A 57061-nucleotide genomic window follows, 5' to 3' on the forward strand; every position below is an offset into this window, starting at 1 on the left:
GGGCGTCCGTCTTCCAGGACGTCCTGTTCGGCAAGGCCCTGTGGCACACCCTCGTCTTCACCGCCGGCTCCCTGCTCGGCCAGTTCTGCATCGGCCTCGCCCTCGCCGTCTTCTTCAACCGCAGGTTCCCCCTGAACGGCGTCCTGCGGTCGCTGATCCTGCTGCCCTGGCTGGTGCCCATGGTGGTGTCCGGCATCGTGTGGCGCCGCATCCTCGACCAGGACACCGGCGTACTCAACACGTTCCTGGACACCCTGGGCCTGGGCGGTCAGACCCCGTGGCTGACCAGTCCCGACATGGCGCTGCTCTCGGTGATCCTGGTCAACATCTGGATCGGCATCCCGTTCAACATGGTCATCCTGTACGGCGGCCTCCAGGAGATCCCCAAGGAGCTGTACGAGGCGGCCGCCCTGGACGGCGCCTCGGGCTGGCGGACCTTCCGCTCCATCACCCTGCCGATGCTCAAGCCGGTGGTCACGGTCGTCCTGGTGCTGGGCTTCATGTCGACGGTCAAGATCCTCGACCTGATCCTCGCCCTCACCGACGGCGGCCCCGCCGACGCCACCCAGACCCTGGGCACGCTCACCTACCAGAACTCCTTCGTGGAGCTGGACTTCGGCGCCGGCGCGGTCGTCGGCAACGTCCTCATTCTCATCTCCGCGCTGTTCGCGGTGTTCTACCTGCGGGCCAACCGCACCGAGGGGAAGTGACCGACATGGCCGCCGACACTCCCACCGCGTCCCGGCGCCGCTGGGGCTCCACCGTCGCCGGTGTGATCGTCCTGGGCGTGATGCTGTTCCCGCTGTACTGGATGCTCAACACGGCACTCCAGCCCGAGTCGGGCCTGCTCCAGGTCGACCCGGTGCCCGGGAGCCTGGACCTCTCCGGATTCTCCAAGGCCCTCAGTGACCAGGGCGGACATCTGCTGACCTCCCTGCTGGTCTCGTTCGGCGCCGTCGCCATCTGCCTGGCCGTCTCCGCCCCGGCGGCCTACGGGCTGGCCCGGTTCGGCCTGCGCGGCTCGCGCACCATCGTGTTCGGCACCCTGATCACCCAGATGGTGCCGGGCATCGTCATCGCCAACGCCCTCTACAACTCGTACGTCGATCTGGGCCTGGTGAACTCCTACTTCGGCCTGATGCTCGCGGACGCCTCGCTCGGCATCCCGTTCTCCATCGTCCTCATGCGCTCCTTCATGGTGTCCATTCCGGGCGAGGTCATCGAGGCCGCCGAGATCGACGGCGCCGGCCCGGTACGGGTCTTCCTGCGGGTGGTGCTCCCGATGAGCCGCAACTCGCTGATCACCTCCGGCCTGTTCGCGTTCCTGTTCTCGTGGAGCGACTTCATGTTCGCGCTCACCCTGAACACCACGGACGAGGTCAAGCCGATCACGCTGGGCATCTACCAGTACATCGGCGCCCACGTCGGCGACTGGGGCGCGGTCATGGCCGCGTCCGTGCTCTCCGCCGTCCCGGCCGCGATCCTGCTCGTCCTCGCCCAGAAGTACATCGCCGCCGGCATCACCGGGGGCTCCGTCAAGTGATCACCGCACGTTTCGATATGGACATGGACACATGAGTGACTTCCCCGGTTTCCCGCCCGGCTTCGTCTTCGGCGCCGCGACCGCCTCGTACCAGATCGAGGGCGCGGCGTACGAGGACGGCCGCGGCCCGTCGATCTGGGACACCTACAGCCGCACCCCCGGTCTGGTCGCGAACGGCGACACCGGTGACGTCGCCTGCGACCACTACCACCGCTACCCCGAGGACGTGGCCCTGCTGCGCGACCTCGGCGTCGGCTCGTACCGCTTCTCCATCGCCTGGCCACGCATCGTGCCGGACGGCACCGGCCCGGTGAACCCCAAGGGCCTGGACTTCTACTCCCGTCTGGTCGACGAACTCCTCGCAGCCGGCATCGAGCCCGCCGCCACCCTCTACCACTGGGACCTCCCCCAGGCCCTGGAGGAGCGGGGCGGCTGGCGGGTGCGGGAGACCGCCGAGCGGTTCGCCGAGTACGCGGCCGTCGTCGCCGAGCACCTGGGCGACCGGGTGCCCCGCTGGATCACCCTCAACGAGCCGTGGTGCAGCGCCTTCCTCGGCTACTCCGTCGGCCGCCACGCGCCGGGCGCCCGCGAGGGCCGGGGTGCCCTGGCCGCCGCGCACCACCTCCTGGTCGGCCACGGACTGGCCGTCCGGGCGCTCCGGTCCGCGGGCGTCCGCGAGGTGGGCATCACCCTCAACCTCGACCACCACCTGCCCGCCACCGACTCCGCCGCCGACCGGGAAGCCGTCGTACGCGCCGACACCCTGCACAACCTGGTGTGGACGGAGCCGATCCTCGCCGGGCGCTACCCGGCCACCGAGGAGGAGACCTGGGGCGAGCTGATCAGCGGACAGGACTTCCGCCGCGACGGCGACCTGGAGCTGATCAGCCGGCCGCTGGACTTCCTCGGCATCAACTACTACCGCCCGATCGTCGTCGCCGACGCCCCGTACCGGGAGGGCGACCCCGCCCTGCGCGTGGCGACCGACAACCGCTACGCCGAGACGGCGATGCCCGGCGTCCGGCACACCGCGATGGGCTGGCCGGTGGCCCCGGACACCTTCACCGACCTCCTGGTGGATCTGAAGAAGCAGTACGGGGACGCCCTGCCGCCGGTGCACATCACCGAGAACGGCTCCGCCGAGGACGACGAGGTGAGCGCGGACGGCGCCGTGCACGACACCGACCGGGTGGCGTACCTGCGCGACCACCTCACCGCGCTGCGGGCCGCGATCGACGCGGGCGTGGACGTGCGCGGCTACTACGTGTGGTCCCTGCTCGACAACTTCGAGTGGGCCTTCGGCTACGACAAGCGCTTCGGCATCGTCCGGGTCGACTACGACACGCAGAAGCGCATCCCGAAGGACAGCTACCACTGGTACCGGCGCATGATCGCCGCCCAGCGGCCCTGACGGACCGGAGTACTAGGCGGCGCCTTCACGGTCGTCGAAGGCGCCGTCGACGACCGGTTCCGGCCGCGCCGTGAGCGGCCGGACGACGGGGGAGCCGGTGAGCGCGAGACCGCCGGCGTCCGCCGCCCCGGTAGTGGGGACGGGCTTGCGCAGCAGGAGCAGGGCCGCGTCGTCGTGCAGCCGGCCGCCCACGTGGTCCAGCAGTTCCTGGTGGAGTGCGGCGAGCGTGCGGGCCGGCTCGTCGCACAGATGCCGGGCCAGGCCCTCGGCCAGCGGGTAGAACTCGCGGCCGGCGTCGCGGGCCTCCGTGACCCCGTCGGTGTAGAACAGCAGCTGGTCCCCCTCGGTGAAGGACACCACCTGGAGGCCGGGGGACTCGCCCGACAGGGCACGCAGCCCCAGGGGCGGCGCCGGGTGGACGGGGTCCACCGGCACCACCTCGGTGCCGCGGACCAGCAGCGGCGGAGCGTGTCCGCAGTTGACCATCTCCAGCCGCCCCGGCTCCGGGTAGCCGGCGACCACGGCGGTGACGAAGTCGTCGTGGCCGAGGTTGCGGGCCAGGCTCCGTTCGATCCGGCAGACCACGTCCAGCAGGTCCGGCTCGTCGTAGGCGGCCTCCCGGAAGACACCGAGCACGAGGGCGGCCGTCCCCACGGCCGGCAGCCCCTTGCCGCGCACATCACCGACGATCATCCTGACCCCGTACGGGGTGGGAATCAGGGCGTAGAGGTCACCGCCGATCCGGGCCTCCGCCGCGGCGGCGCTGTAGTGGACCGCCGCCTGGAACGGGCCGACGGTCTCCGGGACCGGCTTGAGCAGGGCGTGCTGCGCGGTCTCCGCGACGGAACGGACGGCGGCGAGCACCCGCTCCCGGCGTCCGCGCAGGGCGCTGGCGAGCGTGCCGGCCAGGGCGACGGTCACCAGCGCGGCGAGTACGACGGCCAGCTCCGGGGCCGCCATGCCGTGCCGGGCGCCGATCGTCGCGCCGAGGAGGGAAGCGAGGAGCCCCACCCCGAGAACCCCGACCGGCCGGCTGGTGGCTGCCGCCAGCGCCGGACCGGCGGCGAGCAGCGGCAGCCAGACCTTGCCCGTTCCGCCGACGAGGTCGATGAACACGATAAGGAAGACGATCAGTACGGACAGCACGGGCGTACCGGCGGCCCAGTGTGCGACGGCCCGTGCCCGGGGCGACGAGGTGTGGTCGGCCCCCCGCCTGTGCTGTCGTATCGGCCAGTGGTCGCGTCCATGCTGACGGGCGTGACTCATGTGTCGTCCGCAGTCCTCACCTTTGCGCGGCGTGTGCGCGTCCGTAAATGTCTGACTTAAATAGGAAAGATGATCGTCGTGGACGTCACAAGGGTGCGCTTTTCAGATAGTGAGCGACAGTCCTCGGGTCACCCGCCCGGCGGTCGGCAGGAGGCGTTCGCGGACCTCGTCGAGCCGGTGCAGCCGGTCCTTCGGCATCGACACGCCGAGCGAGCCCAGGGTGTGCCCGCTGTAGACCGGCACCGCGACACAGACGGTGCCCAGGGAGTACTCCTCCAGGTCGGTGACGGCCGGAGCCAGGGTGCTGCTCTCCAGGCGGCGGATCAGCTCCGGAGCCGTGGTGATCGTCCGCGGGGTGAGGTCGTTGAGCGGGTGCCGGGAGAGGTACTCCCTGCGTGCCTCGTCGTCGAGCTCCCGGAGCACCGACTTGCCCAGCGCGGTGGCGTGCCCGGCGTCCTCGAACCCCACCCAGAGTTCGGCCCGCGGGGTGCGGGGGCTGTCGACGATCTCGGCGACGCGGATCTCGCCGTCCTCGTAGAAGGTGAGGTAGGCGGCGGTGGACAGCTCGTCCCGCAGCGCGGCGAGCGCCGGCCGGACCCTGCTGAGCAGCGCCTGGCCGCGGCCCTCCGCGTGCAGGGTCTGGAACCGGTCGCCCAGGACGAATCCGCCGTCGTCCAGCTTGCGCAGGTATCCGTCGTGCACCAGCGTGCGCAGCAGGTGGTAGGCCGTGGCCAGGGGCAGTCCCGTCTCACGTGCCAGCTGTTTCGCCGGCGCGCCGTTCTGATGGGCGCTCGCCGCCTCCAGCAGCCGGAAGGCACGCTGCACGGAGGTGATGAGCGTCGGGCTCGCACCCATGCGACCAGCCTGCGCCAGACGCCCGCCGCAGGCAAGAGAGGCCCCCGCCCCACCCGGGCGGAACGGGGACATCCGGTGAAGGGCGGCGATCAGCGGCCGGCGATCGGAGCGGGCGGCACCGGTACCCCGTCCCTCGTAGTGCCTCGGCCCCGAGACGGCGACCGTGTACACGGGGCCGGGGCAGTTCTCGCTGCACGCGGGGAGAGCGTCCGGCGTCATCAGCGAGCGGGCCCGTACCCGCAACCACACGCGCGGGTACGAGCCCGTCCAGCGGCCCCCCCACCGGCTCCGGCGGCTCACCGGCAAGGCGGTCAGCAGCGTTCGTAGCTGCCCCCGCCCGTCAGGTGGTCGTCGTGGATCCACCCGTAGTAGCGGCGCTCGTTGACGCTCTTGAAGGACACGTACGTCCAGGTGTTGCCGTAGTCGTTCGACACGTAGCAGTCGATGTCGACGAAGTACCCGCCCTGAAGCGTGATGACCGGGGCGCACTCGCCGTAGGGCCCCTTGCGGATGGGCGCCGTCCTGCCGTCGTCCTTGACCTCGTCGTAGCTCTCGAACGTGCCCTCGTTCTGCCACCCGCCGCAGGTGACGGCGGACGTGGAGGCGGACGCGGGCGCGACGGCAAGGCCGGCGCCGAGCACGGCGGCCGCGGTGGCACCGAGAACGGAACGTTGCAATCTCATTCGTTTTCCCCTCGTTTCCCCTGGTCGGGTGTGGTCCTGAACCGGCCTGCCCGGCCTGCGGACGACGTGTCGCTACGTGTTGTCACTGACCCACGTGCTGCACACCCCGGCGGGCACGGTGCAGACGCGCAGGGTGATCCTGCTGTTCTCGCGCATGTCGTAGTTGCAGGTCGTGCCCCCCGTGGCGGCGTCCACCGAGCACTCACCCTCGCGGCCGTAGTTCGTGTACCACTCCACGTAGCTGTAGGAGCCCTCGTAGTGCTCGACCCAGACCTTGTCCCCGTAGCTGATGAACCCGCCCTCGGCGTAGCCGTTGTAGACGACCGAGTCGGCGTGCGCGGGAACGGCCGTCGCCAGAACGGCGGCGCTCGCTCCCGCGACCGCGGTCATGAGCGTGCGCCCTCGCCAGTTCCTCATGTTCACTTCCCCCTCCGGAATTGTCTCGTGCTCCGCCCCTGTGAGGGCCGGACGGACAGACCGTCGACCGCCGGCAACAGCCGGCAGGTCATGACTCAGCGGTACTGGACCCAGAGTCGGTACCCCCCGCTCACCCTGGGGCACATCCAGCTGATCCACCGCCCGTGGAACTCACCGGTGCTGCCCACGTCCTCGCACTGGGCGTAGGTGGAGTACGTGCCGTAGACGACGTACGGGTCCGCGGCCTGGGCCTGGGCAGAGGCCTGGGCCGGGGCGGCGGAGGCCCCGAGAGCGAGAGCCCCTCCGAGGGCGATGCCTGTAAGAGCACGACGAATACGCACAGCCTGGCTCCTCATCCGTGAACTGGACGCCCGGGCAGACAAGTTCCGTCGCCTCGCAAGGCCGGACACCGTACGCCCCGGACCACTGACCGGCGACGGCCGCCCCACGGCTGCCCGGTCGCCGTGAGAGAAGATGCTCCGTTCGCCGGACGAGTGCAAGATCCGCCGCTTGTCCCGGACAGGGCCCGGGCTGTCCGACCTGGTCAGGCCCTTGTCCGGGCTTCTGTCCGGACACCGGATGGGCGGCGTGGACCGCCCGAACCACCCCGTCGCTCAGAAGCGGGCCGAATGGCGACGGATCGGGCGTCGGAGCGAGGACGATCCCCGAGGATTGCTCACGACTCGATATGTGCCCTCGCTCGGGCCGCGTCCTGCAGTTCAGCCCGTCGGGCTCGCCGGCGAAAGTCCTCGGGGGAGATCGCGTGAACGCGGGGAGAGGCCCGGTCACCGGAACGCGGCCGGGGTCCCGTCGAGGGGCCCCGGCCGGCGGGTCGGGCTCAGGCCGTCATGACGCGGGGACCTCGTCCACGAAGGACGTGCCGGCGCCTCGGTAGGCGTTGATCCTCGTGGTCACCTGGGCCGGGGTGAGCACCTGGTCCTTGACGTGCAGCACGTAGTCGACCTGCTGGTCGTAGGCGCGGGGCGTGGTCGACGTCTGGCCGTCGAGGTCGATCAGCCACTGGTTGAAGTTGATCGACATCGGGCGCTCCGGCAGATACGCGGCGTCGTGGGTGCCGAAGTGCTGCCCGTCGACGTAGTAGGTGATGGCGTGGTCGTCGATGGTCACCACCAGGTCGTGCCAGCCGGCGAAGCTCCGCCGGCTCTCGCTGTGCTGGTTGACGGCCTGCCAGGGGTCCGGGTCGTAGGTTTCCCAGGAGGTCGTGTAGAGGATGTTGGACGGCTCGCCCCAGCCCCCGTTGGGCAGGTACTCGAAGTCGTACTCGGCGTAGTCGTCGGCCATCGGGGCCTTGAGGTCGTTGATGGTGAAGAAGGTCTGGACGACGCGGTCGCCGTCGGGACCGTACGTGGGGACGTCGGAGAACCGCACCCGGGCGGCGTAGGTGCCGTTCCTGAACTTCGTGCTCCTGGTGAGGACTTCGGTGTGGACGGTGGAGGCACCGGTGCCGGCGGTGGAGGTCCGCAGGTTCATCACCGAGTTGCCGCCCGAGGTGCTGAAGGTGACCTTGGACGGGTCCCAGGTCGCGCCGGGCACACCGGGGCCGCCGGAGTTGGACCGTACGTTCCAGCCGTGCGCGGAGATCGCCGGGTCGGTGTGCGAGGTGTAGCCGAAGTCGTCGAACAGGGTCTGGCCGCCGCTCGGCGGGTCCGTGGGGTCGGTCGGATCGGTGGGGTCGTCGCCCGCTGGGCCGGTGCCCCACACCGTGGCACCGGCGAGCCTGGCGGTGACCTTGTTCCAGTCGGCGTACGAGGTCTGGGCGCCGTTGAAGGAGTAGTCGTCACTCTGCCTGAGCGTCTGCCAGTCGGACCGGAAGAAGCGCAGCTGCATGTCCCCGGTGTCGGCGCCGGGAGCCAGTGATCCGGCGGACGGGGTGAACCCGATCTCCAGGTAGCGGTCGGCGTTCGCGGTGGGGTGGGCGAGCGTCCCGAAGGTGCCGGTGATGGCGGAGCAGCCCTTGACCGCCCAGGAGCAGGCGAAGCGGTACGAGGCGTTCGGGGAGTCGGCCTTGAAGTAGTAGCGGACCTTCACCTGGCTCAACTGCACCGGTGAGGAACCGGTGTTGCGGACCTTGAACCAGGGCTCGCTCTGGTCGGCGGTGGCCCCGCCGGATCCGGTGCGGTACTGGACCGTGAGGGCGCCGTCCGCGGCGGCGGCGGTGGTGGCGGGGAGGCCGGCCAGGGCGGCGCTGCCGAGCAGGGCGGTCAGCGCGAGTGCCGCTCGGGTGCGGCGGCCGGTGGGACGAGTACTCATCCGTGTTCCTTTCGCTGTGGGGGGTGGCGCACGGTGGATCGTCTGTGCGGTAAGCCATGGAGCTCACGGTGGTGGCCCGACCCGTCATCGGGTTGACCAGTTGCCGCCGGGGCTTTACCAGTTGATGTCGAGAGAAGGTGGCATAGACCAATGTGGGCGTCAACCCTCCTCGCAGGAACGGTGGTTGACGTCCCCGGGCGGACTCTCTCGACGGGCGGACCGGTTATGGTCGAGGCCGTACCGGTGGCCCGACGGCCGCACGGCCCGCCACGCCGCCCGACGACGAACGGGAGTCCCGTATGGAGGTCGACCGCGCCGCCTCGGGTGCCGTGCTCAAGCGTGAACGGGTCCGCGACGCGATCCTCGAACTGATCGAGGCCCGACGCCCCGGTGACGCCATCCCCTCGGAACGCAGTCTGTGTGCCCGGCTCGGCGTGTCCCGGCCCACGTTGCGCGCCGCCGTGGACGAACTCGTGGTCGCGGGGCTGCTGGTGCGCGAGCACGGCCGCGGCATGTTCGTCGCCGCCGAGAAGATCACCCAGGAGCTGGTCTCCGAACGGGGCTCCTTCGCCGTGCCCCGCGCCGGCGGTGCCTGGACCAGCCGGATCCTGGAGTTCCGCACCCTGCCGGCCGGCGCCCGGGTGGGCCGCAGGCTGGGCGTGTCGCCCGCGGCGCGCATCCGTTACGTGGCCCGTCTGCGGCTGGTCGACGGCTCGCCCATGGCCATCGAGCACCTGCACATCCCGGCGGACCTCGTGCCGGACCTGACCGGAGAGGAACTGGAGCGGGGCGACCTCTACGAGCACTTCCGCGACCGGCACGGTGTGCAGGTCGGCGAGGCGGTGCAGTCCATCGAGCCCACCGTCGTGACCCGCGCGGAGGCGGACCTGCTCGAGGTGCCCGAGCTGTCGCCTGCCCTGCTGTTCGAGCGCCTCACCACCGACACCGGAGACCGTCCCGTCGAGTACGTCCACTCCCTCTACCGGGGCGACCGCTACCGCATCGTCTCCCGCCTCGCGCTCGGCCCCGCCCCCGCGCGGCCGAAGCCGCCCGAGGGACACCACCCGGGCTTCCCGCCGGGCGACTTCGCCTCCGGCGCTCCCGTCACCTTCTCGACCCGGGGCGTGGTGCAGAACGGCGGCTGACCGCCGTCGCGGCGCGCGCGGGCGTACCGGACCCACAGACTCCCAACCGTTGACAGGTCCATACCAGGGCGAGACGCTGAGAGCGCTCTCAGAACGATTCCCCCCACAGTTGAACGGAGAGGGAGCATGCTGCGCACACTCAAACGCCGGGCCATGGCGGTGGGGCTGAGCATCGCCACGGTACTCGGCGGCTCACTGCTCGCCACCGGAGTGCCGTCCCCCGCCCACGCCGCCGCGGTCCCGGACACCATTCCCCTGATGATCACCAACAACTCGGGCCGCGGCGAGCAGGTGTACGTCTACAACCTCGGCACCCAGCTGTCGACCGGCAGACAGGGCTGGGCCGACGCGAACGGCACGTTCCACCCCTGGCCCGCGGGCGGCAACCCGCCCACCCCCGCGCCCGACGCCTCGATCACGGGCCCGGCGGCAGGACGGTCCACGACCATCCGCGTCCCCAAGTTCTCCGGCCGCGTCTACTTCTCCTACGGCCGGAAACTCGTGTTCAAGCTGACCACCGGCGGCCTGGTGCAGCCCGCCGTGCAGAACCCGACGGACCCCAACCGCGACATCCTGTTCAACTGGTCCGAGTACACGCTCAACGACTCGGGCCTGTGGCTCAACAGCACCCAGGTCGACATGTTCTCCGCGCCCTACTCGGTGGGAGTGCGGCGCGCCGACGGCAGCACGGTGAGCACCGGACGGCTCAGGTCCGGCGGCTACAACGCGGTCCTCAACACGCTCCGGGGACAGTCCGGAGGCTGGGCCGGCCTGGTCCAGACCCGCTCCGACGGCACCGTACTGCGCGCACTGTCCCCCCTGTACGGACTGGAGACGGGCGCCCTGCCGGCGTCCGCCATGGACGACTACATCAACCGGGTCTGGCAGAAGTACGCCGGCTCCACCCTGACCGTCACACCCTTCACCGACCAGCCGGGCGTCAAGTACTACGGCCGGGTCTCGGGTGGCGTCATGAACTTCACCAACAGCGCGGGAGCCGTCGTCACCAGCTTCCAGAAGCCGGACGCCTCCTCCGTCTTCGGCTGCCACCGCAGGCTCGACGCCCCCAACGACCAGGTGCGCGGCCCGATCTCCCGCACCCTCTGCGCCGGATTCAACCGCTCCACGCTCCTGACCAACCCCAACCAGCCCGACTCCGGCTCCGGCGGCTTCTACAAGGACTCCGTCACCAACCACTACGCCCGCGCCATCCACGCACAGATGACCGACGGCAAGGCGTACGCCTTCGCCTTCGACGACGTGGGCAACCACGAGTCGCTCGTCCACGACGGCAACCCGAGCCAGGCCTCCCTCACCCTCGACCCGTTCGACTGACCGTTCCCGTACGGGGACACCGTGCCGGTGGCGGCGCGCGGACCGGGCACCGCCACCGGCACGCAGGGCGGCGGTCAGCGCGACGGCACGGGCCGCACGGCCAGGACGGCGATGTCGTCGTCGTTGTCGGCGCCCAGCCCGATGAGCAACTCGTCGCAGAGCACGTCGAGCGGCTCTTGGGCCAGGGCGGCGGCATGACGGCGGAGCCGCTCCATGGCGTCGTCCAGGTGTTCTCCCCGGCGTTCGATCAGTCCGTCGGTGTACAGCAGCACCGTCGCGTGCGCCGGGATCGCGTCCCGGGCCCGGGGCCGGAGCACCCGCGGGTCCACCCCGAGCAACAGCCCCGAGCCGTCCTCCAGATAGCGGGTGCGGCCGTCCGGGCCGATGAGCAGCGGCGGCGGATGCCCGGCGGAGGAGTGCACCAGCTCCCACGGGCCGTCCCCGCGGCCCTTGACCAGAGCGTAGACACAGGTGGCGGTGGACTCGCGGTAAAGGCTGTGGTTCGCCATGTCGAGGCGGTGCAGAACGGTCTCGGGCGGCTCCTGACGGTCCACGGCGATGCCCCGCAGCATGCTGCGCAGCTGGCTCATGGTGATGGCCGCGTCCAGGTTGTGCCCGGTGACGTCACCGATGACCAGCGCCGTGTCCCCGCCGGGCAGGACGAAGCTGTCGTACCAGTCACCGCCGACCTGGGCGGTGGCGGAGGAGGCCGCGTAGCGGGCGGCCAGCCGCAGGTTCTCGACCTCCGGCAGCTTCGGCAGCAGCGAGCGCTGGAGACGTTCGGCGATGTTGCGCGTCTCCTGGTGGAGACGGAGGTTGTCCACGCCCAGGGCGAGACTGCGCACCAGGTCGTGGACCAGCGGCAGATCCTCCTCCGTGAACGGCGTGTCCCGTCCTCGGCGGGCCACGGTGAGGACGCCGATGATCTGCCGGCGGGCCCGGAGCGGGGCGACGACCGCGCTGTCGGCGCCCATGGTCCGGAACAGCCCCAGGTAGTGGGCGTCCAGGGGACTCGCGACCTGGCTGGACGACGGCGGTCCGGTCAGCAGCAGCGGGCCCGCCCCGCGCAGCGCACGGGCCAGGGGACCGCGGGCGGCGTCGGACACCGGCGGAAGCCGGCCCTCGTACTCCTCGGGCCAGGGACCGCGGGGTGAGCGCTGGGTGACGGAGACCCGCTCCACCTGGCCGCTCTCCGTGAACAGGTCCACCGCGCACCAGTCGGCCAGCCGCTGGGTGAGGATCCGGCCCACCCGCTCCAGGCCCTCGTCCAGGTGCGGGGCGTTGCTCAGCGCGGCCGCGGTGTCGGCCAGCAGCGACAGCCGCTCCAGCGCGGACCGGTCCGCATCCCGGCCGAGGTCGCCGGCGGCCGGTGGGGGCAGCTGCTCCGGTTCCCCCTGTGCCATGGACCGGACGCGGCCGGGCGGGTCCGCGGAAGGACCGGGAACCGCCGCCCGCGGGGCGAGCTGGGCGACGAAGACGGTGCGGCCGTCGGCCGTCTCCTGCGGCTGGATGAACAGCCGTACGGGGATCAGCCGGCCGTCGCGGTGCAGCGCGGGCAGCGGCACCGAGCGGCCCAGGATCCGGGGCTGCCCGCTGAGCAGCAGGGACGTGAACGCCGCGACGTGCCGTTTGCGGAGGTGTTCCGGGACGAGTGTGGTGAGCGGCCGCCCGACGAGGTCGTCCGCGTGCCAGCCGAGCAGGTCCGCCGCCGGCCCGTTCGCCGCGATGATCCGGTTCCGCTCGTCGGCGGCGATCGTCGGAGTCCTGCTCGCCTGCACCTGCCCGGCGTCCCACGCCACCAGTTCCGAGGGACTGGTGCCCGGTTCCCCGGGCACCACCGTCCACGCCGTGGGGTGCGCCCCGGCCAGCTGTCCGACGATCTGGTCGAACAGCCACTGGTGGAAGAGGCGCTGCCGCGGCAGCGCCGGGAGCGTCAGCAGGCGCTCCTCACGGGCGCCCTCCTCGGCCAGGTCGAGCACCGCCCGCAGGATCTGCACCGACGGTTCGGCGTCCGACGGCATCGACAGGGGCAGTGAGCGGATCGCCTGTCCGGCGGGCTGCTGCCGCAGCGCGGCCGTCACGGACGCGGTGAGCAGATGGCTCATGTCCAGTGCCACGACGAGGTCCTGCGGGGGAACACCGAGATCGTGGCCGGCATCGACGGCCAGGGCCACCTCGCGCAACAGGGTGTGCCGGTGCTGCTGAGCCGCCGCGTAGAGCGCCGCCGGCACATCGAGCAGCGTCACCGTCGCTCCCGGGCCGGAGGGCGCCGCGGAAAGTCCCCAGCCGTCCGGGTGCCGGGGCGGTCCCTCGGGCCGCAGCTCGAACCACACCGTCTTGCCCCCGTCACCGGTCTCGACGCCATGCCGGGAGGACAGTCTGGCGACCAGCGGCAGACCCTGTCCCGTACCGGCGTAGGGCGGGCATCCGTGCGGCACGAGCCCGCGGTCCGGCCGGCGGTCGCCGACCCGCACATGAACCGTGCCGTCGTCGACGCGGGCCGCCACCTCCACCTCGGTGCGGGCGTGCAGGACGACGTTGGTCACCAGCTCACTGACCAGCAGCTGAGCCGTGTCCGTCAGGTCCGGCGCGGCGTCGCCGAGGGTGGCCCGCACGAACCGCCGGGCCTCCGCCACGCTCTTGGGCACCGGAGGGAACCGACGCGACGGTGTCCCGCGGGCATCGAGGTCGCCCATGACCTCAGTCTGCCTCACCGGCCCCGGCCGTCCCCGGCCGACACGGTGGAACCCCGCCGGACGTGCCTCCCGAGTGGATCATGAGAGGATTCCCAGCGGATCCCGGGTGATCACCGTGACCGGCGGGCCCCATAAGGTGCCTCCATGTCTGCCACGTTGAACGCGGGGAGAACCCGCGCCGCGCTGCGTACGTCGGCGCGTGTCTCCGGTGAACTGCTGCTGGTCCTGGTGGCGGCGGCGGTGGTGCTGTGGGTGCTGGGCCGGATGTGGTCGGTGGTCTGGCCCTTGATAGTCGGTCTGCTCCTCACCACGCTCACCTGGCCCCCGACCCGCTTCCTGCGCCGGCGCGGGCTGGCCCCCGCGCTCGCCGCGGCCCTGGTGACCGTGTTGTTCCTGCTGGTGGCCGCGGGCACCGCGGCGCTGATCGCGGTGCCCGTGGCGTCGGAGTCCGGCGAGCTGGCCGACGGTGTCGTCGAGGGCGTCGAGAGGCTGCGCGAATGGGCCGCCGGGCCGCCGCTGAACATCGACGACGCCCAGATCGCCGGTGCCTTCGACACCGCGACCGCTCGCATCCAGGACAGCGCCGGTGCCATCGCCACCACCGCCGTCACGGGCGTGAGCACCGTCTTCAGCGGTGTGGTCACGGCCGTCCTGGCGCTCTTCCTGATGTTCTTCTTCCTCAAGGACGGCCCGCGCTTCCTGCCGTGGCTCGGCCGGCAGCTCCCCGGTCGGCTGGCCACCGACGTCCCGGCCGTGGCCGCGCGATGCTGGGACGTCCTCGGCGCCTTCGTACGGTCGCAGGCGCTCGTCGGTCTGCTCGACGCCGTGTTCATCGGACTGGGGCTGTGGCTTCTGGACGTCCCCCTGGTGCTGCCGCTGGCGGTGCTGACCTTCGTGTCCGCGTTCGTGCCCATCGTGGGAGCCCTGTTCGCCGGCTTCGTCGCGGTGCTGATCGCGCTGGTGTCCAACGGCCTGACGGACGCGCTGCTCGTGCTGGCCGTCATCGTCGTGGTGCAGCAGCTCGAGGGCAATGTCTTCCAGCCCATGATCCAGAGCCGCGGTCTCGGACTGCACGCGACGGTCGTCCTGCTGGCGGTGACGCTGGGCGGCAGCCTGACCGGCATCGTCGGAAGCCTGCTCGCCGTACCGGTGGCCGCGCTGGTCGCGGTCGTCTGGAACTATCTGCGCGAGCAGCTCTCCGACCCGCCGCTCGAACCGCGGGCCGACGGCCCGTCCACCTGACCGGCACCCTCACACACCGCACCGACAGGAGGCCCCACATGACGTACGACCTCACCGCCCTGCGCGCCCGGGTGCCCGCGCTGGCCGCCGGCACCGCGCACTTCGACGGCCCCGGCGGCACCCAGATGCCGCTGCCCGTCATCGAGGCGATCGCCGCCGCGCTGTCCCGGCCGCTCTCGATCCGCGGCGACGGACTGCCCGGCGAGCGCAACGCCGAGGCCGTCGTCGTCGAGACCCGGCGCGCCATGGCCGACCTGCTGGGCGCCGACCCGGCGGGCATCGTCTTCGGCCGCAGCGCCACCCAGCTCACCTACGACTTCTCCCGCACCCTCGCCGCGGCCTGGTCACCGGGCGACGAGGTGGTCGTCACCCGGCTGGACCACGACGCCAACATCCGCCCCTGGGTCCAGGCGGCCGAGCGGGCCGGCTGCACCGTCCGCCGGGCGGACTTCGACCCGGCCACCGGCGAACTGACCGCCGACGACATCCGCGACCGGCTCTCCGGGCGCACCCGGCTGGTGGCCGTCACCGCGGCCTCCAACCTGATCGGCACGATGCCCCCGATCGCCGAGATCGCGCGGATCACGCACGAGGCGGGCGCCCTGCTGTACGTCGACGGCGTGCACTACGCCGCGCACGCCCCGGTCGACATCGAGGCGCTCGGCGCGGACTTCTTCGTCTGCTCCCCGTACAAGTTCCTCGGCCCCCACCACGGCGTCCTGGCCGCCCGCCCCGAACTCCTGGAGACACTGCGTCCGGACAAACTGCTGCCCTCCACGGACGCGGTGCCCGAGCGCTTCGAACTCGGCACGCTGCCCTACGAGTTCCTCGCGGGCACCCGTGCGGCGGTCGACTTCCTGGCCGGGCTGGCCGCCGGGCCGGGCGGCAGCCGCCGTGAACGGCTCGCCTCGGCGTTCGAGGGGATCGAGGAACACGAGGGCGTCCTGCGCGACCGGCTGGAGCAGGGACTGGCGGCCTTGCCCCAGGTCACCGTCCACTCCCGGGCGGCCCGGCGCACCCCGACCCTGCTGCTCACCCTCGACGGCCACCGCACCGAGGACGCCTACCGCTTCCTCGCCGAACGCGGCGTCCACGCGCCCTCCGGAAGCTTCTACGCGCTGGAGGCGTCCCGCCGCCTCGGCCTCGGCGACACCGGCGGCCTCCGCGTCGGCCTGGCCCCCTACACCAGCGGCGAGGACGTCGACCGGCTGCTGACGGGCCTGTCCGCCTTCCTGGAGCGGAGGGCGGACGCCCATGGGTGACGACGAAGGTCTCACCTACGGCCCCCGCGGTGCCACCGCCCCGCAGGTCCTCCTCTGGTCCGCGTCCCCGCCCGGGTTCCGCCGGTTCGAGAGGACCGTGACGATCGGACGGGGAGAGGACGTCTGGACCGCCGCCAGGGAGGCGGTGCTGCGGTGGGAGGTCAAACGGCGCAGCGGTTTCGCCGTCGCCCCGGCCGACGGGGGCGGCATCGGCGCGCGCGAGCGCGGGCGGTACACCGTCACGGCGGGCCTCGGCCGGTGCGTCGTGCGGGAACCGGTCGAGGTCGTCGCCGTGGTGGAGACCGGGCACCGGTGCGGTTTCGCCTACGGCACCCGCCGGGGCCACCCGGTCAGCGGGGAAGAGGCCTTCATCGTGCACCGGGAGGACGACGGCCGGGTCCTGCTCACCCTGCGCTCCCTGACCCGGGCGGCGCCGACGGGCCCCTGGCGCCTGCTCTTCCCCGCTCTCCTGCTGGCCCAGCTCCACGTCCGCAGGCGCTACCTCCGCGCCCTGCGGGACGCCGGGGTCAGGAGTACAGCGCCGCGATCTCGTCCGCGTACGCCTCCTGCGCCGCCCGCCGTTTGACCTTCAGGGACGGTGTCAGGAGTCCGTTCTCCTCGGTGAACTCGCCCTCGATCAGGCCGAAGGCGCGGATGGACTCCGCGCGGGAGACGGCCTCGTTGGCGTAGTCGACGGCCCGTTGTACGTCGGCGCGCATCCGCGGGTCGCGGACGACCTCGGACATCGGGGTGCCGGCGGGCAGTTTCCGCACCGACAGCCAGTGGGCGACCGTCTCGGGGTCGAGGGTGATCAGCGCGGCCACGAAGGGGCGGTTGTCGCCGACGACGAGGCACTGGCCGACGGGCGGGCGGCTGCGCAGCCGGTCCTCCAGGACGGCCGGGGATACGTTCTTGCCGCCGGAGGTGACGAGGATGTCCTTCTTGCGGCCCGTGATGGTCAGGTATCCGTCCTCGTCCAGGGAGCCGAGGTCACCGGTGGTGAACCAGCCGTCGTCGAGCGCCTCGTCGGTGGCGGCCGGGTTGTTCCAGTAGGAGCCGAAGACGATGCCGCCCCTGACGCGTACCTCGCCGTCGTCGGCGATGCGGACCGCGGTGCCGGGGACCGGGAGTCCGACCGTGCCGGGGCGGGGGCCCAGCGGCGGGACGATGGTGGCGGCGGCGGTGGTCTCGGTCAGGCCGTAGCCCTCGTAGACCATGACTCCGGCCGCGTAGAAGAAGAGGTTGAGGTCGCGCTCCAGCGGGGAGCCGCCGCTGATGGCGTAGCGCATCCGGCCGCCGAGTTCCTTGCGGACCCGGCGGTAGACCAGCAGGTCGTACAGTGCCCAGGCGGCGTACAGCCCGGGGCCGGGGCCCTTGCCGCGGCCCAGGAACCTGTCGAGGTGGGCCTCGCCGAAGCGGACGGCGACGCGGTGGGCGCGTTCGAAGGAGGCGCCCCGGCCGATCTTCTCGGCGGTGGCCCGGCCGGTGTCGTGGATCTTCTCGAAGAGATAGGGGACGCCGACCAGGAAGGTCGGGCGGAACGCCTTGAGCGCGGGCCGCAGTTCGTCGGGCTTGATGCTGGGGCAGTGGCCGATCTCGATACGGGCGAGCAGGCAGGCGATCTGGATGGTGCGGCCGAGGATGTGGGCGAGCGGGAGGAAGAGCAGGGTCGAGGCGACCTGGTCCGTGACCTCCTTGAAGATCGGGTGCAGCAGCTCGACCGTGTTGGCGGCCTCGGCGTACAGGTTGGCGTGGGTGAGGACGCAGCCCTTGGGGCGTCCGGTGGTGCCGGAGGTGTAGCAGACGGTCGCGACGGTGTCGGGCGTCAGGGCCGTACGGCGCTCGGTGACCTCCTCGTCGGGGACGTCCCGGCCGAGTGCGGTGAGTTCGGCGAGGGCGTCCGTGTCCAGTTCCCACACACGCGGGGGTTCCGGGTGGGCGGCGGTGCCGGTGGCGACGGTGGCCGTGTTCTGCGCGGTCTCCGTGACGACGTACCGGGCGCCGGAGTCACGGACGATCCACTCCACCTGCTCCGCGGAGGAGGTGGCGTAGACCGGTACGGTCCGGCCGCCGGCGGACCAGACCGCGAAGTCCAGGACCGTCCACTCGTAGCGCGTACGGGACATCACGGCGACCCGGTCGCCCGGTTCCAGCCCTGCGGCGATCAGCCCCTTGGCCACGGCGGTGACCTCCTGGGCGAAGGCCGCCGCCGTCACCGGACGCCAGGTGCCGTGCTCCTCGCGCCGCAGGACCACCGCGTCGGGGGCCTCGGCCGCGTTGGTGAACGGGATGTCGGCCGTGCTGCCGGTGGTCCGCCGTGGGGCCAGAGCCGCCGTACGGGCCTCACGCACGACGCCGTGTTCGTCCCTGACGGTCTCGACTCCTGCCCGGCTCGCCAGATCCGTGCGTCGTTTCGCCCGTTTCAGGTCCTTGCGTACGCCCATGACGGCTCCCGGTCGCGGCTGATGCTGTCTCGCACTTACTTACTCCGGAGTCAACTTACCCGCGCGTAAGGCCGAGTCAATGGGCCCGGGTCACTCCAGACGGTTCGCCGAACGGATCGCCTCCGCCAGCCCGCGGACGTCCTCGTCCTCCGTCCGGTCCGCCAGGTCGCCCGCGCGCTCGGAGAGTTCACCGAGACCGGGGGCGCCGGGCAGCGCGCTGTAGCGGTGGCCGTGGGAGCGCAGGGCGTCGGCGAAGTAGGCCGCGGTGGCGGTGACCGCCAGACCGCGTCGCGCGCTCCACACGGAGCCGACGAGGTCGTCGGCCTCCAGGTCGCCCGTCTCCTCGTGCGGGGTGCGGCTGTCGGGGTCGAGCCAGCGCACGGTGGCCGTCGCCAGGTGGCCCCGGCCCCGATGGGGGAGGGTGCGCACGGCGTACAGGGCGGTCACGGTGTGGCCGGGCCCGACCTCGCCGCCGTCCACCCGGTCGTCGCGGAAGTCCTCGTCGGCGACCCGCCGGTTGTCGTAGCCGACGAGCCGGAACTCGGCGACCGTCTCCGGGTCGAAGGCGACCTGCGCCTTGGCGTCACGGGCCGTCAGCTCGATGTTGCGGGGCAGTTGCTCGCAGAACACCTCGCGGGCGTCCTCCCCGCCGGACACGTACACCGTGTGCCCGTCACCCTCGTCGGCGAGCTGCTCCATGAGTGCGTCGCCGTAGTCGCTGCCGACACCGACGCCGAACAGGGTGATGCCGTGCTCGCGGCGGGAGTCCGCGATGCGTTCGAGGATCGCGTCGGCCTCCGTCTCGCCGGTGTTCGCGAGGGCGTCGGAGACGAGCACGACCCGGTTGGTGGCACCCTCGCGCAGCCCTTCGACGGCGGTCTCGTACCCGGTCTCCACACCGGCGCCGAGGTTGGTGGAGTCGGTCGGCTCCAGGCCGGCGACGGCGTCGTGGACCTCGCCCCGGTTGCCGCCGAGCCGGGTCATCGGCAGGACGGTCTCGGCCTCGTCGCTGAAGGTGACGACGGCCACCGAGTCGTCGTCGCGCAACTGGTCCGTCATGGTCGCGAGGGACTCCCGGGCGAGGTCGAGGCGGCCCGGTTCCGCCATCGAACCCGAGATGTCGATGACGAACGTCAGGGCGGCCGGCGGACGTTCACCGTCCGGTTCGGCGGCCCGGGTGGCCAGGCCCACCCGGACCAGCGACCAGTCCTCCTCGTCGGTGCGGGCGCCGTCCACGGTGACCGTGAAACCGTCCCCGTCGGGACGCTCGTAGTCCTGCCGGAAGCTGTTGACGAACTCCTCGGGGCGGACGGCCGACGGATCGGGCAGCCGGCCCTCCGCGAGGGTGCGGCGGGCATAGCCGTACGAGGCGGTGTCGACGTCCAGCGCGAAGGTCGACAGGTGGTCGGGACCGGGGGCGACCTCGCGGGAGTCCTGCTCGCCCTCGCCCCGTTCACCGTCGTACCGCCCTCCCGAGTCCCGGTCGGGGGCGGGCGGCGGCGCCGAGCCGTCACCCCCGCGGTCGTAGGACGCGTCGCTCGCCTTGGAGCCGCCGTCGCTTCCCGCGCCGCAGCCGCCGACCAGCAGGCAGCTCGCCGCCGTGAGCGCGAGCAGCGCTCCGACCGGCCGTCGTGTCCCGTACCACTTCATCGTCCGTGCCCCCTCGGTTGGTTGACGCCGACTTCAGTGACTGTGACGGCGCGGCGGGCCGGAACGTGCGGTACGGAGCGTTGCGGGTGAGTCTCGAAGAGGGCACGGAGAGGGCCCGCCGAGACCGGTAGGTGATCTTCCGTTGACCTGCGGTCCCGTGTCCTCGCCACCCGAACCGCGCCGGGCCAGGGCCAACGACGCGACCACGGACGTTGTGCCGGGTGGTAGTGCCTGCACCACCACTGTTCGGTCACTGGCTGCATGGGTGGCGGCTTCCATGCCGCCTACCGTCGTGGAGGTCCCGCAACGAGCTCCGCCCGGAAGGCGCCCCACCATGTCACTGACCCCGGCCGACGTCGCCGTCGGCCTCGACCATGTACACAAGACGTACGGCGGTGATCAGCCGGTCGTGGCGCTGGACGACGTGAGCGCCGTGTTCATGCGCGGCACGGCGACCGCCGTGATGGGACCGTCCGGATCGGGCAAGAGCACCCTGCTGCACTGCGCGGCCGGACTGGACCGGCCGGACTCGGGGACGGTGCGGATCGGGGCCACCGATCTGTCGTCGATGTCCGAGAAGAAGCTGACCGAACTGCGCCGCAGCCGGGCCGGGTTCGTCTTCCAGGCGTTCAACCTGGTGGGCGCGCTGAACGTGGAGCAGAACATCCTGCTGCCCTCCCGGCTGTCGGGGCGTCGACTGCGCGAAGGGACCGTGGCCGTGTCCACCGCGCAGGCGGACGCCGCCGGCTGGGACCTCGGGGACGAGGCCGGGCTGTGGCTCGGCGACGGCACACCCGTCACCCTGCGCGTCGTCGCGCTGTACGAACGCGGCTGGGGCTTCGGCGACGTCACCCTGCACACGAGGACCCTCACCGGGCACACCGTCACCGGACTCGACGACCAGGTGCTCATCCGCACCGCGCCGGACGCCGACGCCGAGGCCGCCCTGGCCGGCCTCGCCCGCCGCCATCCGGCCGCCGCGGTGGTGGACACCGACCGGCTGACCGGCGACATCGCCCAGGACCTGGCCATCAGCGGCTGGCTGAACAAGCTGCTCATCGCCGTCCTGGTCGGATACGCGGTCCTGGCCGCCGCCAACACGCTCGTCATGGCGGCACTGGCCCGGACCCGGGAACTGTCCCTGCTGCGCCTGGTCGGCGTCACCCGCCGTCAGGTGAAGCGGATGGTGCACGCCGAACAGGCCGGCCTGCTGGGCGTGGCGCTCGTGATCGGCGGCGCGATCGCGGCCGTCACCCTCACCACGATCGTCAACGCCGTGGCCGGGCAGCGCGTGCCCTACGTTCCGGTCGCCGGCTGGGCCGTAGTCGTCGGCGGCACCATCCTCCTGGCGCTCGTCGCCACGGTGCTTCCCGTCGGCCGGCTCCTGCGCACCCCTCCGGTCGAGGGCATCGGCATCCGCGAGTGAGCGTGCCGCGCCGGTCCCGGAGCGCTTCCGGTCCCGTACCACTGGGCGGATGGCCCGGCGGGCCCGGGAGCGGGTGTCCTATCCTCCGCGCCTGGGAGGTGTGGACGGTGGCGACTCACGAGGGGGCGGCGGGCGGCCGGCCGGGGCGTTCACGGGCCGTGTCGGCCCGTGCCCGGGCCGCGCTGGACGCCCTGGAACACCTCATCGGCGGTATGGGCACCGGCCTGCTGGCACTGCTCGCGATGCTGTGGCTGGCCCTGACGGCGGCGGCCTGCCTGGCCGGTGTGGGCCTGTTGCTGCTGCCGTCCGCCCTGCACGCGGTGCGGGCCGTCGCCGACCGGGAGCGGGCCCGGCTGTCCCGGTGGGGCCCGGAGATCATCGGCCCGGCGCAGCCGCCTGCCGGACTGCGTACGGCGCTCGCGGACCGCGCCGTACGCCGTGAGGTGCGCTGGGTGTGCACGCACGCGGTCTTCGGCCTGCTCCTCGGGCTGATCGGGGCGACGCTGCCGCTGAACGCGGCACACGACGTCACCTTCCCGCTGTACTGGCGCCTTCTGCCGGAGAGCGAGTCCACCGCGGCCCTGGGCTGGTGGACCGTGCGCGACTGGTCCGGCGCCCTGTCCGTCACCCTGTTCGGCGTGCTGTTCGTCGCCGTCATCGTGCTGTGCGCTCCCGCGCTCGCCCGGCTCCAGGCATGGCCCGGACGGCGGCTGCTCAGCCCGGACCCCGGGACCGACCTCGTCCTGCGGGTCGCCGAACTCACCGCCACCAGGGCCGCCGCACTCGACGCCCACGCCACCGAACTGCGCCGTGTCGAACGCGCGTTGCACGACGGCACACAGAACCGGATCGTCGCGGTCGCCGTGCTGCTCGGCGCGGCCCGCCGCGCCCTGACCCGCGACCCCGGCGAGGCCGACGCCGTCCTCGAGCGTGCCCAGGAGGCCGCCGAACAGGCGCTGGCCGAACTGCGGGCGGTCGTCCGCAGCATCCTCCCGCCGGTCCTGGCCGACCGCAGTCTGCCCGACGCCCTCACCGCCCTGGCGGCCGACTGCCCGGTGCCCTGTCGCGTCGACGCCGACGTGCCCGGCCGGTGCGCGGTGTCCGTGGAGGCGACGGCGTACTTCGTGGTCGCCGAGGCCCTCAGTAACATCGCCAAGCACAGCGGCGCCCGCGAAGCCGGTGTCGTGGTGCGTCGCCTGGACGAACGGCTGTACCTGGAGATCCACGACGACGGCCGCGGCGGAGCGGACGAGCGGAACGGATCCGGGCTCACCGGCATCCGCCGGCGCACCGAGGCGCACGACGGAACACTGGAACTGGCCAGCCCTCCCGGCGGCCCCACCACCCTGAAGGTGACCCTGCCATGCGGATCGTGATCGCCGAGGACGACGCCCTGTTGCGCGAGGGGCTCGCACTGCTGCTGCGCGCCGAGTCCCTGGACGTGGTGGCCACGGTCGAGAACCCCGACGCCTTCCTGGACGCCGTGGACGCGGAGCAGCCGGACGTCGCCATCGTCGACGTCCGGATGCCGCCCACCCACACCGACGAGGGGATCACCGCGGCCGTGGAGGCCCGGCGGCGCCGGCCCGAGCTCGCCGTCCTCGTCCTGTCCGCCTACGTCGAGCAGGCATTCGCGGCCGATCTGCTCGCCCAGGGCAGCGCCCGGCTCGGCTATCTGCTCAAGGAACGGGTGGGCCGGGTCGAGGAGTTCCTCGACGCGCTGCACCGGGTGGCGGAGGGCGGCACCGCCATCGATCCCGAGGTCGTGGCCCAACTGCTCACCCGCACCCGGCCGGACGCCCGGCTGCAACGGCTCAGCCCGCGCGAACGGGAGGTGCTGGCGCTGATGGCCGAGGGGCTGGGCAACACGGCCGTCGCCGAACGGCTCGTCGTCACCGACGGTGCCGTCCACAAGCACATCCGCAACATCTTCGCCAAGCTCGACCTTGCGCCGACCGACCGCACGGACCGCCGTGTCGCGGCCGTGCTGCACTATCTGGAGGACGCCCGGCACCGGGCCTGATCCGGCGGCCGGACGCCGCCGGATCAGGCCGCCAGCCGCTCGGCGAGGGTCTTGGCCCTGACGGTCGCGTCCTGGTGGGCGCGCTCGCGGGAGCTCTCGAAGAGCGGGACCAGCTCGGCCATCGCCGGGTTCTGCGCGGCCATGGTCAGTTCCGGGACGATGAAGTCGAGGTCGAGACCGAGGAAGTCGACCAGCACCGCCCGCAGGTAGTTCTGGACGTACTCGTAGCCCTCGCGCGGGGTGCCCGGCGCGTAGGAGCCGCCGCGGCTGGCGATCACGGTGACCGGCGTGCCCTTGGCGGAGGGGTTCTCGCCCGCCGTACGGCCCATGAGGATCACGTTGTCCAGCCATGCCTTGAGCGTGGAGGGGATCGTGAAGTTGTACATCGGGGCGCCGATCAGCAGCGCGTCCGCCCGCTCGAACTCCTCGATCAGCTCCAGGCGCCCGGCGAAGGCCGCGGCCTGCTCGGGAGTGTGCGCGGCAGGGTCCGCGAAGCCCGCCGTGTGGGCGTCGGCGGTGAGGTGCGGAACGGGGTTCGTGGCGAGGTCGCGGTGGATCACCGTGCCCTCGGGGTGCTGCTCCTCCCACGCCTTGCGGAAGGTCTCCGCCACGGCGCGGGACGCGGAGGCGGACGCCGGGAAGACGGAGGAGTCGATGTGCAGAAGGGTGGCCATCGGGGTTTTCTCCCATGAGTGCAGGGGCGGAGACGCAGGACGCCACCGCTGAGAATTCGTACTCGACTATGAATAACACAGGGACTTACTTTTTTTCATCCCCTTGTGGAGGGGTAGTACCCTGGAGGCATGGCGGTCGAGCAGGTGCATGGGCCAGAGGCGTGCAGGAAGGTGGACGGCGGCATCAGCCGCGTCTTCCAGCTGCTCGGTAAGCGCTGGACCGGGCCGATCGTGGCCGTGCTGGTGGAACAGCCGGCGTACTTCGCCGATCTGCGCCGGGCCGTCCCCGGTATCAGCGAGCGCATGCTCTCCGACCGGCTGACGGAACTGGGCGCCGCGGGACTCCTGGTCCGCGAGGTCGACGAGGGACCGCCGCTGCGGGTCACCTACCGTCTGACGGAGTCGGGCGCGGCGCTGGGACCCGCGCTCAAGGAACTCGGCAAGTGGGCCGAGACGCATCTGCCCGAGAACGGGCCCTGTACGGAGTCGACGGGCTGCTGAGGCCGCCGGCCCGCCGGACTACTCCTCGAACAACGCCTCCTGCTCGCCCTCCTTGGCCTTCCTCAGCCGCCGTACGCGCGCTCCCACCGTCATCGTCGTGGCCGCCGCGGTCACCGCGAAGGCCGCCGGGATCATCCAGCTCCGGTTGACCGCGTGGCCGAAGGCGTGGTCCAGGGAGAGCCGGCCGGGACCCGTGACGGCGAGTCCGGCGGCCGTCAGGCCCAGGGACGCGGCGTACTCGAAGCCGCCCTCCTGGTTGAAGAACCCGTTGGGCGCGTGCACGGCCGCCGCGCCCGCCATCGCGCCGGCCGCCGCGGCGCCCGCCGCCGGGGTGGCGAGACCGAGCGCGAGCAGCACGCCCCCGCCGGCCTCGGCGAGGCCCGCCGCCGTGGCGCTCGCCCTGCCGGGCGCGTAGCCGATGGACTCCATGAACTGGCCGGTGCCCTCGATGCCGCCCCCGCCGAACCAGCCGAACAGCTTCTGGGCGCCGTGCGCCGCGAGCACCCCGCCCGTCCCCAGCCGGAGCAGCAGCAGGCCCAGATCACGTCGGTCGTAACAGGTCACGTCGTCTCCCGGAGCAGTGGCTTGGCGACCACCGTCGCATTCCCGCCACCGGCCCGGCGCGTCACCGGTCGCCGTTCGGGTGATGCGGGTGGCGGAGCCCGGCGGCCGGTACGACGCTGGCAGACATGACGATCCAGAGCACCCGTCTCAGCGACCCCGCCGTCCGCGCCTTCGTCACGGCCGTCAACAACCACGACCGGGACGGGTTCCTGACTCTGCTGGCGCCCGGTGCCACCATGGCGGACGACGGTTCCGAGCGTGACCTCACCGAGTGGATCGACCGGGAGGTCTTCTCCTCCCACGGGCACCTGGAGGTCGACAACGAGTCCGGCGGCGGCCGCCGCCTCCTCGCCCGCTACAGCAACGACACCTGGGGCGAGATGCGCACCCGGTGGTCCTTCACCGTCGACGACGACGGCCGCATCTCCCGCTTCGAGACCGGTCAGGCCTGACCCGCCCGTCCCCGCGCTACCGGGCGGTGTCCTCGTCGTAGGCGTGCCGGGCCTGCTCGACCTTGCCCAGGTTGGCCGTGGCCCACTCCGAGAGATGAGCGAAGAGCGGCGCGAGACTGAGGCCCAGCTCGCTGATCTCGTACTCGACCCGGGGCGGAACCTCCGGGTGGTAGGTGCGCACGACCAGGCCGTCGCGCTCCAGCTGCCGCAGACGCTGCGTCAGCACCTTCGGGGTGATCCCGCCGATCCGCCGTTGCAGCTCGACGAAGCGTTGCCGGCCGTGCGCGTGCAGCGTCCACAGGACCGGGGTGGTCCACCGGCTGAACACGATGTCCACGACCGGGCTGACGGGGCAGGCGAGTTCCGGGGGAGTCCCGGCGGCCGCCGTCCGTGTCGCGTTCCCCGCCATGCGAACCCCTTCGGGATAGTCACTATCTCCTGGGTACCTACTATATCCAGACTGTTAGCGTCCTCACCACACCGAAACGACAGGGGAGTTGTTCATGTTCGTGGTGACCGGAGCAACCGGAAACGTCGGCCGGGAACTCGTCCGCGCCCTCGCGGCGGACGGCGAGCGGGTGACCGCCACCTCCAGGGCGATCTCGGCCGCCGATGTACCGGAAGGCGTACGGCATCTGCGCGCGGATCTCACCGACGCCGACAGCCTGCGCGAGGTCTTCGACGGCGCCGACGCGCTGTTCCTGCAGAACGGGGGAGCCAGTGCGCATCTGCTGAACCCGCACGGCATCCTCGACGCCGCCAAGGCCGCCGGCGTCGGACGCGTCGTCCTGCTGTCCTCGCAGGGAGTCGTCACCCGGCCGCGGTCGGCATCGCACGGCCGCGTGGCACGGGCCATCGAGGACGCCGTACGGCAGTCGGGTGCGGACTGGACGATCCTGCGCCCCGGCGGCTTCCATTCCAACGCCCTCGCCTGGGCCGAACCGGTGCGCACCCGGCGGACCGTCGCCGCGCCGTTCGGCGACGTGGGCCTGCCCACGATCGACCCGGCCGACATCGCCGACGTCGCCGCGGTGACCCTGCGCGGCGCCGGACACAACGGCCGTGCCTACGAGTTGACCGGCCCCGCCCTCACCACGCCACGGCAGCGGGCCGAGGCCATCGGCGAGGCGATCGGCGAACCGGTGCGCTTCGTGGGCCAGACCCGCGAGGAAGCCCGCGCGCAGATGCGGCAGTTCATGCCCGAGGAGGTGGTCGACACCACGCTCGACATCCTGGGCGCCCCCACCCCCGAGGAGCTCCGGGCCGGCCTCGCCGTCGAGGACGTCACCGGCCGTCCGCCCCGCACCTTCGCCGACTGGGCGCGACGCCACGCAGCCCTCTTCCGGTAGGACCGAGGAGCGCCAAACGCCGGTGCGGTGAGGGTTGGGTGAGGGGACGGTCACCAATCTCGCGCAGTCACCGGGCGGTGCTTCAAGCAACGCTTTCAGCTCGGCTTTTGCCCGTCGGTTGGCTCCGGTACGGGCGGACGTCGTGGAGATGCGCCGTCGTGCCGCGCCGACCGCGGGGCTCCGCCGTTGAACTGATCGCGACAAGTGGTCACTCTTCTCGCCAGCCTCCCCGCGGCACCGCGCCGGAGGTCGGCCCCCCCACACCTGACGAGGAGATCCCTCTTCATGACGCGTCAGATGCGTACCGTCGCGCTGACGGGTGCGGCCACCGCCGACAGACGGGATCGGTGACCCCGGCAGCGGCACACCGAACAAGCTGCTCAAGATCACGGAGTAGCGCTCCGTCGGCAGGTGTGAGGGGCCACCGAGAGAAACATTTCTCTCGGTGGCCCCTCACACCGTCGTCGAGGCGGAGGTGAGTGGCCCGGCTCACATGGCGTACCGGACCCGTCACCGACACGATGGTCTCGTCACCGGCAGGCTGGAGGGATCGAGCATGTTCCGCAAGGTGCTGGTCGCCAACCGCGGCGAGATCGCGATTCGGGCGTTCCGCGCGGGCTACGAACTGGGCGCCCGAACCGTCGCCGTCTTCCCGCACGAGGACCGCAACTCGCTGCACCGCCTGAAGGCCGACGAGGCGTACGAGATCGGCGAACCGGGACACCCGGTACGGGCCTACCTCTCCGTCGAGGAGATCGTCCGCGCCGCCCGCCGCGCGGACGCCGACGCCGTCTACCCGGGCTACGGATTCCTGTCCGAGAACCCCGAACTGGCCAAAGCCTGCGAAGAGGCCGGCATCACCTTCGTCGGACCCAGCGCCCGGATCCTGGAACTGACCGGGAACAAGGCCCGCGCGGTGGCCGCCGCCCGCGAGGCCGGCGTGCCCGTGCTCGGCTCCTCGGCGCCCTCCACCGACGTCGACGAACTCGTCCGCGCCGCCGACGGCATCGGCTTCCCCGTGTTCGTCAAGGCCGTCGCCGGCGGCGGCGGTCGCGGCATGCGCCGCGTGGAGGACCCCGGCCAGCTGGGGGAGGCCATCGAGGCGGCCTCCCGGGAGGCCGCGTCCGCGTTCGGCGACCCCACGGTGTTCCTGGAGAAGGCCGTCGTCGAACCCCGCCACATCGAGGTGCAGATCCTCGCCGACGGGCAGGGCGACGTCATTCACCTGTTCGAGCGGGACTGCTCGGTGCAGCGTCGCCACCAGAAGGTGATCGAACTCGCGCCCGCGCCGAACCTCGACCCGGAGCTGCGCGACCGCATCTGCGCCGACGCCGTGAACTTCGCCCGCCGGATCGGCTACCGCAACGCCGGCACGGTGGAGTTCCTCCTCGACCGGGACGGCAACCACGTCTTCATCGAGATGAACCCGCGCATCCAGGTCGAGCACACGGTGACCGAGGAGGTCACCGACGTCGACCTCGTGCAGGCGCAGCTGCGCATCGCCGCCGGCGAGACGCTCGCCGACCTCGGTCTGGCCCAGGAGGCCGTCACCCTGCGGGGCGCCGCGCTGCAGTGCCGTATCACCACCGAGGACCCGGCCAACGGCTTCCGCCCGGACACCGGCCGGATCAGCGCCTACCGCTCGCCCGGCGGCTCCGGCATCCGCCTCGACGGCGGAACCACCCACGCCGGTACGGAGATCAGCGCGCACTTCGACTCGATGCTGGTGAAACTCACCTGCCGGGGCCGGGACTTCGGCGCCGCGGTGGGCCGGGCCCGGCGCGCGGTGGCCGAGTTCCGCATCCGCGGCGTCTCCACCAACATCCCCTTCCTGCAAGCGGTCCTGGACGATCCGGACTTCCGGGCCGGACACGTCACGACCTCGTTCATCGAGCGGCGTCCCGAGCTGCTCACCGCCCGCCACTCCGCCGACCGCGGCACCAAGCTGCTCACCTACCTCGCCGACGTCACGGTGAACAAGCCGCACGGCGAGCGGCCCCAGCTGATCGACCCGCTGACCAAGCTGCCGCCGCTGCCCGCCGGTGAACCGCCGGCCGGCTCGAGGCAGCGGCTCGCCGAACTCGGCCCCGACGGCTTCGCCCGCCGACTGCGCGACTCGCCGACCATCGGCGTCACCGACACCACCTTCCGCGACGCCCACCAGTCGCTGCTCGCCACCCGGGTCCGCACCAAGGACCTGCTCGCCGTCGCCCCCGTGGTGGCGCGCACCCTGCCCGAACTGTTCTCGCTGGAGTGCTGGGGCGGCGCCACGTACGACGTCGCCCTGCGCTTCCTCGCCGAGGACCCGTGGGAGCGCCTGGCCGCCCTGCGGGAGGCCGTACCGAACATCTGCCTGCAGATGCTGCTGCGCGGCCGCAACACCGTGGGCTACACCCCGTACCCGACCGAGGTGACCGACGCCTTCGTCCAGGAGGCGGCGGCGACCGGCATCGACATCTTCCGCGTCTTCGACGCGCTGAACGACGTCTCCCAGATGCGGCCCGCCATCGACGCCGTACGCGAGACCGGCACCGCCGTCGCCGAGGTGGCCCTGTGCTACACCGCCGACCTGTCCGACCCGTCCGAGCGGCTCTACACCCTGGACTACTACCTGCGCCTGGCCGAGCGGATCGTCGAGGCCGGCGCCCATGTCCTGGCCGTCAAGGACATGGCCGGACTGCTGCGGGCGCCCGCGGCGGCGACGCTGGTGTCGGCCCTGCGCCGGGAGTTCGACCTGCCGGTCCATCTGCACACCCACGACACCGCCGGCGGCCAGCTCGCCACCTACCTCGCCGCCGTCCAGGCCGGCGCGGACGCGGTCGACGGAGCCGTGGCCTCCATGGCGGGGACCACCTCACAGCCCTCCCTGTCGGCGATCGTCGCCGCGACGGACCACTCCGGGCGCCCCACCGGACTGGACCTGACGGCCGTCGGCGACCTGGAGCCCTACTGGGAGAGCGTCCGCAAGGTCTACGCGCCCTTCGAGGCCGGCCTGGCCTCGCCGACCGGCCGGGTCTACCACCACGAGATCCCCGGCGGGCAGCTGTCCAACCTGCGCACCCAGGCGATCGCGCTGGGCCTGGGCGACCGCTTCGAGGACATCGAGGCGATGTACGCCGCCGCCGACCGGATGCTCGGCCGCCTGGTGAAGGTCACCCCTTCGTCGAAGGTGGTCGGCGACCTCGCGCTGCATCTGGTGGGCGCGGGTGTGTCCCCGCGGGACTTCGAGGAGGAGCCGGACCGGTTCGACATCCCGGACTCCGTGATCGGCTTCCTGCGCGGTGAGTTGGGCACCCCGCCCGGCGGCTGGCCCGAGCCGTTCCGCAGCAAGGCCCTGCGGGGCCGCGCCGAGCCCAAGCCCGTCCAGGAGCTGACCGCCGACGACCGCGCCGGCCTGGCGAAGGACCGCCGGCCGACCCTCAACCGACTGCTCTTCCCCGGCCCCACACGGGAGTTCGAGACGCACCGCCGGTCCTTCGGCGACACCAGCGTCCTGGACAGCAAGGACTTCTTCTACGGGCTGCGCCCCGGCACGGAGTACAGCGTCGACCTCGATCCCGGTGTGCGGCTGCTCATCGAGCTGCAGGCGGTGGGCGACGCCGACGAGCGGGGCATGCGTACCGTGATGTCCACCCTGAACGGTCAGTTGCGGCCGATCCAGGTCCGCGACCGGGCGGCGGCCTCCGACGTCCCGGCCACCGAGAAGGCCGACCGCGCCGACTCCGGCCATGTCGCGGCCCCCTTCGCCGGTGTGGTGACCCTCGCGGTCGCCGAGGGCGAGGAGGTGGCGGCCGGCGCCACGGTGGCCACCATCGAGGCGATGAAGATGGAGGCCGCGATCACCGCCCCGAAGTCCGGCACGGTCACCCGGCTGGCCATCAACCGTGTTCAGCAGGTGGAGGGCGGCGACCTCATCGTGGAACTCACCTGAGCCGGGAGCCGGGCCGGTCGCCGACAATCGGGGCGTGGACCGTCTGCTGCACCTCGACCGCACCCTCGACGAGCTGGATCCGCCCCACTGGGCGGATCCGGCCGCCGACGCGACCCGCCTGATCCGCACGGTGCACGAGCTGCGGAGCCTGCCCCTGCGCACACTGCGCCCGGCGGATCTGCGCATGCTCGTCACGCAACGGGTCGCCCTGCCGTACGTGCTGCCGCTCGCGGTGCGCCTGCTGCTGGAGGAGCCGCTGTCGGAGGCGTCCTTCTACGCGGGAGACCTGCTGCTCGCGGTCGTCACGGTCCCGGCACCGGCCTGGGCGGTGTTCCCGGACCTCGCCGTGCGGCTGCGCGACGTGATCGCGGCGCTGCCCGCGGAGGCCGTCGCGGACCTGCCGCGCGGAGCGGCGGAGGACCTCGCCCGGTTCGCCGGAGGGCCCGCGTCGTCCGGCTGATCCGCCAGGCGGCGGCCCTGCCTCCCCGCGAACAAGCCTGCGTGGACGAGCTGTGGGACCGTAGATTATGCGTTGGCCAAAACAGCCTTCGAATGACTACGGACGGTACTTATGACCGACCCTGCCGCGGCGCCCGGATCAGCGCAGCAGAAGATCGACACCTCGGTGCCGCACTCGGCCCGGATCTGGAACTACTGGCTGGGCGGGAAGGACAACTACCCCGTCGACGAGGAGGCCGGCGACGCCTACACCGCCGTCTTCCCCGGGATCGTCACCATCGCCCGCAGCAGCCGTGCCTTCCTGCGCCGCAACATCACCTACCTGGCGGGGGAGGTCGGCATCCGGCAGTTCCTGGACATCGGGACCGGACTGCCGACGGCCGACAACACCCACCAGGTCGCCCAGCGGATCGCTCCCGAGTCCCGGATCGTCTACGTCGACAACGACCCGATGGTCCTGGCCCACGCCCGCGCCCTGCTCTACTCCACCCCGGAGGGGGCGACCGCGTACGTCGACGCCGACGTCCTGGACCCGGACCGCATCCTGAAGGTCGCCGCCGGGACCCTGGACCTCGAGCGCCCCACCGCCCTCATCCTCAGCAACATCCTGGGCCACATCGCCGACTACGAGCAGGCGCGCTCCATCGTCACCCGGCTGATGGCCGCACTGCCGTCCGGCAGCCACCTCTCCGTCAACGACGGCTCACGGGGCATCGACCCCGTGTTCGAGCAGGCCCAGGACGCCTACAACGAGAGCGGCGCCGTTCCCTACAACCTGCGTACGGTCGACCAGATCACGGCGTACTTCGAGGGCCTGGAACTCATCGAGCCCGGAGTCGTCCCGGTCCCGCTCTGGCGCCCGGACAGCGACGCCCCCGCCCCGGAACCCATCGGTGAGCACGGGGGTCTCGCCCGTAAGCCCTGATGTAATTCGCTGGACAACACCGTTGCCGTCGGCGAGCGTCGGCGCAATGGAACAAGAAGACATCTGGGACGCGGACGCCGCCCGGCGCTATGACACCCCCGGTACCGGAATGTTCGCCCCCGAGGTTCTGGGGCCGGCCGTGGACCGCCTCGCCCTGCTCGCCGGGGGTGGGGCGGCGCTCGAGTTCGCCATCGGGACGGGCCGGGTCGCCGTCCCGCTCGCCGGCCGCGGAGTCCCCGTCACCGGCATCGAGTTGTCCCGGCCGATGGTCGGGCAGCTGCGGACCAAGGCCGACGAAGCCACGATTCCCGTGATCATCGGCGACATGGCGACCACCACCGCCCCGGGCGAGTACACCCTGGTCTATCTGGTCTTCAACACGGTCGCCAACCTGCTCACCCAGACCGAGCAGGTCGAGTGCTTCCGCAACGCCGCCCGTCACCTCGGTCCCGGCGGGCGGTTCGTGATCGAACTGTGGGTGCCCGAACTGCGCAAGCTGCCACCGGGCCAGCCGGCCATCGTCTGTCAGTCCGAGCCCGGGTACATCCTCCTGGACACCTACGACACCCTGCGCCAGCACGTCGTCTCGCATCACTTCCGCTTCGACGGCACCAAGCAGGCCGAGCTGTTCCGCACCCCGCACCGCTACATCTGGCCGGCCGAACTCGACCTCATGGCCCAACTGGCCGGTTTCGAGCTGGAATCCAGGCACGCGGACTGGGGCGGCGCCGAGTTCACCGCCGAGTCGCGTTCCCATGTGTCCGTCTACCGCCTACCGGCCTCCCCGTAACCACGTCACCGTCCCGACGTCGGCCCATTACATCGATGAAGACTGCCCATCGGAAGGACTTTGAACTCATCGAGTACAAAGTCTGGACGAGTTGAGCAGAAGTCTCCTAGCGTGTCGGCGCAACCGTTGGCGCTTCGCCCATTCGGCACCGGAGTTATCCGGCCCTCCGGTCGACTCAGCAGGAGGCAGCATGGACGCACGGCTGTACCGGCGCACCCGAAGATCTTTGGCAGGACTGCTCGTCGGCGCGTTCGTCGCGGGCGGGCTCTGGGGAGCCCCCCTGGCATCGGCCCGGCCGGGCTCCGCACCGGGGGCCGACGTGCCACCGCAGGAGCCCGGCGTCACCCTGCGCGTTTTCGACGTCCAGGTCCCGCTCGACAAGATCTGCACGCTCAAGCCCGGACAGACCCCGAACTACGACACGTTGATGCCGACCGTCGACTGGAGCACGACCGCCGACTTCGGCGGGTTCGGCGACAACTTCGTCACCCAGGTCACCGGCAACATCCATGTGCCGGCCGACGGTTCGTACACCTTCCGGCTGACCAGTGACGACGGCTCGCGGCTGCTGATAGACGACCAGCCGGTCATCGACCACGACGGGCTGCACGGTGCCGAGCCCAAGGACGGCGTCGTCCAACTCACCGAGGGCATGCACGCGTTGCGCATCGACCACTTCGAGCGCGGTGGCGGGGAACAGCTCACCCTCGCCTGGCAGCCGCCGGGCGCCGACGGCTTCGCGACCGTGCCGAACGAGGTCCTGAGCACCGACGCCGGCGTGGTCCGGGTCACCGCCCCGGGCCGCAAGGAGTGCGAAGGCGTCAGGGACTCGCCGGGCGACGGCCTCCCGCTCAACTCGGTGCGCCCCGACCACACCCTCACCGACCTGCGCCCCGAGGGCTTCGAGCCGCAGGTCACCGGCATGGACTGGCTGCCCGACGGCCGTCTGGTGGTGAGCACCTGGGGCGGCAGCGACAACACCGCCGGCGAGGTCTACGTCATGGACGAGGTCACCGGCACCACGGGCCCGGACAAGGTGAAGGCCACGAAGATCGCCGAGGGCCTCAAGGAACCGATGGGCCTCAAGGTCGTCGACGGCACCATCTTCGTCTCCCAGAAGCACGAACTGACGGAGCTGGGTGACAGCGACGGCGACGGCGTCATGGACAGGACCAAGACGATCGCCACCTGGCCGTACGGCGGCAACTTCCACGAGTTCGCCTTCGGACTGCTGTACCGCAAGGGCTACTTCTATCTGAACCTGTCCGTCGCCATCAACTACGGCGGCGCCACCACGGACCCGCAGCCCGCACCCGGCCGCGGCGCGACCATCAAGGTCAACAAGAAGACCGGCGAGGTCAGTTACATCGCCGGCGGCCTGCGCACCCCGAACGGCATCGGCTGGGGCCCCGGCGGTGACATCTTCGCCACCGACAACCAGGGCGGCTGGCTCCCTTCGTCGAAGCTGGTCCACATCAAGCAGGACCGCTTCTTCAACCACTACACCAACCCCGCCGGCCCCTTCGACTCCGAGCCGGTGACCCAGCCGGTGCTCTGGCTCCCGCAGAACGAGATCGCCAACTCGCCCAGCACACCGCTCTACCTGACCAAGGGCAGGTTCAAGGGGCAGATGCTGATCGGTGACGTCACCTACGGCGGTCTCCAGCGCGGCTACCTGGAGAAGGTCAAAGGCCAGTACCAGGGCGCCGTCTTCCGCTTCACCCAGGGTCTCGAGGCCGGCGTCAACCGGATCACCATGGGCCCCGACGGCGCGATCTACGCCGGTGGTCTGGGAGCGGACGGCAACTGGGGTCAGGAGGGCAAACTCAGGTACGGCCTCCAGAAGCTGACGCCGAACGGCGGCAACACCTTCGACATCCAGGCCATGCGGGTGAGGAAGGGCGGCTTCGAGCTGGAGTACACCCAGCCCCTGTCGCAGGAGACCGCTGACAACCTTGTCAGCCACTACGAGGCCGAGCAGTGGCGCTACACCCCGACGCGCGACTACGGCGGACCCAAGATCGCCGAGGAGACCCTGGAGGTGACCTCGGCCAAGCTGTCGCGCGACCGCAGGAAGGTGACCCTGGCCGTCGAGGGACTCAAGCCGGGCCGCGTCGTGCACGTCCGCTCCCCGCGCCCGTTCAGCTCGGCGTCGGGCGAGACCCTGTGGAGCACGGAGGCCTGGTACACGCTCAACGCCATGCCGGGCGAGCAGCCCGGACAGGGCCCGCTGTACGAGGCCGAGGAGGCGGCCCTCACCGGCGCGGCCGGCATCAACACGGACCACCGGGGCTACTCCGGCAGCGGCTTCGTCGACCGGTACGGCACCCAGGGCGCCACGACGACCTTCGACGTCGAGGCGGACAGGAGCGGAACGTACGACCTGGGGCTGCGCTACTCCAACGGCCCCGATCCCTTCAAGGGCACCAAGTCCCTCTCCCTGTACGTCAACGGCCGGAAGGTGAAACAGACCGAGTTCCGCAGCACCGGTGACTGGGACACCTGGTCGACGCAGACCGAGGCCCTGCGCCTGCGCGCCGGGCACAACAGCATCGCCTACCGGTACGACGAGGGTGACACCGGCCATGTCAACCTCGACCTTCTCAGCGTCGACCGGCACGGCAGATCGATCAGCCTGTTCGACGGCGACGGCCTCGACCGGTGGCAGCACACCGACGGGCGCCCGGTGGAGTGGCCCGTCACCGACGGTGCGATGGAGGTCTGCTGCGGGGACATCCGCACCAAGAGCAGCTTCGACGACTTCAAACTGCACGTGGAGTACCGGCTGCCCCAGCTGCCCCCGGACGTGACGGGCCAGGACCGCGCCAACAGCGGCGTCTACCTCCAGGACCGCTATGAGCTCCAGATCCTGGACTCCTACGGCGACACCACACCCGACACCAACGAAGCGGGAGCGATCTATCTGAAGAAGGCCCCGGACGTGAACGCCGCCAGGGCGCCCGAGACCTGGCAGTCGTACGACATCGTCTTCCACGCCGCGCGCTACGACGCCGAGGGCACCAAGACGGCCGACGCGCGGGTCACCGTGGTGTGGAACGGCAAGAAGATCCACGACGACGTGGCCATCGACGGCCCGACGGGCGGCGGGATCGCCGAGGGCCCCGCAGCCGGAGCCATCCGGCTGCAGGACCACGGCAACAAGGTCCGTTACCGCAACATCCGTATCGAGCCGCTGAGTTAGGACGCGGTGGCCGGGTCCGGTGCCCTGGCGTCCGGCACGGACGGCAGGACACCGGACGCCTCGTCCTCCGCGGAGCGACGGGCGCGGATGCCGATCATGCCGAAGGCGGTCAGGGCCGGAGCGACGGCCGCCGCCACACCAGGTAGGCGGTGCCGAAGCCGCTGCCCAGGGCGTCAGGGCGAGACCGTGCGCCGCCACTCCGGGGGCGTCGGACGGCGGGCCGTTCACCGCGATCGGCCCGCCCGTCCGGGCGATCCCGCCCGCCGCAGTCGCCTGACCGGGCGTCGGGTCGGCGCCCGACAGGTCCGTCGTGAACGCCGCCCCCGCGCGGTGCCGGTCGAGCCGGGGAGGACCGAGGAGTACGTACTGCGCGTCCACCCGTTCGCGGCGACGTTCCTGCCGGGCCACAAGCTGGTCGTGGAGCTCTCCGGCAACGGGCCGCCGACCGACGCGCTGCCGCCGCCGGACGCCTTCCACCTGCCGGTGGACCGCCCCGCCACCCACAAGATCTACCGTGACGCCGTTCACCCCTCGCGGCTCGTGCTGCCGTTCACGAAGCGCGAGGCGGACAGGGAGCAGCCGGCCCGGAACGCCCGGACGGCGAAGCCGGAGGGCGAGTGTCAGTGCCCGGTGGCACGCTGAGGGCAAAGGGAGAACAGCGAAAGGACATCGCGGTGATCACCACTGACTTCGCACCCGGCTCGCCCTGCATGCTCGACCTCGGGACCCCCGACGTCCGGGCCGCGGCCGCCTTCTACGGCGCGGTCCTCGGCTGGGACTACGAGCCCATGGGGGACGGGGAGGACATGGAAGGCGGGATGTTCAACAAGGACGGCAAGATGGTCGCCGGGCTCGGCAAGCTCACCGAGGAGGGCGCCCGTCCGGCCTGGATGATCTATTACACCGTCGCCGACGCGGACGCCACGACCCAGGCGGTGGAGCGCGCCGGCGGCACCGTGCGGGTGCCGCCGATGGACCTCGAACAATGGGGCCGGATGGCACAGTACAGCGACCCGCTGGGCGGCCAGTTCGCCGTCTGGCAGCCGGGGGAGAGCAAGGGCGTCGACCTGGTGGACGAGCCGGGCTCCCTCTCCTGGACCGAGCTGTACACCAGCGACGCGGCGGCCGCGAAGGAGTTCTACGGCGGTGTCCTCGGCTGGCGGTTCAACGACATGGAGATGCCGGGCGGCGAGGGCACGTACACCCTGATCACCCCGGCCGGGCTGCCCGAGGAGCGGATGCACGGCGGTCTGCTGGAGGTCCGCAAGGAGGACCTCGCACCGGCGGGTGGACGTCCTTACTGGCATCCGGTCTTCCACGTCACCGACTGTGACGCGGCGGTGGCCAAGGTCACCGAGAACGGCGGCAGTGTGCAGATGGGGCCGGAGGACGCGGCGGGCGTCGGCCGCCTGGCCGTCTGCCTCGACCCCTTCGCCGCCGACTTCGTGGTGCTCACCCCGGCCGAGGGCTGAGGACAGGGACGACGGGCCCTGCCGTCACCGGGCCGGCCGCTGCGCGTACGCCTCGATCTCGATCTTCATACGGGGATCGGCGAGGCCGCACACGAGCATGGTGGCGGCCGGCCGGACATCGCCGAAACAACGGCGAAGGGCCGGCCAGCAGGGCTTGAAGTCGGCCCGGTCGGGCAGCAGATAACGCACCCGCACCACATCGGCGAAGGTGCACCCCGCCTCGGTCAGCGCGGCCCCGATGTTGCGCAGACACTGCTCGGCCTGCTCCACCACGTCGTCGGAGATCGTCATGGTGGTGTAGTCGAAGCCGGTCGTGCCGGACACATGCACCCGGTCGCCGTCCACCACGGCGCGGGCATAGCCGATCTGCTCCTCGAACGTCGAGCCGCTGAGGATCACACGTCGCTCTGTCATACGGGGGACGCTATGTGGCCGGCATCGATACGTCTAATACCGTGAGAGGGGGACCAGATATCTCTGGGCGTATGACGCGCCCCGAGCTCCCGCTGCCGCAGCTGCACGCCTTCGTCGTACTCGCCGAGGAACTGCACTTCGGCCGCGCGGCCACCCGGCTGGGCATCGCCCAGCCACCGCTGAGCCAGCAGATCCGCCGCCTGGAGGAGAAGGACGGACATCCGCTGTTCCACCGGGAACCGGGGCGCGTCACCCTCACCCCGGCCGGCCGTGAACTGCTCCCCGCCGTACGACGGGCCCTGACCGACCTCACGGACGGCCTGTCCGCCGCCCGCGCCGTCACACCCGCACCCACGTCGCCGTCGCCTGGCGGAGAAACGACCCGGACCCGCTGGCCGCGAACCTGCTGGCCACCGTCGGCCGAGAGGTGCCCGGGAGATGTCGTTTGGATCTTGCCGGGGTCGCGGGGTCCGGCACGCACCTCCGCGGCGTCGTCGTCGGTCCTCGACGCCCCGTGTCGACTCCCTCCTCCGCCTCGCAGCCGCACGCACCGGACCCCGCCCGGCTCGGCTGCGAGGCGCCGTCGCCCGAAGCCGGCCTGCTCCAAACGACACCCCCTAGGCCGGGTGCAGTTCCCGCAGGGCGTCCAGTACCTCCTGGTCGGTGACCTGGTGGAAGTCCTCGTACCACTCGCCGACGGAGCGCAGCCGCCGGGGCCGGTACAGGGAGACCACGTCGTCGGCCTCGTCCCGCAGCGCCGCGGCGGTCTCGTGACCGCACACCGGCACGGCCAGGGTCAGCCGCAGGGGGCCACCGTGCCGAAGGTGCCGCAGAGCCGCGCGGGCGGTGGTCCCCGTGACCAGCCCGTCGTCCACGACCACGATGCTGTGACCGCTGACGTCCGGGGCGGGGCGCCCGCCCCGGTAGACCCGCTCCCGCCGGTGCAGCTCGACCCGTGCCCGGGCCACCTCGGTGCCGAGCTCGTCCTCCGAGAGGTCCAGGGCCCTCAGCCCCGTACGGTCGAACACCGGGGGGTCGTCCCCGGCGATCGCCCCGACACCCACGCCGGGGGACCCGGGGACCCCGATCCCGCGGACCACGAGGACATCCAGGGGCACCTGCATCGCCCGGGCGATCTCCGCCCCGACCGGGACGCCGCCGCGCGGCAGCGCCAGTACGGTCACATTCGCGAGGTCGCCGCTGCTCGCCCACTCCAGCATCCTGACGGCCAGTTCCTGTCCGGCATGCGCACGGCTTCGGAATCGCACGGCTCGCTCCCTTCCTCGGCCACCCCTGCCGGGTAACCGCCATCGCCCCGTCACTCACCTGCGAGTGTCACGGCGGGGTGCGGGGCGTCGGCGAACCGGTCGGGTGAACGCGCGGGTCAGCGGTCCTGGGACAGGCGCAGAAGGTCGGCGAAGGTACCGGCGGCGTGGACCAGGTCGTCATAAGTGCCCTGTTCGGTGATCCGGCCCCGTTCCATGACGATGATGTGGTCGGCGATCTTCGTGTTCTCCAGGCGGTGTGTGACGACGATGGTGATGCGGTCGCCGGAGATCTCCTTGATCTTCTCGAAGATGCCGTGCTCGCCGCGGGGGTCCATCTGGGAGGTGGGCTCGTCCAGGATCAGCAGGGACGGGCGACGGTACAGGGCCCGGGAACAGGCCAGGCGCTGCCACTGACCACCCGAGAGTTCGGCACCGCCGAAGATCTCACGGGCCAGAAGGGTGTCCAGACGGGCGGGCAGGTCCTCGACGGCGTCCCGCATCCCGACCGCGTCCACGGCCTCCCACACCTCCTGGTCGTCGAAGCTCCTCGGCTGCCCCAGCGTCACGTTCTCCCGCACCCGCAGCGGCCACTGGGCGAAGATCTGCGGCACCAGGCCGGTGCAGTCCCACACCGTGGCCGGATCGGCGTGGGCGATGTCGGTGCCGTCCCAGGTGACCCGGCCCTTGTCCGCGAGGTAGATGCCGGTGATCAGCCGGGTCAGGGTGCTCTTGCCGGAGCCGTTCACGCCGACGACGGCGAGGATCTCCCCCCGCCGCAGGGCCAGTGAGACACCGTCGACGGCGGGCTTGTCCTTGCCGGGGTACTGATACGTGACCTCGTCCAGCCGGATCTCCTCCACCGGGGCCCGGACGGCCCCCGGGCCCCGTTCGGGTGCCCGCGCGGCGGCGTCGTCGAAGAACGCCTGCATGTCGCTGAGGTACAGACTGGTGTGGAACACCGCCGCTCCGTTGACGACGACCTGGGACAGCGCCGCCAGGGTCGTCTGGACCGCGACGACGGCCGTGGCGGCGATGGCCGGTGCGATCCGCCCGGTGACTGCCAGCCAGGCGAGCATCCCCCAGGCGGCGGCCAGGAACGCCCCACTGGCGACGGAGGACGCCAGCGCGATGCGCAGGGTCCGGGGAGCGGCGGCCAGGGACCGCTGGTCGACCCGCTCCGACAGGGCGCGGTACCAGTACAGGAGGTAGTCGGTCATGCCGTTGGCGCGGACCTCGTCCGCGTACTTCGGCGTGGTCGCCCACCAGCGGGTCATCCCGCGCACGTTGCGGTCCGCGACGTTCGCGTAGTGGATCTCGTAGTCGACGCGCGCGGTGAGGACGGCTCCCACTCCGGCGGGGGCCACGGCCAGGAGGAGCAGCGGCAGCATCAGGGGGTTGAGCACGGACAGGACGCCGCCGGCCGTGACCATCCTGATCAGCGCGGCCATGAAGCGCTGGGCGTCCATGACCATCACGTGCGTGCGCATCACGCCCATCTCGGCCGCCTCCTGGCGGTCGGAGAAGCCGTCCGCCGCGTACGCCGCGGCCTCCACCCGGCAGACGGCCTCGACCAGCGCCGAGTCGGTCTCCGTCGTCAGCCGGGGCGTGATCCGCCGTTCGGCGTACATGGCCAGGGCCTCCGACGCGCGGGTGACGGCGCTCGCCGCCGCGACGACGACGAGTGCCGGAAGTGCCTTGTGCAGGCGGTCCGCGACCGTTCCCGCACCGAGGAGCGGGCTCATCGCCCGGGCCGTGGCCGCGAGCAGTACCGCCGCCGACACGCCCGTGATCAGTTGACAGGCGAGGAGCAGGAGCACTGCCCGACGGTCGGTCCGCCACGCCATGGCGGTGATCCGGCGCAGCACGGAGGGGAGTTGGGCGCAGAGGGAGCGGAAGCCGACCTGGCCGAGCGGGTTGACGGAGTAGTGGCCGGAGTACGTGATCTCGGCGGGCGGCGGCGGGGGCGGGACGGGCTGGGCGGTCTGGTGAGTCAACGGCACTTCTCCCTGCCTGGTCGATGGCGTGAAGGCGACGCACGAAACTCAACGAGACGGGGAGCGGTATCGAAAACAGGCGTTTCGGACGAAGGGTGCGGACCGGGTGGCCGAAAACCTCGCGCGCTCCGTTCAGAGGCGCGGAGCCCCGGTCACCGACATCACCAGGGAGTACAGGGAGGTGGTGGCGGTGATGAACAGGCGGTTGTTCTTCGGTCCGCCGAAGGCGATGTTGGAGACGGGCTCGGGCACGCGCAGCTTCCCGATGAGGGTGCCGTCGGGGTCGTAGCAGTGCACGCCGTCGTCGAGGGCGGCGGCCCACAGGCGGCCCTCGTCGTCGAAGCGGATGTTGTCGAAGTGGACATCGCCCCGGGCCTCGGCGAAGACCTCGCCGTCGGACAGGGTGCCGTCCTCGCGGATGCCGTACGCATGGATCCGGGCGGCCCGCGAGTCGGAGACGTACAGCCGGCTCTCGTCGGGTGACAGGACGACCCCGTTGGGCCCCTCGAATCCCTCCGCGGCGAGGTGGACGTCCCCCGACAGCGGGTCGATCCGGTACACGTTGCACGCGCCGATCTCGGACTCGGCGCGATGGCCCTCGTAGTCGCTGGTGATGCCGAAGTCCGGGTCGGAGAACCAGATCGTGCCGTCGGAGCGTACGACGGAGTCGTTCGGGCTGTTGAGCCGCTTGCCGGCGTAGCGGTCGGCGAGGACGGTCACGGTTCCGTCCGCTTCGGTGCGGGTCACCCGGCGGTTGCCCTGCTCGCAGGTGACCAGGCGGCCCTGCCGGTCGGCGGTGTTGCCGTTGCTGTGACCGGCCGGGGCGCGGAAGACGCCGACCGTGCCGGTGGCCTCGTCCCAGCGCAGGATGCGGTCGTTCGGGATGTCGCTCCAGACCAGCTGGCGCCAGGCGGGCAGATACAGCGGGCCTTCCGCCCAGCGGCAGCCGTCGTACAGGACCTCCAGCCTGCTGTCGCCGTTCGCGCAGCGTCCGGTACGGAAGCGGTCGTCCAGGATCTCGTAAGGGCCGTCGGTGGGCATGGCGTCCTCTCGCAGAGAGTGATCAGGATCTGATTCAACGTAACACGCGTATCGCTGAATCAAGTATGGTCATCACATGAGAAGACTGGATGACATCGACCGTCGGTTGATCGCACTGCTCCAGCGCGACGCGGCACAGTCGTACGCCGCCCTGGGCGGGGCGGTCGGCCTGTCGGCGGGCGCGGCGCACGAGCGCGTGCGCAAGCTGCGCGAGCAGGGCGTCATCCGGGCCACGACCGTCGACGTCGACCCCGCGGCACTCGGCCGCGGTGTCCTCGCCTTCGTGCTGGTCGACTCCACGGCGTGGATGGGGGACAGGGCCGAGGACTTCGCCGCCGTACCGGAGATCCAGGAGGCGCACGTCATCGCGGGAAGCGCCTCCGTCCTGGTGAAGGTGCGGACCGCGAGCACCGAGCGCCTGCAGGACGTGCTGCGCCGTCTGCACGCGATCGACGGTGTCAGCGGGACGCAGGCGACGGTGGTCCTGGAGACCTTCTTCGAACGCCCGCCGGACGCCGGTGAGGACCGCGACGGCCCGGTCAGCCGGCCGTCCTGACGGGCGCGCTGCTACGGCCGTGGCGCCGGCCGGTGAGCTCGGCGTCGAGCGTCGCCTGCGCCACCCGCATGCCCTCGGCGTGCGCGGGCTCCTGCATCCGCTTCCACATCACGTCCTCGGGGACGTCCTCGACATGGCTGACGACCCACCAGATGTCCCCGAACGGATCCTTGACACGCCCTCCGCGCTGCCCGAAGGCGTTGTCCATCTTCGGCGGGCCCTGCCTCACCCCGCTGGAGAGCGGTCCGCGGATCCTCGAGTGGGCCCGCGCGGCCGGACACCCGGACGACGTCACCGGCTTCCTGCTGGAGGCGTACGGCAACACCCCGGAGGTGGGCCGCACGGTCGTCGACCCCGTCGAAAAGCTCACCGGCCGCCCGGCCCGCACCTTCACCCGGTGGGCCGCGGAGCACGCGGACGCGTTCACGGCGACGGCCGCCGCCGTGGGCACGGCCCGACCCGCACAGGGTTGAGCAGTAACTGACAAAAGCTATGCAGGATTTACCAAACAGAAGAAGGCCTCGCTGCTGGCATGCTCGTGCCACTTCAACTCTGGGCTGACCGATCCCGAAGGAGAAACAGTGCATCGACGTCTTCGGAACAGTGTCGCAGGACTGGCGATGTCCGCGGCCGCGGCGTCACTGCTGCTGGCCGCTCCCGCTCCGGCAACCGCCGCAGCCGCCGCCTGCGCCTACCCCGGCTGGGGTCCGTACGACACGGGTCACTCGTACACCGTGAGCGGCAAGACCTCGCCGCTCCGGTACGGGCCCTACGCCGGCTGCGACACGAAGAAGACACTTCCGGCAGGCACCGAAGTCGACATCGACTGCTACTACTACAACCCCAGTTCGGGGAACCTCTGGTACCACGTCGACGCCTTTGCCTCCGGTGGCTGGTACTCGGGATGGATCTACAGCGGGAACCTCGGTCTCGTGTACGAGTCGAACCAACAGCCCTGCTGAGCGACCGACGGCCGGACGCGGAAGGCACGCACCGACGGTCGGCGCGTGCACCAGTGAGCGAGGGGGAATCCATGCGACGACAGCTTCTGTCACTTCTCGTGGCGGGTGCGGCGGCACTGGGCCTCACGGCCCTGAACGCGGCGCCGGCACAGGCCGACTCCTGTGCCAGCAACGGATACGCGACCACCTGTTTCACCAGCTACGGGGACATCTTCGAAACCGTCTACGTGCAGTCCAACGCCGGCTCGTACGTCGTGTTCGAGACCGACTACGGACGCGTGGACACCTGCTACGGCGAGGGCGTGTGCAACAAGAACATCCGGGAGGGCGCCTCGATCAAGTACTGGGTGTGCAGCTATGTGAGGGCCAGTGACACGGACGCCGTGTGCGAGGGCCCCACGTACGACGGCGCATAGCGCGCAGGCGGTAGCCGCACGCGTGGCGGGAGGGAACCGGCCGAGGACACGCTCCCGGCCGGTTCCGGCGCCGGCTCAGTCGAGGAGTCCGGCGACCAGGGTGGCGAACTCCTCCGGGGTGGCGAGGCGGATGCCGAGCTGTTCGGCCTTCGCGCGCTTGGAACCGGCGCCCTCACCCGCGACCACGAGAGCGGTCTTCTTGGAGACGCTGGAGGAGGAGCGGCCGCCGGCCCGTTCGACGAGTTCGTTCATCTCGTTGCGGGAGAGCTTCTCCAGCTTCCCGGTCATCGCGCCGGTGACCACCACCGTCATCCCGGCCAGCGGGCCGCCTTCCGCCGGGGCGTCGGCCTCGGCGTCCGCGGGCGGGGGAGGGGTGGCGCCGGGCTCCGCCATGTTGACGCCGGCGGCGGCGAGCTTGTCGATGAGCGGCGCGAGTTCGGCCAGCTCCGCGACGATCGTGGGAGCCTTCTCCGCTCCGATGCCCTCCACCCGCTGCATCGCCTCGGCGTCCGCCGCCCGGACGTGGTCCATGGTGGCGAAGTGGCGGGCGATACGTCGTGACATGGACCTTCCCGTGCCCCGCACGCCCAGCGCGCACAGCACCCGCGACAGCGGCTGCTCCTTGGCCTTGGCGAGCGCGGCGAGCAGATTGTCGGTGCTGGTCTCGCCCATCCGCTCCAGGGCGAGCAGCTGCTCGCGCCGCAGGCTGAACAGATCGGCGAGATCGGCCACCAGGCCCGCGTCCACGAGCTGCACGACGCGGGTGCCGCCGAGGCCCTCGATGTCGAGCTGGTCGCGGCCCGCGGCATAGGCGAGGGACGCCACGAGGTGGCAGTTGCGCCCCTGCGCGCACCGCCAGCGCTCCTCGCCGGTGTCGATGTCCGAACCGCAGCGCGGACACTGCGCCGGAAACTCGATCGGCCGCTCCTCACCCGTCCGCAGATGGGCCACCGGCGCCTCGATGCGGGGGATGACGTCACCCGCGCGGTGGACCATGACATGGTCGCCCAGGCGCAGGTCGCGGCGGGTGATGTCGGCCGGGTTGTGCAGGGTGGCGTAGGTGATGGTGGAGCCGTCGATGACGACCGGTTCGAGGACGCCGCGCGGCGCGATGATGCCGGTACGGCCGACGTTCCACTCCACCTCCAGCAGCCGGGTGATCTTCTCCACGGCCGGCAGCTTGTAGGCGATCGCCCATCGCGGCGCGCGGGAGCCGGATCCCGCGGCCCGCCGGTCCTCGGCGAGGTCGGCCTTGACGACGATCCCGTCGATGTCGAACGGCAGTTCGGCGCGCACCGCGGCGATCTCCTTCACCCGGTCCAGGACCTCCTCCGCGGTCTCGGCGACGATGTCCGGGACGGCGGTCCGGGCACTGGTGTGCACACCGAGGTCGCCGGCCAGCGCCATCAGATCGCTGTGCGCGAGCTCGTTCAGTTTCTCGGTGAGGGCGGGGTCGGTGCCGGGCAGCGGCAGCAGTCCGTAGCCGAAGAACGTCATCGGCACCGTGTAGAGCCGTTCCCTCGCCCGCAGGGTGCCCGCCGCCGCGTTGCGCGGGTTGGCGAACGGCTGTCCGCCGTGACCGGTACGCACCTCGTTGGCATGCTCGAACTGGGCCGCCGTCATGAGGACTTCGCCGCGCACCTCCACGGTGACCGGCTCGGCCAGCTTCTCGGGCAGCCCCTCGACGGTGCCGATCGCGTGCGAGACGTCCTCCCCGGCCGTCCCGTCCCCGCGGGTGATCAACCGAGTGAGACGGCCGCCGCTGTACCGGGCGGCGATCGCCAGCCCGTCCAGCTTCGGACCCACACTGAAACGTGTCGCCTCACGGCCGGTACGGCGGGACAAGGAGGCCGTCCAGGCGGTGAACTCCTCCGCGGAGAACACGTTGTCGAGACTGAGCATCGGCACCGTGTGCGGCACGTCGCCCTCCACCGCCCCACCGGCGACCTTCCCGGTGGGGGAGTCGGGGAGTATCCCGTCCGGATGCTCCGCCTCCCAGTCGGCGATTCCGCGTACCAGCCGGTCGTACGCGTCGTCGTCCAGCGGCGAGGTACCGCCCTCGTAATAGGCGGCGGCCGCTCGTACGGCGTCCTCGACCGCCTGCGCGTAGGCGACGGCATCCACGATCACTGCTGCAGGTGTTGTCATGCGTCGCATCCTGCCGCCCACCACTGACAACGAGGTCCACCGGTGATCACATTCGGCCCGCTTGCCTAAGGGTGTTAGGGAAATGCATAATCGATTCAGTTGACCGGGAGGATGATTATGGCAGCGCGCGTAGGACTGACCGCCGAACGCCTGACCCGCGCGGGGGCCGAACTCGCCGACGAGGTCGGCTTCGACCGGGTGACCGTCTCGGAGCTCGCCCGACGCTTCGACGTCAAGGTGGCCAGCCTGTACTCCCATCTGAAGAACTCCCAGGACCTCAAGACGCGGATCGCACTGCTCGCCCTGGAGGAACTCGCCGACCGTGCCGCCGACGCCCTGGCCGGACGGGCCGGCAAGGACGCCCTGACCGCGCTGGCGAACGTCTACCGCGACTACGCGCGGGAGCACCCCGGACGCTACGCGGCGGCCCAGTTCCGGCTCGGTCCGGAGGCGGCGGCGGGCAGTGCGGGAGTGCGGCACGCACAGATGACCCGGGCCCTCCTGCGCGGCTACGACCTGACGGAACCGGACCAGACCCACGCGGTCCGTCTGCTGGGCAGCGTCTTCCACGGCTACGTCAGCCTCGAGATGGGCGGAGGGTTCAGCCACAGCGCCCCCGACACGCAGGACACCTGGACACGCATTCTCGACGCGCTCGACGCCCTCCTGCGCAACTGGCCCACGCCCTGACCGCGAATCCAGGCCCTTCGGCCGACCCGACACATGGGACGAGACAATGCCCTCCACCCCGCACACCTGGACCACCACACCCATCACCGCGGACCTCGTGCGCGGCGCCCTCGACCTGGAGCACACGCCCACCGGCGTCCTGCCCCACCGCCTGCCCGCCCGGGCCCGCGCCCAGAACACCGACGGGCAGCTCGCCATGGCCGAGTCCCAGCCCTCCGGCATACGACTGGTCTTCCGCACCCGGGCGACCGCCGTCGAGCTCGACACGCTGCCCACCAAGCGGATCTACGCGGGTGCCCCGCCCCGCCCGGACGGCCTGTACGACCTGCTGGTCGACGGGCGCCCGGCCGACCGGGCGGTCGCGACCGGGGGCAACACCCTGACCATCGACATGAGCACCGGAACCGCCGAGCGCGGTACCGGCCCCGTCGCCACCCTCCGCTTCACCGGACTGTCCCAGGACGACAAGACCGTCGAGATCTGGCTGCCGCACAACGAGACCACCGAACTCGTCGCCCTGCGCACCGACGCTCCCGTCGAGCCCGCACCCGCTTCCGGCCGCAGGACCTGGCTGCACCACGGCAGCTCCATCAGCCACGGCTCCGACGCCGCGAGCCCCACCACGACCTGGCCCGCGCTCGCCGCGGCCGAGGGCGGTGTGGAACTGATCAACCTGGGCTTCGCCGGCAGTGCCTTGCTCGACCCGTTCGTCGCGCGCACCCTGCGCGACACACCCGCCGACCTGATCAGCGCCAAGATCGGCATCAACCTGGTCAACGCCGACCTGATGCGGCTGCGCGCCTTCACGCCCGCCGTCCACGGCTTCCTCGACACGGTCCGCGAGGGGCACCCCACCACGCCGCTGCTGGTCGTCTCGCCGATCCTGTGCCCCATCCACGAGGACACACCCGGTCCCACCGCCTACGACTTCAGCCGGCTCGGCGAGGGCCGGCTCCTGTTCACCGCCGCGGGCGATCCCGAGGAACGGGCCGGGGGCAAGCTGACGCTCAACGTCATCCGCGACGAGCTGAAGCGCATCGTGACACAACGCGCGGCGGACGACCCGAACCTGCACCACCTCGACGGCCGTGACCTCTACGGCGAGGCGGACCACTCCGAGCTGCCGCTGCCCGACCGGCTCCACCCCGACGCGGCCGCGCACCGCCGCATCGGGAAACGCTTCGCCGCCCACGCCTTCGCCGCCGACGGCCCGTTCACCGGCCGCCGGGGCTGACCTACTCGAAGAACTTGAGGCTCCAGCCGGTGTCCGTGTCCGGGCCGGGGACGTTGGCGCGGCTGTAGGTCGTGTTGCCCCACCAGCAGAACGTGCCCGTGTACCAGTAACGGTTCTCCCACGTGTACGGCGTGCCCTTCGGCACCGCGTGGAACATCAGCGGGAACCTCGGCCCGGCGGGCGGGCTGGTGCCGATGTCGCCGTCGAGCAGGACGAAGCTGTGGTGGCCGGGGCCGTTGACGTGCAGCGTCGGGTCCCAGCCGGCCATCATGGTGGCCCGGTCGGAGCCGAACAGGCAGCCGTTGGACTTGTACCAGTCCCACACGTACGTCGGATCGCCGCCGGCCCGCAGCCGCAGGTCGGCCAGGCAGTACCGGTCGCTCCAGCTGCCGTTGGCGGAGTACACGATGTGCAGCTGCCCGTTGGGGTCCTTGACGGGCTCGGGGCCCTCGTTGATGAACGGGTTGCCGACCACCCGCTCCCAGCTCTCCCGGGGTTGCGAGATGACGTACCGCGCGCCGGTCGGTGCGGTCGGACTGCTCATCCGGGCGATGTACAGGTTCTGTTCGACGTTGGTGTCCCCGGCCCAGCCGGACCAGACGAACCAGCGCTGACCGTTGAAGGTGAACAAGGTCCCGTCGATGGCCCACTTGTCGTCGGGCAGGGCCAGTTTCGTCTCGGTGGAGTAGCCGCTGTCGGGACTGGCGGAGCTGATCACGTACATCCGGTGGGCCGCGCCGCGCCCGGCCGTGAAGTAGATGTAGTAGCGGCCGCCGTCCCTCACGATCTCCGGCGCCCAGACCTCGCCGCGGCCGCGCGTGTCCGACCAGACCTGCCGCGGGGGCGCCGAGTCCAGGGCGGCCGTCGAGGGGGCCTGCCGTACGACGAGGCCTCCTCCGGCCGACTGCACGGAGATGTACGTGCCACCGACCCGGAGCACGCTCGGGTCCGCGGCGCGCAGGCCGGTCCGGTCCGCCCGGGCGGGCTCGGCGGACGTCAGGGTCAGCGCGGCGGCGAGTACGCCGGACAGCACGAAGCCGACGACGCCGGCCGGACGGCGAGAGAGCCTCATCGTCCCGTTGGGGAGTCCGACCATCGTGTTCCGTCACCTCCGCGCCGAGGTTTACATCGATGAAATGCGTTTCCACAGGATGGTGACTGGCGCCGGGCGTGTCAATAGAGCCGTAGGCTCGGGCCGCTGCGGCGCGAACCGTCATCGTGTCGCGGTCATCAGTGTGCTGACGGCCCGTCAGCTGTGCGCGAAGCCTGGACAGCCGTCGGACGGCGTGTTGTCATTCCGCTGCACACCGGATTTCCAACGTTGGAATGAAAGGCCGGCCGAGCCGACGGCCACCCCTGTTTCGTCCTGGCCCCATGCCCCCTGCGCGAGGAAAGGTTCGATGACAAGACAACTCACCCGCCCGAGATCCAGATCGTGGGCTCTGCTGACGGTGACCGCCCTGGCCCTGTCCACGGGCGCCCTGGCGCCCGCCGCGTCGGCCGCCGTGCCGATGGCCGGAGTGTCGTCCGCCGGCTCGACCGCCGCCGACGCCGATGTCGTGGTGCACGGCCTGAAGGGCGAGTACTACGGCATGTCGGCACCGGGCGCCCGGGATTTCGCCGAACTCGGCGGCACCCTGCTGGAGCCGCAGATCAACTTCTCCGGACTGACCGGCACCTTCGAGGAACTGACCGGGCGGACGGAGCACACGACCGCCCGCTGGACCGGACAGATCGAGGCACCGGAGACCGGTGAATACACCTTCTACGGCATCGGCGACAACGGTTTCCGGCTCTTCATCGACGACGAGCCGGTCATCGACCACTGGGTGGGCGACTGGGACAAGGAGCAGACCAGCGCGGCGGTCGAGCTGACCGCCGGCGAGAAGCACGACTTCCGTATGGAGATGTTCCAGGACGTCGGCGGCGCCAACATGTTCCTGCGCTGGTCGACGCCGACGATGGCCAAGCAGCTGGTGCCGACGACGGCGTTCACCCCGCCCGCCGGCTTCGAGGTCTTCCCGGTGGAACCGACCGTCACCGAGGACGGCCGGAAGCTGCGCGCCCGGTTCGAGGACCCGGTGGGCGACCTCGCCGAGGTGGCCGGCCACCTGAAGATCGAAGCCGACACGACGGCCATGCCGGTCAAGGCGGTGGCGGCCGCCCCCGGTGACCCCGACTCCCTCCTGATCACGCTCTCCGAGCCGATCCAGAAGAACCAGCAGGTCCGGTTCACCTACGACGGCGAGGGCGGCCTCACGGCCGGCGGCAGGACCGTGCCCCGGATCGTCCGCTACGCCGCGAACACGTCCACCCACCGCATCACCACCCCGTGGGGCGACAAGGCCGACACGAAGAACCCGCTGCCCGAGTACCCCCGCCCGCAGCAGGTCCGCTCGAAGTGGAAGAACCTCAACGGACCCTGGCAGTTCAGCGGCGCGAAGGCCGGTGAGCAGCCGGTCTTCGGCAAGGACCTGGACGAGAAGATCATCGTGCCGTTCCCGGTCGAGTCACAGCTCTCCGGGCTCGAGCGGCACGAGGACCACATGTTCTACCGCAAGCTCGTGGACGTGCCCAAGAGCTGGAAGGTCGGCAAGAGCGGCAAGGCCAACCGGCTGAAGCTCAACTTCGGCGCCGTGGACTACCGGGCCACCGTCTGGGTCAACGGCAAGAAGGTCGCCGAACACACCGGCGGCTACAACGCCTTCAGCGCCGACGTCACCGACGCGATCGTGGGCCGGGGCAAGCAGGAGATCGTGGTCGCGGTCACCGACACCGGCGGCGCCGACCAGCCGACGGGCAAGCAGTCCACCAACCCCGGCGGCATCTTCTACACCCAGTCGTCCGGCATCTGGCAGACCGTCTGGATGGAGCCCGTCGCCGACACCTCCATCGACAACGTCGTCACCACGCCCGACATCGACACCGGCACCCTGGCGGTGACCGTCGAGTCCGAGGGCGCCTCCTCCAAGGCCCGGGTCGAGGCCGTGGCCCGCGACGCCCGCGGCAAGGTCGTCGGCAAGGTCAGCGGTCCGGCCAACAGCGAGCTGGACCTGCGCGTGGCCAAGCAGCACCTGTGGAGCCCGGACGACCCCTACCTCTACGACCTCGACATCAAGCTGACCGACGGCAGGTCCACCGACAGGGTCGGCAGCTACTTCGGCATGCGCGAGATCGGGATCAAGGAGGTCGGCGGCTACCAGAAGCTGGTCCTCAACGGCAAGCCGGTCTTCTCCCTCGCCACCCTCGACCAGGGCTTCTGGCCCGACGGCCTCTACACCGCGCCCAGCGACGACGCCCTGGCGTTCGACCTGAAGGCGCACAAGGAGCTCGGCTTCAACGCCGTCCGCAAGCACATCAAGGTGGAGTCGCCCCGCTGGTTCTACCACGCGGACAAGCTCGGTCTGCTGGTCTGGCAGGACTTCGTCTCCGGGAACCTCACCAGCGCAACCGGGCAGAAGGCCTTCGTCGACCAGGGCCGCGAGATGATGCGCCAGCACCACAACTCGCCCTCCGTCATCGGCTGGATCGTCTTCAACGAGGGCTGGGGCGAGTGGAACCGGGAGGAGACCGGCCGTATCGCCGAGTCGGTGAAGGCCGCCGACCCGTCCCGCGTCGTCAACACCCACAGCGGTGTCAACTGCTGCAACTCCAAGGGCGACTCGGGCACCGGCGACATCATCGACCACCACGACTACAACAACGACGACGCGCCCTTCCCGGACCACCGGGCGGCCATGGACGGTGAGCACGGCGGCTTCACGCTGCGCACCCCGGGCCACATGTGGCCGGGCACGCCGACCGTGATCTACAGCGGTGTCACCGACAAGGCGGCACTGACCCGCAAGTACGTCGAGAACACCGAGAAGTTCTACCTCGACCAGGCCGGCGCCGAACTCTCCGGCTCGGTGTACACGCAGATCACCGACCTGGAGAACGAACTCAACGGCCTCTACACCTACGACCGCCGCGAGATCAAGGTCGACCCCGCGCCGGTACGCGAGATCAACCGCAGGGTCATCGCGGCCGGTGCCGCGGCGGGCGACCGCGAGCCGCTGAAGGGCGGTGGTTCCTGGGCCCTCGACGAGGGCACCGGCACCACCGCGAAGGACGACGGCCCGGGCGGCAAGCCGCTCACGCTGAGCGAGGGCACCACCTGGACCACCGGAGTCAGGGGCAGCGCGCTGAAGTTCGACGGCCGGGGACAGTACGCCCAGACCGACGGACCGGTGCTCGACACCACCGGCAGCTACACCGTCTCCGCCTGGGTCAGCCTCGACTCCCTCCCCGGCAACTACGCCACCGCCCTCAGCCAGGACGGACGGCGCCAGGCCAGCCCCTTCTACCTGCAGTACGGCCAGGGAGCCTTCGCCTTCAGCACGCCCGACGGGCAGCGCGCACGACTGGAGACCCAGCCGGAGACCGGCCGCTGGTACCACCTCGTCGGCGTACGTGACGACGCCACCGGCCAGATCAGGCTCTACGTCGACGGCAAGCTCGCGTCGACCGCCACCGCCGGCCCCGCCTATGTCGCCACCGGGCCCCTCGCCGTGGGCCGCGCCCAGTGGAACGGCGAGAACACCGACTTCTGGAACGGAGCGGTGGACCAGGTCCACGCCTACGACAAGGCGCTCACCGCCGAGGAGGTGAGCGCCCTCCACGGCCGGGAGAAGCCGTAGCCCCGCGGCGGGCGGAACGCGGTCCCGGCGGGAGGACGACGCCCTCCCGCCGGGACCGCGCCGGTTCAGGACGCGGGGCTGATCGCCACGTTGTCGAAGGAGGCGGCGGTGTCGAAGACCCGGACGCCGTTGGCGCCGCTGCGGTACGTGCCGTCCGTGACCGAGATCTTCGGCGTCGCCAGGTCGTCGACGTACACCTCGATGGACGGACCGACGGCCGTGACGCGCAGGCGGTGGGACGAGCCCGGGGTGACGGACGTCCTGGCCGTTGCCAGGGGGGTCCACGAGTCGTTCACCCGGCCGAGCACCACCTTGCCGTCCGGTCCGATGCCCGCGTAGTACCCGGAGTAGCTGTCGACGCCGGTCCCCGGCCGGGTCACCCGGAACACCAGGCCGGCGTCGCCCCTGCGCGAGGCGGGCGTGACGTCGGCGTCGTAGGTGAAGTCGGCGAAGTCCGTGTCCAGCAGCGCCTTGCCGCCGAGCGAGCGGTCCGCCCGGTAGCGTCCGCCGGCCACCGTCCAGGACCCGCCGTGGGTCTTCCAGCCCAGCGCGTTGCCGTCGGCGAAGTTGTCCCGCACCTTCATCTCGATGCGCTCGATGGTGCCGTCGGCGCGGAAGCGCATGCGGTCGTAAGCCAGTTGGCGGTGGTTGCCGTCCGTCTCGCTGAGCGGGCGCCGGTGGTAGAAGATGTACCAGATGTCGGTGCCCGGCACATTGACGACCGAGTTGTGGCCGGAGCCCTTGGCGACCGCCGGGTCCTGGGCGAGTACCTTGTCGAGCTTCTCGAAGGGGCCGGTGGGTGAGTCGGCGATGGCGTACGACACCGAGTAGTCGGGCCCCGTCCAGCCTCCCTCGGACCACATCAGGTAGTACTTCCCGCCCCGCTTGAACATCTGCGCCCCCTCGACGTAGCCCGCCGGGGTGATCTCCTTGTACGTCGATCCGTCGGCGAAGGTGCCGAGGCTGGTCATGTCCGGGTTGAGCTTGACGACGTTGGCGTGGCCCCAGCCGCCGTAGTACATGTACGCCTGGCCGTCGTCGTCGATGAAGACGTCCTGGTCGATGGGCTGGGCGCCGTTGTGGAACGCCGGGATCAGCGGCCGGCCGATGGCGTCCTCGTACGGGCCTTCGGGACGGTCGGCGACGGCCACGCCGATGCCGCCGGGCCGGGAGTCGTTCTGGATGTCGTTGGCGGCGAAGTACAGGTAGTACTTGCCGTTGCGCTCGATCGGGGCGGGCGCCCACATCGCGCGCTCGGCCCAGGAGACGTTCGCCTTGGTCAGGACGTTGCTGTGCTTGGTCCAGTGCACCAAGTCGGTGGAGGAGAAGGCGTCGAGGTGGGTCTGCTCGTCGTAGGGCCTGGAAGTGGTCGGGAAGACCCAGTAGGCGCCTTCGTACAACGCGATGTCCGGGTCGGCGTACCAGCCGTCCACGAAGGGGTTGCCGGCCTCGGCGGTCGTGTACGCGGGTACGGCGGCGGCGGGGGAAGGCGAGAGCATCGTCAGGAGGCCGCCGACGAGCAGTGTGGCACAGCATCTGGCGGCGAGTCCGGTCGTTCGGGCAGTCATGGCTGAGGAACTCCAGTGGGGGAGGGGACGGGGGTGGTGGCGACCGGGTGGTCGCCACCGCTTCTCACGTGTGCTGCTTCGCCGCGCTCACGGGGCCCACGGGGCGTCCACGGCCCACGTGGTGTCCTGCGTGAACAGGGCGGGGCTGTCCCAGGTGTGGGTCCCGCCCGGGGTGGCCAGCCACAACTCGGCGTTGTAGTGGCGCAGATACTGCCCGGGGAAGTTGTAGGCGGACAGCCTCACCCCGCCGTCCGTGCCCCGGACCGGGCAGAAGGTGGCGTCGGCACGGAACAGGTCGCCGCTGCCGCCCTCCTTGTACACACGGTGGTCGCGGTGGCGCAGATACTCGCCCGGGTAGTTCCGCGACTCGAACGAGTAGCAGGTGCTGTCGGCCAGGCCGGGCACGATCCTCCACGTGGCGTCGCTCTTCAGCAGCGCGCCGCTGCCGCCGGCCACGACCGCGGTGAACACGGCACCGTCCTGGTGCCGTGCATAGCGGTCGGTGTGGCCCGGGGTCGTCACGCGCAGGGACTTGTACTGCCCGGTCGGCAGGGTCACCGGGGCGGCCGGTGAGCGGGACGCGTCGATCAGGGCCCGGTTGGCCGCCCTGACCCCGGCCTCGTCGACCTTGACCACCTGACGGTCGTAGGTGAGCAGGCCGTTGGCCTCGTTCTCGACGTCGGTGATCTCGGTGTAGACCGCGGCGGACAGCCCTCGCGGCATGCGGACCTCACGGATGCCGTCCAGCAGGCCGACGAACCGGTTGTTCAGGTGAGCGAGGTCGGGCTGGTCCTCGTAGCTGAAGCCGCCGCCGGGGTACCACTCGTGGCCGGACACCTTGAAACCGAGTCCGCCGTACTCGCCGAGGACCGCGGCGCGGGTGGCGCTGGGCACCGTGGTGCCGGGACCGACGTAGACATGGTGGTCGACCACGTCACCGTTGCCGCCGTCCACGGCCCCGCAGCAGTTGACCCCGCTCATGTTGTCCACCAGCCGGGACGGGTCGTACGCCTTGACCTCGTCGGCGATGCGCGCCTGGTCGTACTGGCCCCAGCCCTCGTTCTGGTCGACCCACATCACCAGGGACGGGGAGCTGCGGTGCTGGTCGATGACGCGGTCGTACTCGGCCTCCCACTGGGTGCGCGCGGCGGCGTCGGGGGTGCGCTCCATGGACGGCATGTCCTGCCAGACCAGCAGACCGAGCCGGTCGGCCCAGTAGAACCAGCGCTGCGGCTCGACCTTGATGTGCTTGCGGACCATGTTGAAGCCGAGGTCCTTGTGCTTCTGCAGGTCGTACCGGAGCGCGGCGTCGGTCGGGGCGGTGTAGATGCCGTCCGGCCAGTAGCCCTGGTCCAGGGTGCCCGTCTGGAAGACGAACTCCCGGTTCAGCACCGGGCGCAGAACGCCGTCGACGCGGGCGAGACCGATGGAGCGCATGCCGGTGTAGCTGCCGACGGAGTCGACCACCGTGCCGCCGGACAGGAGCTCCGCCTTCACGTCGTAGAGGAACGGATCGTCCGGTGTCCACCGGTGCGGGTCCGGGACCGCGACGGCGAACTCGACTCCGACCGGACCGGTGGCGGTACCGACCGTGGTGCCGCCGTTCGAGACGGTGACGCGGGCCTGGTGGCCGTTGGTCCCGGAGCCCCGCACGGTGACCTTGAGACGGTTGTTGCCGAGGTCGGGCACCATGTCGAGACGGGTGATGTGCGCGGCCGCTGTGGGTTCCAGCCACACGGTTTGCCAGATGCCGGACGCGGCGGTGTAGAAGATCCCCCCACCCGGATGCGGCGTCACCTCGTTGAGCCGCTGCTTGCCGACCGCCTGACTGCCCGTCTGAGTGGGGTCCCACACGGAGACGACGACGGTGTTCGTGCCGCCGTTCAGCAGGTCGGTGATGTCGTACGAGAAGGAGTCGTAACCCCCGCTGTGGGTGGCGCCGGCCTGCCGGTCGTTGACCCACACCGTCGTACGCCAGTCACTGGCACCGAAGTTGAGCTGGACGCGGCGGCCGTTCCAGTTCGACGGGACCGTGAAGGTGCGCTTGTACCAGAGCTTGTCGTTCCGGGTGATCCTGCGCTGGATGCCCGAGAGCGCGGACTC

The 57061-nt window shown here is 71.2% G+C and carries 47 protein-coding genes and 3 pseudogenes (2 of these 50 running past the window's edge); 29 read left to right on the forward strand and 21 right to left on the reverse strand.

Annotation, left to right across the window (positions count from 1 at the left end):
* The 3 genes in view from ACH4VX_RS27210 to ACH4VX_RS27220 are tightly spaced (at most 31 nt apart) and all read left to right on the forward strand, a layout consistent with a single transcriptional unit that may run on beyond the window.
* Positions 1-710, forward strand: the 3' portion of a protein-coding gene (locus ACH4VX_RS27210) for a carbohydrate ABC transporter permease (RefSeq protein WP_398370894.1). The gene continues 244 nt to the left of window position 1, outside the view; 710 of the gene's 954 nt are visible here — the last part of the coding sequence; its start codon lies off the left edge, out of view; it ends in the stop codon at positions 708-710.
* 5 nt (positions 711-715) lie between these two features.
* Positions 716-1543, forward strand: coding sequence for a carbohydrate ABC transporter permease (locus ACH4VX_RS27215; protein ID WP_398370896.1), 828 nt, complete (start codon positions 716-718; stop codon positions 1541-1543).
* Between the two features lie 31 nt (positions 1544-1574).
* Positions 1575-2954, forward strand: a complete 1380-nt coding sequence (locus ACH4VX_RS27220) for a GH1 family beta-glucosidase (protein WP_398370898.1) — start codon at positions 1575-1577, stop codon at positions 2952-2954.
* Between the two features lie 12 nt (positions 2955-2966).
* Here ACH4VX_RS27220 and ACH4VX_RS27225 read toward each other — a convergent pair whose 3' ends face one another.
* The 5 genes from ACH4VX_RS27225 to ACH4VX_RS27245 all read right to left on the reverse strand — a co-directional run bounded on the left by ACH4VX_RS27225 (position 2967) and on the right by ACH4VX_RS27245 (position 8446).
* Entirely contained in the window at positions 2967-4220 is a 1254-nt protein-coding gene (locus ACH4VX_RS27225; RefSeq protein WP_398370900.1) for a PP2C family protein-serine/threonine phosphatase, read from the reverse strand.
* A 102-nt stretch (positions 4221-4322) separates the two neighbouring features.
* Positions 4323-5075, reverse strand: coding sequence for an IclR family transcriptional regulator (locus tag ACH4VX_RS27230; RefSeq protein ID WP_398370902.1), 753 nt, complete (start codon positions 5073-5075; stop codon positions 4323-4325).
* 311 nt (positions 5076-5386) lie between these two features.
* Complete coding sequence (locus tag ACH4VX_RS27235; RefSeq protein WP_398370903.1) at positions 5387-5758, reverse strand: hypothetical protein; 372 nt, start codon at positions 5756-5758, stop codon at positions 5387-5389.
* Between the two features lie 72 nt (positions 5759-5830).
* The gene (locus ACH4VX_RS27240; protein ID WP_398370905.1) at positions 5831-6175 is read right to left on the reverse strand and encodes a hypothetical protein; all 345 of its coding nucleotides are present in this window, start codon (positions 6173-6175) and stop codon (positions 5831-5833) included.
* 846 nt (positions 6176-7021) lie between these two features.
* A complete protein-coding gene (locus ACH4VX_RS27245) occupies positions 7022-8446 on the reverse strand; it encodes a cellulose binding domain-containing protein (RefSeq protein WP_398370907.1) in 1425 nt (474 codons plus the stop codon).
* A 299-nt stretch (positions 8447-8745) separates the two neighbouring features.
* On the opposite strand from ACH4VX_RS27245, the gene ACH4VX_RS27250 reads away from it, so the two are divergent.
* Together ACH4VX_RS27250 and ACH4VX_RS27255 are read left to right on the forward strand one after the other, a co-directional pair.
* Positions 8746-9591 carry a GntR family transcriptional regulator gene (locus tag ACH4VX_RS27250; protein ID WP_398370908.1) on the forward strand — a complete coding sequence of 282 codons (846 nt, stop codon included), beginning with the start codon at positions 8746-8748 and terminating at the stop codon, positions 9589-9591.
* 126 nt (positions 9592-9717) lie between these two features.
* Positions 9718-10926, forward strand: coding sequence for a glycoside hydrolase family 64 protein (locus tag ACH4VX_RS27255; RefSeq protein ID WP_398370910.1), 1209 nt, complete (start codon positions 9718-9720; stop codon positions 10924-10926).
* A gap of 74 nt (positions 10927-11000) precedes the next feature.
* Here ACH4VX_RS27255 and ACH4VX_RS27260 read toward each other — a convergent pair whose 3' ends face one another.
* Positions 11001-13622 carry a SpoIIE family protein phosphatase gene (locus tag ACH4VX_RS27260; protein WP_398370912.1) on the reverse strand — a complete coding sequence of 874 codons (2622 nt, stop codon included), beginning with the start codon at positions 13620-13622 and terminating at the stop codon, positions 11001-11003.
* Between the two features lie 144 nt (positions 13623-13766).
* On the opposite strand from ACH4VX_RS27260, the gene ACH4VX_RS27265 reads away from it, so the two are divergent.
* From ACH4VX_RS27265 to ACH4VX_RS27275, 3 genes are read left to right on the forward strand one after another with little or no spacing between them, the layout of a single operon-like run.
* A complete protein-coding gene (locus tag ACH4VX_RS27265) occupies positions 13767-14864 on the forward strand; it encodes an AI-2E family transporter (protein WP_398370913.1) in 1098 nt (365 codons plus the stop codon).
* 38 nt (positions 14865-14902) lie between these two features.
* Entirely contained in the window at positions 14903-16126 is a 1224-nt protein-coding gene (locus ACH4VX_RS27270; RefSeq protein WP_398370915.1) for a cysteine desulfurase-like protein, read from the forward strand.
* Complete coding sequence (locus ACH4VX_RS27275; protein ID WP_398370917.1) at positions 16119-16712, forward strand: DUF1990 family protein; 594 nt, start codon at positions 16119-16121, stop codon at positions 16710-16712. Before ACH4VX_RS27270 ends, ACH4VX_RS27275 begins: the two co-directional genes overlap by 8 nt.
* On the opposite strand, the gene ACH4VX_RS27280 is transcribed toward ACH4VX_RS27275, so the two are convergent.
* Complete coding sequence (locus ACH4VX_RS27280) at positions 16654-18570, reverse strand: AMP-dependent synthetase/ligase (protein ID WP_398370919.1); 1917 nt, start codon at positions 18568-18570, stop codon at positions 16654-16656. The two genes, ACH4VX_RS27275 and ACH4VX_RS27280, sit on opposite strands and share 59 nt — an antisense overlap.
* A gap of 90 nt (positions 18571-18660) precedes the next feature.
* Positions 18661-20220, reverse strand: coding sequence for a von Willebrand factor type A domain-containing protein (locus tag ACH4VX_RS27285; protein WP_398370921.1), 1560 nt, complete (start codon positions 20218-20220; stop codon positions 18661-18663).
* Between the two features lie 334 nt (positions 20221-20554).
* Between ACH4VX_RS27285 and ACH4VX_RS27290 the strand changes: the two genes are divergently transcribed.
* The 3 genes from ACH4VX_RS27290 to ACH4VX_RS27300 all read left to right on the forward strand — a co-directional run bounded on the left by ACH4VX_RS27290 (position 20555) and on the right by ACH4VX_RS27300 (position 23669).
* Positions 20555-21646 (forward strand): ATP-binding cassette domain-containing protein, encoded by a 1092-nt coding sequence (locus ACH4VX_RS27290; protein WP_398370923.1) that lies wholly within the window; start codon positions 20555-20557, stop codon positions 21644-21646.
* 107 nt (positions 21647-21753) lie between these two features.
* Positions 21754-23022: a sensor histidine kinase gene (locus ACH4VX_RS27295; RefSeq protein WP_398370924.1), complete on the forward strand. Its 1269-nt coding sequence runs from the start codon at positions 21754-21756 to the stop codon at positions 23020-23022.
* Positions 23010-23669, forward strand: coding sequence for a response regulator (locus tag ACH4VX_RS27300; RefSeq protein WP_398370926.1), 660 nt, complete (start codon positions 23010-23012; stop codon positions 23667-23669). The genes ACH4VX_RS27295 and ACH4VX_RS27300 overlap by 13 nt, the downstream gene beginning before the upstream one ends.
* A gap of 23 nt (positions 23670-23692) precedes the next feature.
* Here the strand turns inward: ACH4VX_RS27300 and ACH4VX_RS27305 are convergent, their stop codons facing one another.
* The gene (locus tag ACH4VX_RS27305; RefSeq protein ID WP_398370927.1) at positions 23693-24343 is read right to left on the reverse strand and encodes an FMN-dependent NADH-azoreductase; all 651 of its coding nucleotides are present in this window, start codon (positions 24341-24343) and stop codon (positions 23693-23695) included.
* Between the two features lie 129 nt (positions 24344-24472).
* On the opposite strand from ACH4VX_RS27305, the gene ACH4VX_RS27310 reads away from it, so the two are divergent.
* A complete protein-coding gene (locus ACH4VX_RS27310; protein ID WP_398370929.1) occupies positions 24473-24844 on the forward strand; it encodes a winged helix-turn-helix transcriptional regulator in 372 nt (123 codons plus the stop codon).
* A gap of 18 nt (positions 24845-24862) precedes the next feature.
* Here the strand turns inward: ACH4VX_RS27310 and ACH4VX_RS27315 are convergent, their stop codons facing one another.
* Positions 24863-25408: a DoxX family protein gene (locus tag ACH4VX_RS27315; RefSeq protein WP_398370931.1), complete on the reverse strand. Its 546-nt coding sequence runs from the start codon at positions 25406-25408 to the stop codon at positions 24863-24865.
* A 125-nt stretch (positions 25409-25533) separates the two neighbouring features.
* On the opposite strand from ACH4VX_RS27315, the gene ACH4VX_RS27320 reads away from it, so the two are divergent.
* On the forward strand, positions 25534-25860 hold the full coding sequence (locus tag ACH4VX_RS27320; protein WP_398370933.1) for a nuclear transport factor 2 family protein: 327 nt from the start codon (positions 25534-25536) through the stop codon (positions 25858-25860).
* A 16-nt stretch (positions 25861-25876) separates the two neighbouring features.
* Here ACH4VX_RS27320 and ACH4VX_RS27325 read toward each other — a convergent pair whose 3' ends face one another.
* Positions 25877-26269 carry a winged helix-turn-helix transcriptional regulator gene (locus tag ACH4VX_RS27325; RefSeq protein ID WP_398370935.1) on the reverse strand — a complete coding sequence of 131 codons (393 nt, stop codon included), beginning with the start codon at positions 26267-26269 and terminating at the stop codon, positions 25877-25879.
* 94 nt (positions 26270-26363) lie between these two features.
* Between ACH4VX_RS27325 and ACH4VX_RS27330 the strand changes: the two genes are divergently transcribed.
* The 6 genes from ACH4VX_RS27330 to ACH4VX_RS27355 all read left to right on the forward strand — a co-directional run bounded on the left by ACH4VX_RS27330 (position 26364) and on the right by ACH4VX_RS27355 (position 36516).
* Positions 26364-27209: an SDR family oxidoreductase gene (locus ACH4VX_RS27330; RefSeq protein WP_398370937.1), complete on the forward strand. Its 846-nt coding sequence runs from the start codon at positions 26364-26366 to the stop codon at positions 27207-27209.
* A gap of 556 nt (positions 27210-27765) precedes the next feature.
* Positions 27766-31140, forward strand: coding sequence for a pyruvate carboxylase (locus tag ACH4VX_RS27335; RefSeq protein WP_398370939.1), 3375 nt, complete (start codon positions 27766-27768; stop codon positions 31138-31140).
* 34 nt (positions 31141-31174) lie between these two features.
* Complete coding sequence (locus ACH4VX_RS27340; protein WP_398370941.1) at positions 31175-31600, forward strand: contact-dependent growth inhibition system immunity protein; 426 nt, start codon at positions 31175-31177, stop codon at positions 31598-31600.
* A gap of 111 nt (positions 31601-31711) precedes the next feature.
* Positions 31712-32524 (forward strand): SAM-dependent methyltransferase, encoded by an 813-nt coding sequence (locus tag ACH4VX_RS27345; protein WP_398370943.1) that lies wholly within the window; start codon positions 31712-31714, stop codon positions 32522-32524.
* 46 nt (positions 32525-32570) lie between these two features.
* A complete protein-coding gene (locus tag ACH4VX_RS27350; RefSeq protein WP_398370945.1) occupies positions 32571-33314 on the forward strand; it encodes a class I SAM-dependent methyltransferase in 744 nt (247 codons plus the stop codon).
* Between the two features lie 190 nt (positions 33315-33504).
* The gene (locus ACH4VX_RS27355) at positions 33505-36516 is read left to right on the forward strand and encodes a family 16 glycoside hydrolase (RefSeq protein ID WP_398370946.1); all 3012 of its coding nucleotides are present in this window, start codon (positions 33505-33507) and stop codon (positions 36514-36516) included.
* Here ACH4VX_RS27355 and ACH4VX_RS27360 read toward each other — a convergent pair.
* Positions 36513-36653: a hypothetical protein gene (locus tag ACH4VX_RS27360; protein ID WP_398370947.1), complete on the reverse strand. Its 141-nt coding sequence runs from the start codon at positions 36651-36653 to the stop codon at positions 36513-36515. The genes ACH4VX_RS27355 and ACH4VX_RS27360 overlap by 4 nt on opposite strands.
* A gap of 193 nt (positions 36654-36846) precedes the next feature.
* Between ACH4VX_RS27360 and ACH4VX_RS27365 the strand changes: the two genes are divergently transcribed.
* Together ACH4VX_RS27365 and ACH4VX_RS27370 are read left to right on the forward strand one after the other, a co-directional pair.
* Positions 36847-37158: a CocE/NonD family hydrolase C-terminal non-catalytic domain-containing protein gene (locus ACH4VX_RS27365; protein ID WP_398370949.1), complete on the forward strand. Its 312-nt coding sequence runs from the start codon at positions 36847-36849 to the stop codon at positions 37156-37158.
* A 32-nt stretch (positions 37159-37190) separates the two neighbouring features.
* Positions 37191-37988, forward strand: a complete 798-nt coding sequence (locus ACH4VX_RS27370) for a VOC family protein (protein ID WP_398370950.1) — start codon at positions 37191-37193, stop codon at positions 37986-37988.
* 24 nt (positions 37989-38012) lie between these two features.
* Here the strand turns inward: ACH4VX_RS27370 and ACH4VX_RS27375 are convergent, their stop codons facing one another.
* Positions 38013-38402, reverse strand: coding sequence for a RidA family protein (locus tag ACH4VX_RS27375; protein ID WP_398370952.1), 390 nt, complete (start codon positions 38400-38402; stop codon positions 38013-38015).
* Positions 38403-38473: 71 nt separating this feature from the next.
* Between ACH4VX_RS27375 and ACH4VX_RS27380 the strand changes: the two are divergent.
* A pseudogene (locus ACH4VX_RS27380) lies at positions 38474-38743 on the forward strand (LysR family transcriptional regulator); the annotation flags it as partial.
* Positions 38744-39019: 276 nt separating this feature from the next.
* Here ACH4VX_RS27380 and ACH4VX_RS27385 read toward each other — a convergent pair.
* From ACH4VX_RS27385 to ACH4VX_RS27395, 3 genes are all read right to left on the reverse strand, one after another.
* A complete protein-coding gene (locus tag ACH4VX_RS27385) occupies positions 39020-39670 on the reverse strand; it encodes a phosphoribosyltransferase (RefSeq protein ID WP_398370953.1) in 651 nt (216 codons plus the stop codon).
* Between the two features lie 116 nt (positions 39671-39786).
* Positions 39787-41514 carry an ATP-binding cassette domain-containing protein gene (locus tag ACH4VX_RS27390; protein ID WP_398371011.1) on the reverse strand — a complete coding sequence of 576 codons (1728 nt, stop codon included), beginning with the start codon at positions 41512-41514 and terminating at the stop codon, positions 39787-39789.
* Between the two features lie 282 nt (positions 41515-41796).
* Positions 41797-42705: an SMP-30/gluconolactonase/LRE family protein gene (locus tag ACH4VX_RS27395; RefSeq protein ID WP_398370955.1), complete on the reverse strand. Its 909-nt coding sequence runs from the start codon at positions 42703-42705 to the stop codon at positions 41797-41799.
* An 85-nt stretch (positions 42706-42790) separates the two neighbouring features.
* On the opposite strand from ACH4VX_RS27395, the gene ACH4VX_RS27400 reads away from it, so the two are divergent.
* Positions 42791-43261, forward strand: coding sequence for an Lrp/AsnC family transcriptional regulator (locus ACH4VX_RS27400; protein WP_398371013.1), 471 nt, complete (start codon positions 42791-42793; stop codon positions 43259-43261).
* Here ACH4VX_RS27400 and ACH4VX_RS27405 read toward each other — a convergent pair.
* Positions 43245-43466 (reverse strand): annotated as a pseudogene (locus ACH4VX_RS27405) (VOC family protein); the annotation flags it as partial. The gene ACH4VX_RS27400 and the pseudogene ACH4VX_RS27405 overlap by 17 nt on opposite strands.
* Positions 43467-43527: 61 nt before the next feature.
* Between ACH4VX_RS27405 and ACH4VX_RS27410 the strand changes: the two are divergent.
* The 3 genes and pseudogenes from ACH4VX_RS27410 to ACH4VX_RS27420 all read left to right on the forward strand — a co-directional run.
* Positions 43528-43734, forward strand: a pseudogene (locus ACH4VX_RS27410) (hypothetical protein); the annotation flags it as partial.
* Between the two features lie 108 nt (positions 43735-43842).
* Positions 43843-44223, forward strand: a complete 381-nt coding sequence (locus ACH4VX_RS27415) for an SH3 domain-containing protein (protein WP_398370957.1) — start codon at positions 43843-43845, stop codon at positions 44221-44223.
* A gap of 71 nt (positions 44224-44294) precedes the next feature.
* The gene (locus tag ACH4VX_RS27420) at positions 44295-44639 is read left to right on the forward strand and encodes a hypothetical protein (protein WP_398370958.1); all 345 of its coding nucleotides are present in this window, start codon (positions 44295-44297) and stop codon (positions 44637-44639) included.
* 75 nt (positions 44640-44714) lie between these two features.
* On the opposite strand, the gene ligA is transcribed toward ACH4VX_RS27420, so the two are convergent.
* Positions 44715-46796, reverse strand: coding sequence for an NAD-dependent DNA ligase LigA (gene ligA, locus ACH4VX_RS27425; protein WP_398370959.1), 2082 nt, complete (start codon positions 46794-46796; stop codon positions 44715-44717).
* A gap of 108 nt (positions 46797-46904) precedes the next feature.
* Here ligA and ACH4VX_RS27430 point away from each other — a divergent pair, with 108 nt between their 5' ends.
* Together ACH4VX_RS27430 and ACH4VX_RS27435 are read left to right on the forward strand one after the other, a co-directional pair.
* Positions 46905-47477: a TetR/AcrR family transcriptional regulator gene (locus ACH4VX_RS27430; RefSeq protein WP_398370960.1), complete on the forward strand. Its 573-nt coding sequence runs from the start codon at positions 46905-46907 to the stop codon at positions 47475-47477.
* 46 nt (positions 47478-47523) lie between these two features.
* Positions 47524-48711 carry a GDSL-type esterase/lipase family protein gene (locus ACH4VX_RS27435; RefSeq protein WP_398370962.1) on the forward strand — a complete coding sequence of 396 codons (1188 nt, stop codon included), beginning with the start codon at positions 47524-47526 and terminating at the stop codon, positions 48709-48711.
* Between the two features lies 1 nt (position 48712).
* On the opposite strand, the gene ACH4VX_RS27440 is transcribed toward ACH4VX_RS27435, so the two are convergent.
* On the reverse strand, positions 48713-49783 hold the full coding sequence (locus tag ACH4VX_RS27440; RefSeq protein ID WP_398371015.1) for a glycoside hydrolase family 43 protein: 1071 nt from the start codon (positions 49781-49783) through the stop codon (positions 48713-48715).
* Between the two features lie 328 nt (positions 49784-50111).
* On the opposite strand from ACH4VX_RS27440, the gene ACH4VX_RS27445 reads away from it, so the two are divergent.
* Positions 50112-53390 carry a LamG-like jellyroll fold domain-containing protein gene (locus tag ACH4VX_RS27445; protein ID WP_398370964.1) on the forward strand — a complete coding sequence of 1093 codons (3279 nt, stop codon included), beginning with the start codon at positions 50112-50114 and terminating at the stop codon, positions 53388-53390.
* A 65-nt stretch (positions 53391-53455) separates the two neighbouring features.
* On the opposite strand, the gene ACH4VX_RS27450 is transcribed toward ACH4VX_RS27445, so the two are convergent.
* Both ACH4VX_RS27450 and ACH4VX_RS27455 read right to left on the reverse strand, forming a co-directional pair.
* Positions 53456-54958, reverse strand: a complete 1503-nt coding sequence (locus tag ACH4VX_RS27450) for a glycoside hydrolase family 43 protein (protein WP_398370966.1) — start codon at positions 54956-54958, stop codon at positions 53456-53458.
* An 87-nt stretch (positions 54959-55045) separates the two neighbouring features.
* A protein-coding gene (locus ACH4VX_RS27455) for an AbfB domain-containing protein (RefSeq protein ID WP_398370967.1) crosses the window boundary here: on the reverse strand, positions 55046-57061 show its 3' portion. 345 nt of this gene lie beyond the right edge of the window; 2016 of the gene's 2361 nt are visible here — the last part of the coding sequence; its start codon lies beyond the right edge, outside the window; its stop codon occupies positions 55046-55048.

Origin of the sequence: Streptomyces sp. NPDC020731 (genome assembly GCF_044334705.1) — a bacterium.
GTDB lineage: Bacteria > Actinomycetota > Actinomycetes > Streptomycetales > Streptomycetaceae > Streptomyces.

Coding starts and splice junctions, on each gene's coding strand:
- ACH4VX_RS27445 (WP_398370964.1), top strand. CDS start 50,112: ATGACAAGACAACTCACCCGCCCGAGATCCAGATCGTGGGCTCTGCTG.
- ACH4VX_RS27350 (WP_398370945.1), top strand. CDS start 32,571: ATGGAACAAGAAGACATCTGGGACGCGGACGCCGCCCGGCGCTATGAC.
- ACH4VX_RS27285 (WP_398370921.1), bottom strand. CDS start 20,220: ATGAAGTGGTACGGGACACGACGGCCGGTCGGAGCGCTGCTCGCGCTC.
- ACH4VX_RS27420 (WP_398370958.1), top strand. CDS start 44,295: ATGCGACGACAGCTTCTGTCACTTCTCGTGGCGGGTGCGGCGGCACTG.
- ACH4VX_RS27215 (WP_398370896.1), top strand. CDS start 716: ATGGCCGCCGACACTCCCACCGCGTCCCGGCGCCGCTGGGGCTCCACC.
- ACH4VX_RS27390 (WP_398371011.1), bottom strand. CDS start 41,514: ATGGCGTGGCGGACCGACCGTCGGGCAGTGCTCCTGCTCCTCGCCTGT.
- ACH4VX_RS27395 (WP_398370955.1), bottom strand. CDS start 42,705: ATGCCCACCGACGGCCCTTACGAGATCCTGGACGACCGCTTCCGTACC.
- ACH4VX_RS27265 (WP_398370913.1), top strand. CDS start 13,767: ATGTCTGCCACGTTGAACGCGGGGAGAACCCGCGCCGCGCTGCGTACG.
- ACH4VX_RS27245 (WP_398370907.1), bottom strand. CDS start 8,446: ATGAGTACTCGTCCCACCGGCCGCCGCACCCGAGCGGCACTCGCGCTG.
- ACH4VX_RS27320 (WP_398370933.1), top strand. CDS start 25,534: ATGACGATCCAGAGCACCCGTCTCAGCGACCCCGCCGTCCGCGCCTTC.
- ACH4VX_RS27335 (WP_398370939.1), top strand. CDS start 27,766: ATGTTCCGCAAGGTGCTGGTCGCCAACCGCGGCGAGATCGCGATTCGG.
- ACH4VX_RS27290 (WP_398370923.1), top strand. CDS start 20,555: ATGTCACTGACCCCGGCCGACGTCGCCGTCGGCCTCGACCATGTACAC.
- ACH4VX_RS27275 (WP_398370917.1), top strand. CDS start 16,119: ATGGGTGACGACGAAGGTCTCACCTACGGCCCCCGCGGTGCCACCGCC.
- ACH4VX_RS27225 (WP_398370900.1), bottom strand. CDS start 4,220: ATGAGTCACGCCCGTCAGCATGGACGCGACCACTGGCCGATACGACAG.
- ACH4VX_RS27450 (WP_398370966.1), bottom strand. CDS start 54,958: ATGACTGCCCGAACGACCGGACTCGCCGCCAGATGCTGTGCCACACTG.
- ACH4VX_RS27280 (WP_398370919.1), bottom strand. CDS start 18,570: ATGGGCGTACGCAAGGACCTGAAACGGGCGAAACGACGCACGGATCTG.
- ACH4VX_RS27375 (WP_398370952.1), bottom strand. CDS start 38,402: ATGACAGAGCGACGTGTGATCCTCAGCGGCTCGACGTTCGAGGAGCAG.
- ACH4VX_RS27255 (WP_398370910.1), top strand. CDS start 9,718: ATGCTGCGCACACTCAAACGCCGGGCCATGGCGGTGGGGCTGAGCATC.
- ACH4VX_RS27220 (WP_398370898.1), top strand. CDS start 1,575: ATGAGTGACTTCCCCGGTTTCCCGCCCGGCTTCGTCTTCGGCGCCGCG.
- ACH4VX_RS27240 (WP_398370905.1), bottom strand. CDS start 6,175: ATGAGGAACTGGCGAGGGCGCACGCTCATGACCGCGGTCGCGGGAGCG.
- ACH4VX_RS27230 (WP_398370902.1), bottom strand. CDS start 5,075: ATGGGTGCGAGCCCGACGCTCATCACCTCCGTGCAGCGTGCCTTCCGG.
- ACH4VX_RS27305 (WP_398370927.1), bottom strand. CDS start 24,343: ATGGCCACCCTTCTGCACATCGACTCCTCCGTCTTCCCGGCGTCCGCC.
- ACH4VX_RS27330 (WP_398370937.1), top strand. CDS start 26,364: ATGTTCGTGGTGACCGGAGCAACCGGAAACGTCGGCCGGGAACTCGTC.
- ACH4VX_RS27310 (WP_398370929.1), top strand. CDS start 24,473: ATGGCGGTCGAGCAGGTGCATGGGCCAGAGGCGTGCAGGAAGGTGGAC.
- ACH4VX_RS27250 (WP_398370908.1), top strand. CDS start 8,746: ATGGAGGTCGACCGCGCCGCCTCGGGTGCCGTGCTCAAGCGTGAACGG.
- ligA (WP_398370959.1), bottom strand. CDS start 46,796: ATGCGACGCATGACAACACCTGCAGCAGTGATCGTGGATGCCGTCGCC.
- ACH4VX_RS27260 (WP_398370912.1), bottom strand. CDS start 13,622: ATGGGCGACCTCGATGCCCGCGGGACACCGTCGCGTCGGTTCCCTCCG.
- ACH4VX_RS27355 (WP_398370946.1), top strand. CDS start 33,505: ATGGACGCACGGCTGTACCGGCGCACCCGAAGATCTTTGGCAGGACTG.
- ACH4VX_RS27345 (WP_398370943.1), top strand. CDS start 31,712: ATGACCGACCCTGCCGCGGCGCCCGGATCAGCGCAGCAGAAGATCGAC.
- ACH4VX_RS27440 (WP_398371015.1), bottom strand. CDS start 49,783: ATGAGGCTCTCTCGCCGTCCGGCCGGCGTCGTCGGCTTCGTGCTGTCC.
- ACH4VX_RS27435 (WP_398370962.1), top strand. CDS start 47,524: ATGCCCTCCACCCCGCACACCTGGACCACCACACCCATCACCGCGGAC.
- ACH4VX_RS27430 (WP_398370960.1), top strand. CDS start 46,905: ATGGCAGCGCGCGTAGGACTGACCGCCGAACGCCTGACCCGCGCGGGG.
- ACH4VX_RS27235 (WP_398370903.1), bottom strand. CDS start 5,758: ATGAGATTGCAACGTTCCGTTCTCGGTGCCACCGCGGCCGCCGTGCTC.
- ACH4VX_RS27300 (WP_398370926.1), top strand. CDS start 23,010: ATGCGGATCGTGATCGCCGAGGACGACGCCCTGTTGCGCGAGGGGCTC.
- ACH4VX_RS27270 (WP_398370915.1), top strand. CDS start 14,903: ATGACGTACGACCTCACCGCCCTGCGCGCCCGGGTGCCCGCGCTGGCC.
- ACH4VX_RS27325 (WP_398370935.1), bottom strand. CDS start 26,269: ATGGCGGGGAACGCGACACGGACGGCGGCCGCCGGGACTCCCCCGGAA.